Below are 57,671 nucleotides of genomic sequence, written 5' to 3' on the forward strand. Positions count from 1 at the left end.
TCCTTCTCTTTAAAAGCAAAAGGGAAATACGTTCCTGATGTGGCAACTCTTATAGTTTTTTGTTCTTCTTTATTTTTATTATTTCCTGATGAACATCCTGTAATTAAAAGTGATGATGCTAAAACAAGCATAATAATTAACTTAAGCTTTTTCATAGTTTGTTCTCTCCTTTTAAATCTAATTTTATTTCAATTTTGTATATAATACATTTCCAACAGTTTGAATCACTTGAACCATTATAATTATTATAATTACAGTTCCATACATTATAGTATCGTTAAATGTTTGATAACCATATATCAGAGCAACTGACCCCAAACCTCCTGCCCCTAATGCTCCTGCCATAGCAGAACTACCAAGTATTGATACGGTTGCAAGAGTTATACTTGAACATATAGATGGTATAGCTTCTCTAAACATAATACTAAACAATATTTGTAAATTTGAAGCACCAAAAGATTTAGCTGCTTCAATCATACCTTTATCAACTTCTCTAAGATTACTTTCAATTAATCTAGCTATAAATGGAGATGCAACTATTATAAGAGGTAACATAGCTGCTTGTTTTCCAATAGAAGTACCTACTACAAATCTTGTAATTGGAGTTATAGACACCGCCAATATGATAAATGGAAATGACCTAATTATATTTATCATCAAATCTAAAATCTTATATATGTATTTATTAGGTCTAAGTCCTTCATTTGAAGTTTCTACTAATATAATAGCTAATATAAAACCGATTATAGAAGATATAACAGTAGCCCATGTAACCATATAAATAGTATCAAATACTGCAGGAATTATTATTTTATTTATTACAAGACTTGGATTATCCATTATCTAAAGCCTCCCAAATTATGCATCTACTATTTAAATACTCACTAATTATTTTTTTATCTTTAGCATCCATGTTTATAACAGTGGTACCTATAATATCATCTCTGAATTTTTCTAGCTTAGAAGACACAATTGAAAAATTAACTGGAATTTGTTTTGCCATTTCTGGAATCAATGTATTTTTAGCTTTATCCTGTTTAAATAATATTCTTATATTTACACCTTCTTCTGGCATAATCTCCGATTGCTCTCCTAAAAGTCTCTTTAAGCAGTCTGGTTGATTCAAGAATAGCTTTTGGACATCTCCCAATGCAGCTATCTTTCCATATTCTAATATAGCTACTCTGTTACATATTTCTCGAATAACATCCATTTGATGAGTGACTAATACTATAGTTATGTTTAGTCTTTCATTTATTTCTCTCAAAAGTGATAGTATAGATTTTGTAGTTTCTGGGTCAAGTGCAGATGTAGCTTCGTCACTAAGTAAAATTTTAGGCTCCAGTGATAAAGCTCTAGCTATAGCAACTCTCTGACGTTGTCCTCCACTCAATTCTTTAGGCTTTTGATATATCTTATCTTCTATACCTACTATTTTTACAAGTTCCATTACTTTTTTTTCTATTTCATCTTTTTTATATCCCCAACACTTCATTGGAATAGATATATTATTATATACATTTTGTCTTTCTAATAGAGAAAAATGTTGAAATATCATTCCTATATTCTTTCTGTATTCTCTGATTTTACGATGTGAATTGTTTTTTATTTCACACCCATCTACTAAAATCTCACCCTTTTCATAATCTTCTAATAGATTTATACACCTTAAAAGTGTGGATTTCCCAGCACCACTTTTCCCTATCAAACCAAATATTTCGCCTTGCTCTATAGAAAGAGATATATCTTTTAACACATCTAAACTTCCAAAAGACTTATACAATTTAGATATATTTATCAAATAATCACCTCAAGTTTTTCACATAGAATTAAGCTGTTTTTTATACACACATAAAACAGCTTAATTCTTTTAAATAGTTAAATCTAAAAATTATGTTATTTATCTTCTATAAGAACTGATGTAGTACCATAATTTTTTTCTATTATAGCTTTTACTTTTTCTCCTTTTAACTCTTTAGTTAAAGCTTTAGCCCATTCTTGGTCTTTATTTTCACTTTTAGTAGCTAAAACTATACCATATTCTGACCCATGCTCATCAAAAGCTAAAGCACTTTCTGGGTCTTTGTCAGATTTCATTATTTGTATTGCTCTAACCACTCCTAAATCTACATCTGGAAGTGCACTTGGAATTTTTACAGTATCCATTTCTATAAATTCTAGATTGTGTTTATTTTCAACTACCTCTAAAGGACTATAAGTTTTGACACCATCTTTTAATTTAATTAAACCTTCATCTGCTAATAAAACTAATGCTCTTGATTTATTAGTTGCATCTGATGGTATAGCAACTTTCATATTATCTTTAACATCATTTAAGCTTTTTAATTTATCTGAGTATACACCCATTTTTGAATAATAAATAGGCTCTCCTACTGCTGACAAGTCTGTACCTTTATCTTTATTAAATTGCTCTAAAAACGCACTATGTTGATAGAAATTGGCATCTAAAGTTCCTTCAGCAACTCCACTATTTGGACTTATTATATCTCCATCAAAAAGAGTAACTTCCATTTTATAACCATCATTTAAATAATCTTTTTGTACTGCATCTAACATTTCTTTTATAATAGGGTCAGATGTACCTACTTTAACAGTTTTTACTTCTTTTTTAGCAGACTCACTTTCTTTTTTTTCATTATCATTTCCAGAACATGCTACTAATGATAATGATAGTATAGCTATTAGTGATAAACTAATTAATTTTTTAATTTTCATGACTTCCTCCAATGATATTTTTATTAATATTTAAAATGTACATAATTTGCCTTTTACAGCATTTTTACTGTAAATTCTAGCAGCATTCATAAATGCATGTATGTTCTCAATAGGAGTTCCTACTGGAATTTGGCAACCAGGAGATAACGTAAATCCACATGGATTGTCACTTGCCTTTAAGATACATTCCTTTACTGATTCCATTACATCATTAATACTTCCATTTCTCATAATTTCTACTGGTGGTACATTTCCAGAGATACCCATACTTTTTCCAATTGCTTTTTTAACCTCTTCTAAATCCTCGCAATTATCAACACTAAACGCAGAAAGACCTACATCAACTAAATCTTGCCATCTGTCTTTAGTCTTTCCACATATATGTATAGATGGTGCTGAACCTGTAATTTCTTTAACTCCTAGTACGAATTCTTCTAAATACGGTTTTACAAATTCCTTAAACTGCACTAAGCTTATCAGATTAGACGAAGCTACTGGTTCAGCTAGACTGACACTTGACCCACATTCTTTATAAATTACTTCTGTGTATTTTAGCATGCATTTTACTGTATATTTTAAAAGTTTATGTAAATTTTCTTTATTTTTAACAGTATCTTTTAGTATATTCTCAGCTCCTCTTATAGCTACAACATTACTTATTGGACCTGCTAAACTTGAACCTATAAATCTTTCATTTGAAAATTCATCTGTTAAGACTTTTAATGCTTCTATAATAGCTGGCATTCTCCCATCTTTATAAGGGTCTATTATATCTAAAGAATCAAGCATTGAATAATCTTTGAGTATAGGCTCAACTATAAAAGAGACTGAATCCTTAGGATATTTTAACTTAGAACCAAGGGCTTCTCCTATGCCTCTAAGACCTAAACCTACGCCCATAGAATCTACATTAAAATCTCTTGCCAAGTTTCGTTCCATTTCAATCATCATTTCTGAGGAATAATAATAATCACTTATATTTAATCCATACATAACAGGTGCTGTTTCAGATAAAGAAAATGAACATGGTAATCTATCAACTTCTTTTCCTGACTTATATAAAATCGCCCTTTCTTTAGGTGTTAATTCATCTTTTAATATTTTCATCTCAACACGCCCCAATAATTAAAATTTATATTACTTCAAAGTTAAAATGCTTATAATATGCTGACTGTATATATCTTTTCATTGAATACACTTTTATTAGTATTTTTAATACAATTTTGCCCAAATATTCTTCCTTTACATAAATCTTCTTTCAATAGAACATCTGCATAAGTCATATTATTATTAAAGTTAAGTTCTTCAATTTCCATAAGACCTAAATTCAAAAGTGAAGTTGTTGTTCTTCCACATATATGTATACTTGCTTTACCATTTATTTTCTGTTGTAGTTCTTTAAATATCTCTATAGTTATATCACTACTTAAGTTACAAAAAGTTCTCTTACCTAAAATATCCATATTTCCAGTTGGGTCAGCATAAGATATAATTTTAGCTCCAGATTCTACTCCTTTAACAGCATACTCTACAATAAAATCTTTTACATATTCTAGAATTTTGTATAAATCATTTTTTCTATTTTTTAAAGCTTTTACTATAGTTGTTAAGTCTATTAAGCTACTCAAAATAGTAATTGGACCTTCAATACTTAAAATAACATCTTCGTTTTCAGATGATAATTTTTTTATTGCCTTTAATACTTCATTAGCTTCTACTTCATCTAAATGAACTTTTTTAAGATTTAATAATTCTTCAATATCATTGTATTTATAGCTTTTTACTCTTGGTGTACTCAATTCATCAATTAAAATATTTGCCCCTAAACTTTGTGCACACATAGTGTCACATAATGGAAGATAACAAACTCTATTTTTTGTACTTTCTTTTAAAAGTTTTGTAGCCTTTACCATTTCATCACATTTTAGATAAACGTCTGGTATTTTTAGATTATTTTCCTTTAGAAATTTTAACTCTTCCATTCCTGTAGTATCATATGTACATTTAAAATTGTATTTTTCTTTAATTTTAACTCACCTCCACTTACTTATTTACTCAACTTACTTATATCAAAGCTTAAACAACTTGCAAATAAACGTTCATAATCTTCTAGTAATGACAATTCTAAGTAATCACATGTTTTCAAAACATCATTTACTTCAGCTCTTTTTGATATATCTAAAAGGCATAAAATTGCACCACTTTTAGAAGAATTTCCAATATAACTAATTTTATCTTTAAATTCTATAGGAACCATTCCTACACCAACAATACTTTCAACCTTTAAATGTGCTCCAAATTGACCTGCTATTATTACTTTGTCAATATCTCTAGGATTTAATTTTAAATTATGTAACATAGATAAAATACCAGATAAAATAGCTCCTTTTGCTAGCTGAACTTGTCTAATATCATTTTGAGTAATATATATGTTATGTTTTTTAGATAATACTATACTTCTCTTTTTGCCATCCTCTACCAAAAGATTTTTAAGAAATTTATCCTCATTAAAATCATCTTTTTTCTTTACTCTTCCGCTCTTATTAATCAGACCCGCTTTGTATATTTCAGATATAGAATCTAAAATACCACTTCCACAAATACCATTTGGATTTCCCTGTCCTATAATATCTATTTGTATTCCCTCATCTTTAATACTTATCCCCTCAATAGCTCCCTCACCTGCTCGTACTCCACAAGTTATATTCATTCCTTCTAATGCTGGTCCGGCAGCACATGAACATGCGATTAACTTTCCACAATCAGATAAAATCATTTCTCCATTAGTTCCTATGTCTATGAAAAGTATCTTCTGATTTACTTTTTTTAAATTTGTGACAATAGCACCTGCAGTAATATCAGCACCTATAAATGCAGACACACTTGGTAAGCAGTAAAGCCTTGTATAATTTGATACTTCTAGACCTATATCTGAAGCTAAAAAAGTCTTACTATCTTTAAACATCGGTCTATATGGATTTACTCCTAAACTTTTAGGATTTATTCCTAAGAGTAAATGTAACATTGTAGTATTTGCAGCAATTGATATATCATAAATGTTTTCCTTTGCTATTTTATTATCCTCACACAAATAATTAAATAGATTATTTAAACATTCAACAACCACTTTACTTAGAATTTCTGCTCCATTTTTCTCTTTTGATGCAAAATTAATTCTTGATAATACATCCAACCCATAGCTTTTTTGAGGATTTATAGAAGAAGCACTTTTAATTTCTTTGCCAGTATTTAAATCTATTAATGATACCACCATAGTAGTTGTACCAATATCAACTGCAAATCCATATATCAAACTTCTTGTATCTCCATTTTCTATGGATATAATCTTTCCATCATATCTAGTTATTGTATAGGTTTCTCCTTCTTTTAAGTTAGAAAACCTTTTTATTACATTTAAGGGTAAACTTTCTTTATCTTCTAATAATAATTTTTCTACTGCGTCACTTTGTAAAAGAGACTTTTCTGAAAATATCTTACATTCTTTTCTTACAGCAGGATTTAAATCAAACTTAGGCATATAACCTTCCTCTAATACTTCTACCTTTTTTTCATCATGCAACAATTCTATATCAATATCTCCATCTACTTGATATAAACATGCTAACCTAATATTATCTAAAACTTCTTCCTCACTTAAAAACCTTCTTTGTTCCTCTAAATTCTTATCTTTAATATTACTTAAGATTTTAACTTTACATTTTCCACAATACCCTTTACCTGCACAGGGGTTTTCAATCATTATTCCATTTTCTTTTAAAATTTCCAACAAATTTTTTCCAGAATCAAACTTTAATATTTTTTGTTCTCCATATCCATCATTTACAGTTAATATGTACATTTTGACACCTACCATATGCTTAACATTCACTTTCTCGTGCACTCAGAACCATTGATTGTATATTTTTAATTGGAGTCCTAGCTCCTATTCCACATGCTGGAGATAAAATATTTATACCATTCTTTATACATCTTCTTCCTATTTCTCCAACTTTATCCTCAGTCCCATATTCAAGGGCATATGTACTTACATTACCAATAATTGCTTTGTTAGGAACATTTAATACAACCTGTTTTTCATCAGTTATTGAATCAAAACTTATACCTAAACTATGAATACTATTCAATTGAGGATATATAGTTTTTAATCTTCCACAAATATGTACTATGCTTGGAATATTATTGTCTTCTTCATTTAATGAATCTAAAATTCTATTTATATATGGAACCACAAATTCTTCAAATTTTTTAGGTCCAAGTATTTCTCCAGTAGCACTTGGGTCAGCAATAGCTATTAAATCTGCACCAGCTTCAATTTGTGCCTTTGCAAATTTAATTATATTTTCTGTAACAAACTCTAAAAACTTATGAACATTTTCTCTATCTTTTCTTAATTCTCTATAAAATATAGTAGGTTCAATTAAAGATGTTGCAACGCTTATTGGACCAACTACATTAGCAATGATAGGTACATCACTATCTTTAGTTTTTAAATACTTAATTGCATCTATAACAACTTTTGCTCGTCCAATATTTACATCAAGTTCTTTTAATTTTACGTAATCAGATATTGTGTCCATAGGATAAAAGTTTACTCTAGGCTCTGTAATTTTAGTTCCAAAATCAACTTTAGCTCCCATTGCTTCAGCTTCTATAGTCATACAAAATGGTACGCCACAATTTTCAAAACCATCATTTTCATAGATACCATAAGTGAGCTCTGCCATTTTAATAGCATCAAAATGTGCATCAGGCCAACTTATTCCTTTCATATCCATCACATCTTCTACAACCATGTTCATCATACCACCAGGGCAAATACAAGGAGGTCTATCAACAGACTCTCTATTTAAAACCTTCAATAATCTCTCTTTGCAAGTATACAAATTAATTTACCATCCTTTTTATATAATATAAATAACGCTTAGGATACTAATTTTTTTGCTAATTCAACAGCTTTTGCTGCTGATGGTGAATATCCATCTGCACCTATCTTTTTAGCATAGCTTTCAGATATAGGACCACCACCTATCATTATTTTGAAACTATCTCTTATCCCCTGACCTTTTAAATCTTCTATTAAAACTTCCATATTATCCATAGTTGTGGTCATAAGAGTAGACATTGCTATGATATCAGCATTTACTTCCTTAGCTTTTTCAACAAATTCACTCATAGGTATATCTCTTCCTAAATCGTAAACTTCAAATCCAGCTGTTTCTAACATTATTTTTACTATATTTTTTCCAATATCATGAGTATCACCTTGCACAACACCCATTACTATTTTTCCAGTTTTTTTTGAATCTTCTTTTTTAATATGAGGTTTTAAAACATCAATACCTGCATTCATTGCATCTGAACATAAAAGTAATTCTGGAACATAATATTCTTCTTCTTCATACAACTCACCAGCTCTTTGCATTCCAACAGAAAGCCCCTTATCTATTCCTTCAAATGCGTCAAAATCTTGTTTTAAATACTCTTTTGCTATCTCTACTACTTGTTCTTCTTCCATCTCAACTACGTTATAAGCTAATTTTTTTAATAATTCCTCTTTTTCTTTACTCATATACATTTCCCCCTTAACCAATTTAATTTTCATTTTTCCAATGTTTAAAACTGAACAATAATAGTAACTATAAAGTCATTTTTAAAATACTTTTATGTCAAAATAATTTATCTTATCTTAAATTTAATATTTTTATTATTTTTTGTCTAATATGAAAAATCTATTTACTAACTAACATATATTCAAAGAGTCTATTCCATAATATCAATATAAATATCTTAATCATATCTTCCAAAATCTTCTACGGCTCTCACCATAGCTTGTACATTACATGCTGGAGCAAGAGGAGTTAATGCACAATCTGGCATCAATATAAATCCTCCTGGAGAATATTTCATTTGTTCAATTGCTTTTCTACTCTCTTCATATACATCTTCAGGTTTGCCTGAATGTATAATAGAATTCCTTACATTTCCACCAATAATGTATTCATCACCCAAAATTTCTGCTGTCTCCCTCATATCCATCTCATAACCTAATGTAAATACAGTTCTGCTTGGTAATTTTAATTCGTTTGTCCAGTATTTTAAATTTTCCTTATGGTCTCCACAAAGATGTACTATCCATTTCTTAATACCCCATGCTTGATATATATCTTGAATCTCTTTTATATATGGAATAGAGAATCTTTCAAAATCTTTTGAAGAAATAATTCCATGAGATTCCATAGGATATGCTGAAAATGTTGATATTTTTTCTACACCAAATGTATCTATGCTTTTCTTTGTTATTGCCAGCATGTAATCAGTCACCATTCTAAGAAGATGATGTATTACTTCAGGGTCTTTTCTTAAGGATTTTAATAATAGTTCTGTTCCTAAAATACTTTGTACTCCACCAAATGGAGAACCTGATGGAACGGAAAATCCAAATCCATTTTCCACACATATTTTAGCAAATTTCAAAGACCTAATTGCTGATGGTGCAGTGTCTACATCAGGCATTTTTAGATTTTTAACATCTTTTATATCCTCTATAGGTCTTCTTATTACTTTTGGCAATCTTATTCTTGGAGTTTCTGAAAACATTAATTCACCACCAAAATCCCAAGTTTGCCATTCTGGAATTGCATAACCTGGAGTAGCATCGTACTTATGTAAATTTATTGAACACATTTGAGCTTTAAAAGCTTTTTCAGGTTCCATATAATATTCTTTTGAAGAATAATTTGAAATGTTAGCAGCATATAAAGTAACGTTTGGATTAACTGGTATACGGTCTAACTTTTCTTTATTCATTAATGCCTTCATTCTTTCAGCAGAAGTCAATTCCATCATCATCATCTCCTAATTTAATATATTGTTTGATAAGTTATTATAGTAACATAGAAAAAATCACCTTAAAAATTTCAACTTTTAAGGCAATTTCTTTCTCTGTATCTATTTATCTAACTTAACATTTTTTTGAGCATCTTTTAAGAAAGTATCATCTATAGCCTTTTCACGAGGTATTTCTTGTTTAATAACACCTGAAGCCATAGACATTCTATTTATAGCTGCATACCCATCATCAGTGAAACTTCCATCTTTAGAATATATATTATTATCTTTTATTTCTTTTACAGAATCTTCAAGCATTTCATTTCCTGGGAATAATGGTTTCAATGTTTCTATTATTTTTTCTGCAGAATTTTCATTTGTCCATAATATAGCTTTATATATAGCATTTACATATTTTTGTACTGTTTCTGGATTTTCTTTTATGTATTTGTCTGTAGTAAATGTTATATACATTTCATAATTTTCAGAACCAATTAATTTTTTATGAACTTCTGGATTATATATATCTTCAACTAACTTATTACCTGCATCAAGTACAATTTTACGAGCAGACGGAGATACATAACTACCTGCAACATCTTCTTTTTCCAAAGCTGCAACTAATGCTGAGTTTGGAAGATTTACATATGTAGCATCAGTATCTGGATTAAGACCATTTTCTTTTAACACAGAACGTACAAATGCTCTAGGAGATGAACCACTATCAGCCCCATTTATAGTTTTACCTTTCATATCTTTTACGCTACTATATTTTGGTGCTACCACAAATGAATATGGATATTTTTGTGTAGTTGAAAGTAATAACTTAGTACCTTGATTTTTTTCATTAAAACCTAAAATCATTTCTGGCCCATATAGACCAAATTGAGCATCACCAGATAATACTGGTGCTGTTGGCATATCACTTTGAACTGTAACAAATTCCACATCTAAACCTTCTTCTTCAAAAAATCCTAGTGCTTTTGCTAAGTATGCTGGTCCCCAAAGCTCACCTCTAACTGGTTCAGATACTTTAACCTTTTCTAATTGTTTTGTTTCTTTTTTAGCATTGTTTGAACTCTTGTCTTCTTCTTTTCCAGAGCTACAAGCAACCATGCCTAATAACATAACACCACATAATAAAATTGAAATAAACTTTTTCATATTTTCTCTCCTCACATTATTTTTTAGTCAATACTCTCTCTCCATCTTAAAATTCTTTTTTCCACATGTTTTAATATATAATCAAGCATTGACATTATAAACATCATTAAAAATATACAAGATAGTACTCTTGTAATATTGTAAACTCCTCCAGCTGCTTGCACCATCCATCCTAAACCCTGATTAGAACCTAAATATTCTCCAACTATTGCACCTAAAACCGAAGCTCCTGCTCCTGAACGTAAACTAGCCATAATCCAAGGAACACAGGAAGGTAATATTACTTTTTGTATAATTTGCAACTTGGATGCACCCATAATTTTTAATGTATTTATTAAATTTATATCTACATTTTTAAAACCTGCATACGCATTAAAAAACACCAAAAAGAACACCATTATTGCAGCCATAAAAATTTTGGCTTGTAACCCTATTCCAAACCAAATTATAAATAAAGGCCCAAGTGATAGTTTTGGTAATCCATATAATCCTACTAATATTGGGTCGAATATATCTGCTAAAAGTGGTATATTTCCAAATAAAAATGCTATTATTACGCCAAATACTACACCATAAAACAAACCAAATAATGAAGCTTTTAATGTTATATAAATATGAGGCCATATTTCACCTGTATTAAACATAGCTATTAAATCTTTTATGATGTTTAATGGTGAACTAAAGAAAAAAGTATTAATGAGATTATTGTCAGATAGATATTCCCAGACCATTAAAAATATCACTATAAAAATTAAACAATAACATTTTTTTAGTATTTTTTTAATCTCCATACTCACCCATCTCCTCTTTTCTTCCTTTTATTACTTCAGACTTTATATCATCCCAAATTTGCTTTTCTAATTCTATAAATTGAGGGCTTGATTTACTTTCTATATTATTACGTGGTCTAGGTAAATCTACAATATATTCTGATTTAATAGATGAAGGTCTATAACTCATAAGTATAATTCTATCTGCCAATGTTATTGCTTCTGATATATCATGAGTAATATACACAATAGTATTTTTTCTTTTTTGCCAAATATTTAGAATTTCATCCTGTAGCAATTCTCTTGTAAATACATCTAATGGACCAAATGGTTCATCCATAAAAATAACATCTGGGTCTTGTGCTAAAGCACGCATTATAATCGCTCTTTTTCTCATCCCTCCAGAAAGCTCATATGGATATTTTTCCTCAAAACCAGCTAAACCACTAGTTTGCATAAGCTCTTTTGCCAATTTTATTCTATGTTTTTTGTCTTCTCCCCTTATCTCAAGACCAAGAGCAATATTATCAACTATCTTTCTCCAAGGAAGTAAAGTATCCATCTGTGATATGTATCCTATTTTATGTCTCCCAAAATGCAATGGTTTTCCATCAATTAAGACTTCTCCTTTTGTAGGTTTTAACATACCACACATTATGTTTAAAAGTGTACTTTTTCCACATCCACTAGAACCAACAATAGCTAAAAACTCTCCTTTTTTTACAGAAAGGTCTATATCATTAATAGCATGTATACGTTCTCCATTTTTAGATTGATAATAATGAGTAATATTTTTTAAAATTAATGTATTTGTGTTTTCCATTTCAATACCCCTTATTTATATACTACAAATATAATACAATTTTCTATTTATTATATTATACTTCGACTTTGAACAACATAAGTTTAATATGTTTTCCATTCTTTGTCCAATAGCAAAAAACTATCTCCAATAACCATATTATAGTATCCAACTATATCCATAAAAAAAACTACATTAAGTTTGTTATAATACAAACTCAATGTAGCCTTTCATAAAAAACATCTTACATCTAAGTGCAAGTCGCTATTTATATTTGATTTATTTATTAAATTTTAATGCTCCTGTAGGACATACCATTACACAAGGTAAATCCATACCACATTCATGTCTTTCAACACACCCATTACACTTATTTGCCTTGCCATCCTTGCCATAATTCAAAGCTCCATATTCACAAGCTTTTTCACAAAGTTTACATCCTATACAGTTTTGATTATCCAATAAAATAAACCCATCTTCTTTTTTAAAACAGTCTTTAGGACATATATCCAAACATTTTGGCTCATCACAATGAATACATGCTAACGAAAAATATTCTATATTTTCACCATCTTCCATTGTAAATACACGTCTAAAAAGTTCGCCATTATCTATATCATTATCATTTTGGTCTACACAAGCAAGTAAACATGCTCCACATGCTGTACATAATTCTTTATTAAATTTAAATAAACTTTTCATTATATCCCTCCATCTATCTATTTATCTTTTCAATCTTACACTTACAACTTCTATATGCAGGGAATCCACTATAAGGGTCAAAATTATCACAAATAATGCTATTTACATCAGCTTCTCTGTATCCATGATACATATGTATATTTCTGTATAAGACTCTGTCTGTAACATTAACTTTTACATTTAAACTTCCTATTTTAGTAGTTATTTTTATATAATCTCCACTGATAACATCCAATTCTTTTGCATCTAAACTAGAAATATCGCAACTAGCTTCATTTTTTAATAGTCTTGAAAGTTTGACATCATGAAGTCTTGAATGTAGTGCATTTGGAATTCTTGCTCCAGATGTCAATAGATGAGTATAATCATTATCTATATCATCATTAAATCCTGTATATGTTGGTAGTGCATCTAGTCCAAAATCTTTGTATTTTTCAATAATTACAGATTTCAATTCAAACTTAGATGTACTCGTATCATATCCATCTCTTGTATATGAACCCACTATGTATGGTTTAAAATCTTTACATTTTAATGGTAAATCACTTTCTTTAAGTTTGTCCACATCCACACAGGTATCTTTGAACATATGTCTTATACTTACTTCATAACCTGCCTTTAATAAATCATCATCTATCTCCATAACATTTGCTAAATCTGAAAGTATTTCTACGTCTGATTTTGAATCATATAATGTATCAATGACTTTTTTAGTATATGTAATATATCCACCTGGATAACTCTTACATTCTTCTCTTTCAAAAGATGTACATGCAGGTAAAAGTATATCTGCATATTTTGATGCGTCTGTCATAAATAAATCTATATTTACAAAAAAATCTACAGTATCTAATGCTTTAAAAAGTCTACCCGAATTAGGAAACATTCTAGCATTTATGCCATGACAAAATAAAGCTTTTATTTCATATGGTGTTTTTTCTTCTATTTGTCTTGTTAAATCCATCGCTTGAAACTGAGTCACCATCTCATTCCATAGAGGAAACCTTTCTCCACCAATTCTTTCATTTATATTTTTAGGTAGAACTTCTTTCACAAACTCTTTTTCTAGTGCCTGAAATCCACCTAACTTACCAGCAAAATAATCTTGTTTTGGTATATTACCACCTACTCTATCATAATTACCTGTTATAGCAGATAAAGACATCATTGCTCTATAGTTTTGAAATCCATTTTGATGATGCACTATTGGAGCTGCGCTTTCATTTATGCAAAACGGACCTTGCGACAACATATCTACTGCCTTTGCTATGTCATCCTTAGAAACTCCTGTAATCTTACTTACAGTATCTAAATCAAATGACTTTACATATTCTTTATATTCATTAAATCCATGTACATGTTTTTCTATGTATTCTTTATCTATTAAATCTCTTTGTATAAATAGATTTGCCATCCCAAGAGCTAAAGCTCCATCAGTCCCAGGTTTAACTCTCAAATGAAGGTCTGCTACTTTTTGAGTTGTTGGTGTTATTCTAGGGTCTACAATTATAAATTTTACACCTTTTTCTTTTAATTTTGTTAGATTTACACTATTTAAAAATTTAGAGTAGTATGGATTAAATCCCCACCCTAAGTAAGTCTTTGTATTTTCCATATCTTGCATTGTAAAGTTTCTCCCAGTAGCAACATTTCCAGCCATCTGTGCAGATGTTGAGCATGAGCTAGATTCTGTACCGTAGTTAGGAGAACCAAATGAAGATGCAAACCTTTGTAAAAACGGTCTATACCATTTTCCATAACCTGTAAAAAATGCCACATGTTTTGCTCCATAATCACTCTTTATTTTATTTAACCTCTCTCCTATTTCACTATAAGCCTCTTCCCATGATATTGGCTTAAACTTACCTTCACCTCTTTTACCAATTCTCTTTAGTGGTGTCTTTATTCTATCTTCTCTATAGATATACTCCCTATTACAAAGACCTTTCGTACATAACAATCCCTTATTCATTGGATGTTCTTTTGTACCTTCTATTTTTATTATTTTACCATCTTTAACATATGCATCAATTCCACAATGTACTCCTGGAGAACAAATATCACACAAAGTTCTCTTTATTTCTATACCAGTTTCTTCACATGGTATTTTAGCTTTAAGCAAGTTACAATTATTCATATCGACACTCTCCTTTCCCAATAATAAATATAATTATTAAACTTATTATACATTCTTTTTATTCAAATATCATACTTTAAATCCTATATATTATAATATCAAGAATATTTTAATAATAAAGCTTTATATTTTTAATATTTATTTAGATAATTATTTTTAATTCATAGTTTATAAGATAATATGATAAAAATCTAATAGTAAATTATTATTTACATGTATCTTATGATAGATAAAAGCTATTTATATATACTTTAATTTAAGCTACAGATTTAGAGTGTAAATTAAATGCATTTAGATTATAATATATACAGTGAGGTAAGGTGAATAAAATGAAAATAGATATGATATATAAATTAATAAAAAGAAATACAGAACCATCAAGGTGGTCAAGAGGTGTAAAATACTACACTAATCAGTTGGTTGATTATATAGACATAGATATTGATGACCTACAAAATAATCTGTTGACATTTCGTGGTGGAGTAAATTCTGAAGATAATTATAGCTTTTACTTTAGTTCAATAACTATAGATATAAGACACTTTAAGATAATTGAAAATGACTGTAGCTGTGCTGATTGTCAATCAAAAGGTACAAATCAAAGACTTTTTATATGTAAACATATAGTTGCTATTGTTATAAAAAGCTTAAAACAAATAAAAAATAAAAAAGATGTTCCTCCTATTTTAATAGACATATTAGGTGATAATAAGGATAAAATTTCTAATACTAATTCTAAAACTAACTTAGACTTAAGTAAGCAATTGCTTTCTTTTTTAGATAATACTAAAAAAGAAAGAGTTAATTTAGATGTATTAATAAATGTTGATTCAAATAAAGCAATTGCTGAATTTAAAATTGGAATTGATAAGATGTATATTCTAAAAAATATTACTGAATTTGCATATTCAAAACTTAATGGATATGAATTAGATTTTGGGAAAAAATTTATTTACAATCCTAACATTCATTATTTTGCTGATGAAGACGAGAAATTAGTAGATATTATAGAAGAATATGGTACAAATCTTTCATACAATTTTTCTTCATCATATTCAAAAAAGTTTATGGAGATAAATGCAAGTTCTTTAAAACAGTTTTTAAATGCTATTGAATACAAAGATTTTACCCTTATTTTTTCTAAAAAAGAATACCATCCAAGAATATTAAAGGATGCTTTGCCAGTAAAGTTTAATTTTAAAAATATAGAAGATAAAATAGTCTTATCTTCTCAAGATTCACTACCTGTTCCACTTACTAAAAAAAATGATGTACTTTTATATGATGGTAATCTATACTTGTTATCACATAAAAAAGCTCATGATTATTCAAAAATCTATCAAGTATTATCAAAATCTAAAGAATTAAAGTTTGATAAAGAAGATTCTAAAGATGTTTTAGGATTGTTAGTACCTAAATTAAGAGCTATATCTCAAGAAGTCTATTTAGATGATAATATAACAAATAATATAACAAAAGATTTTAAAGCTGAATTTTACTTTGATATGATTGATGGAAACATCTGTTGTGATATAAAGTATATATATGACAATGAAGAGAAAAAGTTTATACTTCCCAACACACAAAAAGAAGCTAAAATTGAAAATAAAATAACTTCTTCGCAATTTGTAAAAGAAAATAACAGTTATGTATTTAAAGGAAGTGATTATGACCTATTTACATTTTTAGATTCACAATTAGAATCTTTAAAAGAATTTGGAGATATATATTATTCTGAGAAGTTTAAATTGAAAAAGATATATAATTCTTCATCAATTCAAGCTTCAATTAATCAAACTAATCAAAATTATTTAGAATTTAATTTTAATATATCTGATATAAATCCAAAAGAGTACAAGTCTATTCTGAAAGCTTTTCAAGAGAAACGTACTTTTTATAAGCTTAAAGATGGAAATTTTATAGACTTATCAGAGAGAGAAACAAAAGATTTTTTTGAATTAGTTGAAAATCTAGATATAATAGATAAATCAAAAAACAACAAAATTCATAATAATAAAGCTCTATATATAAATGACATGATAAAAGGTAAAAATTTAAAATTTATAGAGGGCAAAAAAGAATTAGACAGCATTTGTGAAAAATTTAGAAATTTTGATAGTATAAATTTAGATATTCCAAACAATTTAAAAGCAGACCTTCGTGACTACCAAATAAATGGTTTTAATTGGTTTAAAGTTTTAGATTATTATAAATTCGGTGGTATACTAGCTGATGAAATGGGCCTTGGTAAGACAATACAGACTATTGCATTTTTATTATCATTATCCAACAAAAAAAGTCTTATTGTTACACCCACATCACTTATTTATAATTGGAAAAATGAATTTGAAAAGTTTGCTCCAGATATAAAAGTTTTATTGATACATGGAAGTAAGAGAGATAGAGAGAAATGTTTTATGGAGTTACAAAATTTCGACGTAATACTTACAACATATGGAACTCTTAGAAATGATTTAGAAAAATATAGTGAAATAAAGTTTGATTATTGTATAATAGATGAGGCTCAAAATATCAAAAATCCAGTAGCTTTAGTAACTGAATCTGTAAAAAGTATAAATGCAGAAAATAAATTTGCACTTACTGGCACACCTATGGAAAATAATTTGCTAGAATTGTGGTCTATATTTGATTTTATAATGCCTGGTTATTTATATAGTAAAACAAAATTTCAAGAGCTATTCATAAATAAAGAAGATAATGTTAAAAATTTAAAAAAACTGATAAAACCTTTTATTCTTAGAAGAAGCAAAAAACAAGTTATGAAAGAGCTTCCAGATAAAATTGAGAAAAACTTTTTTGTAGAGCTAAATAAAGAACAGAAAAAGGTATATAGTGTATATGCAAAAGATATACAAGATAAAATAAAAGATAAAAATCTAAAAAAAGATAAAATAGTTATATTTTCCTATTTAACAAAACTAAGACAGCTTTGTTTAGACCCAAGTATAGTAGTAAAAGATTACAGTAAAAAAAGTTCAAAAATTGAAACATGTTTAGAAATACTTAGAGATAGTATAAATGAAAACCACAAGATATTACTGTTTTCACAATTTACATCTGTACTTAAAAACATAAGTAAAGAACTTGATAAGTACAAAATTGAATACCATTATATAGATGGCAAGACTAATGCTAAAGAAAGACTTGAACTCGTAGATACATTTAATACAAGTACGGATAAAAAAGTTTTTTTAATATCTTTAAAAGCAGGTGGAACTGGTTTAAACCTTACATCTGCTGATATGGTAATTCACTTTGACCCATGGTGGAATCCATCGGTGGAAAATCAAGCTAGTGATAGAGCTCATAGATTTGGGCAAAAAAATTCAGTACAAGTTATAAAATTAATTGCTAAAGGAACTATAGAAGAAAAAATAATAAAATTACAGGAAAGTAAAAAAGAACTTATAAACCAATTTATAAATGGAGAATTATCCAATGAAGGTGTCTTGAAAAGTTTGTCTGATGATGAGATAATAGATTTATTTAATTAAAGTATTTAATCTTAAAGCTTAACTATATAAATTTATTCTAAAATTTATATAGTTAAGCTACATTTTATGTAAATCCTAAAACTTTAAATAATCGTATTATTAAATTATTCTTTTAAAAATTTCTTTGCTACATTTGCAAAACTTAATCCATTTGATAAGATAGCTGGATGACCACCTTTATCAAACAAGTGCATTTTACCATTTTTAATTTTTTTAAGAATTGCTGAAAAAGTATTTTCAAAAAAATCATGAGATACTAAAGATACAAATTCATCTTCTTTACTTCCTGTTAAAAGTACATCTGGTTGCATAGTTTCTAGAGGTTTATGAAAAAACTTTCCTATAGTTTTATAATGTTCAAAAATAGCTTCTGTATCATTATCTATAACTTTTTCCCAGTTGTCTCCTTGATTATAAATATAAAAAGCTTTTGCACCATCATCTTTTTTTGATTCTTCACGCTCTGTTTTCACGTTTTTTACAAATGATTCTAAAGGAACTTCTCCCTCAAAACTGTCTGCTATTACTTTATTAACTAAGTCAGGTCTTTCAAGAGCAACATTTAATGCTACAAGAGCCCCTCCACTACTGCCAATTATATTCACCTTTTTATAGTTCATTTTTTCTAAAAAGCATATAACTTGCATGGCCTCATCGAACCATAAATCTACAGAGAATTTATCTACCATTTCAGATTGACCATGACCTACAAAATCTATTAATATTACCTTATATTCATCTTTGTAAAAATCAACTACTTCATTAAACATTTTAGAAGAAGCAGTATTACCATGTAAAAAAAGTAATGGTGTACCCTCTCCTATCTCGTTATAGTAGCATTTTTTGTCATTATAGGTAAAATATCCCATATATTCCCCTCCTCCAATATCTTTATAAATACATGTTTATAACTTATATTCATAGTGACTATTGTTATAAACATTTAGGACCATTATAGCTTACTTTTTAAAGTTTTGTAACTTAATAATTTTTTAAAAATATAAAATTATTTTATTTTATTAAACTTAATTCACATTCTTAACTTCAACTATCTCATATCTCTCTTTACTTTAACCATCTTTTTCTTTATAGGTATTTCTTTATATTTTTTTGATATTAAATCTCCTTTATAATTCAATATATCTACATATGAACACAAATCTTGAACTTCTATTACACCTATATCATCATTAGTAACTCCTTTTAGGTTGCTAAACGCCCCAACTATATCTAAAACTCTTATTTTCTTTTTTTTCCCAGCATTTAAATATAATCTTACCACTTCATCTTCTGAATTTAGTTTTGTATCTTTTCCTTTTTGATAACTTTTACTGACTTTCTTTCTTTTTAATGCTTCTTTTAAAAGGTCTTTTGAATATTCATCAAACAATCTTTTACCTAACATAATTCTATTTTTTTCTATTGTAGGTATTTCATCTATTTTATATCCTATATATTCTTGTATTCCATCCAGATATTTTTCATCTTGTATATCTACTATAGTAATGGCTTTTCCACTACTTCCTTTTCTTCCAGTTCTACCTATTCTATGTATGTAGTTTTCCTTATCATAAGGTACATCATAGTTTACAACTAAGGAAATATCATCAATATGTATTCCTCTAGATGCTACATCACTACTAACTAGTACATTGAACTTTAAATCCTTAAAATCCTTAATCACAAAGATTCTTTTTTCTTGTGATAAATCGGCATGTAACTGCCTTACCAAAAAACCATCTTTACTCATTTTATTATATAATCTAGATACTTTTTCTCTAGTATTACAAAAAATTATTACACTCTTTGGATTCTCACTGTATATTAACTCTTTTAAAATTACATACTTATCTCTTTCATTAGATTTTACTATTCTATCATCTATTTGTTTTATTTTCTCATTGTTTTTATCTTCATTTTCATCTATATTTATAATATTATAGTTTAGCATATATTTTTCACATATATATCTTATCTCTTCATTCATTGTAGCTGAAAAAAGCCCTATCGTTTTTTCTTTAGGCAAATTAGATAATATTTTTTCCATTTGTTCAACAAAACCTTTATTAAACATCTTATCAGCTTCATCTATTACTAAATACTTTATGTTTTCCAACTTAATAGTACCTTTATTTATATGGTCAATTATTCTACCTGGAGTAGCTACAACAATATGAACCCTTTGCTTTAATTCTGCTATTTGTTCTTTTATAGGTTGTTTACCAAATATAGCACTACATCTCACCTTCTTTAATCTTCCTATCCCTGATATCTCATCTTTTACTTGTAATGCTAGTTCTCTTGTTGGGACAACTATAAGTGCTTGAATATTATTGTGTTCTACATCTATATTTTCACATACAGGTATCGCAAAGCTTGCTGTTTTTCCACTTCCTGTTTTTGATTTCACTGCTATGTTTTGACCATCTAATAATTTTGGAATAACCTCTATTTGTACTCTAGAAGGTATATTATATCCTAAATTTTTTAAGGACTTAAGTATCTTTTCATCTAACTTAAAACTTTCAAATGTATATTTCATATATTACCACCTTGTCATATTTATCTTATCTCTTATATTTTTCTACATTATATTATTATAATACAAGGTTATAACATTTTTATATTATTTATTATATTTAACATAAAATAGATATTATATAAAGCTATAGTTTAGCTCTAAACAAGCTAGATTTCTGTATTTAAATACCCCTTGAATATATTGATAAATCAATACTTTCAAGGGGTATTTCTTGTTAATAACCAAAATAACATGTCTTTCGCAAGTTTAAATTATACTAATATATTGTGTTTTAGTTTGTATCTAAAATTGAAAGGTATTAATCAACACCTAAATCGCCATAATCTCACATACTTATATCTTTATTCAATATACCTTCTGTAATTAATCTTGCTATACAATCATAACCTGCTTCATTTGCTTTATTACAATCATTCACATTATCACAGAAAAAACTTTCAATTTGTATTGCAACTGGATTTGTATTTCTCAATATATATAAATTTTCTCTTTTTTTAGCTCCTCTATTTTCAAATAATTCTCCAAGTTTATTAGATACTCTTTTGGCATATTCTAACCCTTCATTACCATAATAAAGCACTTCTGTCCCAAGTTTTGTTCCATCACCTTTATTTAAATGTAGCTCTACTAATAAATCGTATTTACCACTATTTACTTTTGGAACTCTATAAAAAAATTCTTCTCTTTCTGACATAAAATGTCTTTCTGGACAAACTATTACATCTACTGTATTACCTTGACTTATAAGCATCTCAGCTAACATAGGAGCTAATTTTTTGTTATAGTTATATTCATCAACTATGCTACTTACACCTGTACTTTTGCCACCCTTTAGTATACTATGACCTACTGTTATGCATATTTTCATTTACTTTTTTCACCTTCTTTTAAGCCAATTTTTATATAATAGTAATATAATTTTAAAGTTATTACTAATAATAATATATTAATTGAAGAAGGCAAAAGTTCTCTGTGATTATCATTTTTTTAACATATTTGTCTTATTTTATCATAAATCTACACTTTTAAAATATTATATTATACTTATTATTTAGAATTACTTAAAATTAAGAATTTCTATTAATTATTTGTATATACAATATATATCAATATCTATGTTTTTTTATTTAATAAAATACTAGTTTAATAAATTTTAGCTTTGAAGAGTTAATAATACAATAAAAGTGATGTATTTATAAATAATTCATCTGTATTTAACTCATTTATTGATGTATGTTCAATTTTTACATTTATATTTTTCATATCCTCATAAACTATTCCAACTGGTGAACAAATAAAACAAGAAAATCCAAAAGTTTTTGTTATATTTTTTACTTTATTCTCATTAAAACTTGTTTGTTTCTTACAGTCACTTACATTTTCATTATTATTTTGTAAATCATTATCATAACCCTTTTCTTTCTGAATATTATCAGACTTGTTCACTACTTTGAACTTACTCCTATTTCTACAACTATAGTCCATTTCAAATTCTATACTACCAAAAACTATTAAATTACACAGTTTTAAATCTTTTCCTTTGTTTGTAGGATTTTTTATAGGTTTAACATCAAGTATCTTACTATTTATGTTTACTTTTAATATATCTTTTAGGTTTTTAGGCATCTTTAAAGAATTACTTATATTCAACTGCTTAAATACAGTTTTGTTTATATTGGTATAAACACTATTGCTTTCTACTGATATTCTTGTTGGAAATTTATCTAGGGTACACTTATAATAATAGTATATATTAGCGTTGTTTTTTATAACTCTATATGCTGAATTTGGCAAAACTACACTCTTAAAAGATATTATTTTTTTACAATTAGCATCTATTTTTCCTATGTAGAAACCTTGTTGTGGGTCTAATCCACATTTTATAATACCATTAACTTTTACAGTATTATTTATAAATTCTATATATTTAGAAATATAATCTTTAAAAAATATATTTCCTGTTTTATATCTACTCGTATTTGTAACAATAATAGTATAAGTCAAAATTTCGAATACAGATGCACATTTTTTATCAACATATTTTTCTACTTTTAAAATACTTCCACTTATATCATTTGAAAAGACATCATTAAAAGTAGTTTTAGTTATTCTCATTGCATCCACCTTTCTATAATTTAAAGATTACTCCATTTTAGAACTATTTTCATAACTTATAATTGCAGTCACACTAATAAATAAATTATTATCATCTAAAATAGACGATGTCATATCTTGTATAAGATACTTTAAATTAATTTTCTCTTTATTTTCTATTCTTCTAGGCATTTGTATAAATGTACTAAAAGGTATTTTTAACTTAAGTATATTTCTCTTATTAGAACTTCTATTTCTCTTATTTCCCACATAATCTAGTATCACATTAGTATCTATATCACCAACTAAAATTAACTTCTTCCCCGTCATTTGCTCATCTTCTAATGATACACACTCCATCGTATCAACAAGACTTATATTATGAATATTCATATTACAAACAGATGTCTCCAATGAATTTACTATGGATTTTTTAGAAGTTAACTTAAAATTTTTATATGTATTAAATTGAGATAAATAAAAAGTATTTTCTAGTCTTTCACATCTTTCAAAATTATAGATTACCTTATTATTTTCATACATAATCACATCAATCTCCCTATATCTATATATTAATACTATTCATAAAAACTCTTCTAAATTACCCATTTTTTATTATTCACCATATAGCTCTTATCCTTTTTAAGACATAATAATCTTTCATATATATTGATTTCTATATTAACAGTAAAAACTTATTTTAAAATTTTTCATTGTATATATACTATTGACTTTTTGGATATAGTTTATTATAATCTTATTAGACTGACGGTCAGTCATAAAAAAGAGGGGTGTTCTATAAATGCAAAATTTAGATAAAATAAATAATTCTTTTAACAAAAACTTTAACCTTATGGTACTTGGTCAAATTATATCTATACTGGGTTCATCATTATTAAGATTTGCTCTTTCTACTTATATTTTAGATATAACAGGTCGTGCAGATATATTTGCAACTTTATATGCAATATCAAATATTCCACTTCTATTGTCCCCAATTGGTGGTGCAATAGCTGATAGATTCAATCGTAGAAATCTAATGGTTATATTTGATTTTATGAGTTCTATAATTATTCTCATTTTTATCTGTCTTTTTTCTACTCTAAATGATTCTATTGTATTGATTGGAATTGTTATGATACTCCTATCTATTATTAGTTGTATGTATCAACCTACTGTACAGGCAAGTATACCTTTAATAGTAAATGAAAAAGATTTAGAACAAGCAAATGGAATTGTAAATGGAATAGGTGCACTTTCAAGTATGTTTGCTCCTGTACTTGGAGGTTTTTTATATGGTCTTATTGGAATTAAGATGCTTCTTATTATAAGCTGCATTTCATTTTTTCTATCAGCAGTAATGGAGATATTTATTTATATACCTTTTAACAAAAGAGAACTTAATGGAGATATAGTAATGACCATAGTTAGTGACATGAAAAAAGGATTCTCTTATATCATAAAACAACCTTATATTAGTAAAGCTATGATTCTGGCAGCTTCTTTAAATTTATTTTTAACTCCATTTTTACTTGTAGGAATACAATATATTTTACGTGTAACGATGAACAGTAGTAATAATATGTATGGTATAGGAATAGGAATTATCGAATTTAGCAGTGTTTTAGGCGCACTTTCAATAGGCTTATTTGCAAAAAAAATGAAGATGAATACACTATATCGCTGGTTAATGCTAATTAGTATTCTGATGATACCAATGGCTATTTCAATTTCACCTTCAATGCTCAGACTAGGATATTATCCATCTTTTATATTACTATTTATTTGTATTATACCTGTAGCTATGTCTATGACAATTATTGCTGTATTTGTTCTAACTATTGTTCAAAAACAAACGCCTAATGAATTATTGGGAAAGGTAATGGCCACTATTACAGCTGTATCACAATGTGTTGCCCCAGTTGGTCAAATTATGCATGGTAAATTATTTGAAGTTTTTAGTCTTAAAGTTTATATACCTATAATATGTATGTTTATAATTATGCTATTAATCTCAATTCTTGCTAAGCATCTATATAAGAACGAAATATCATAATAAAATCATATTATAACTAAAAACATCCAATTTGACATTTTTTCAAAAATATTTTTTAAAGTCAAATGACTAGATTGATTCTTATTTCAGAATGGCCATTTGACATAATGTTTATTTATTTTCGATATATATGAACTTTATCTATAATTTCTAAAATAAAATCAGCTACTGAAGATAAATTAGAAGTACAAAATCGAATTTTTGAATATTTTACTTTAGAGTCATATACTAAAAAAGATATAAATAATAGTGACTATATCAATTATTAAGATTAATATAGCCACTATTTTAATATAAACTAAATAAATATTATATTATTTTTCACTTAAAATCTAAACAATCTTTATTTTCATTAAATCTATTGTTCTGGTTTATATACAACTTTATTATCTTCATCATATATTACCAGAGAATTTGCTTTTATAACTTCATCCTTATACTTGACATCCTTTTGAGAGAAATTAGCTACTACCTTTAAATCTTCTCCATATTCAGTCATTTGAACTAATCTATCCTCAGAAATAAATTTAAAGTCTGTCATTTCTTTTTTAATAGCCTTTTTATTAAACTCTGACCATATTTTATTATGAGAAACTATTTCATCTTTGTGTTTTTCCCATTCAGTTCTATCTATATAATACATAGGTGGTGTATTATACAATACTTCTCTCATCATTCTACTTCCAACTTCGTCCTTAATTTTGAAAGTTCCCCATAACCACTGATGAGAAGATATAACAGAATCATTATAAACTAATCTGAATAAAGGCAGAGAGTAAACTGGGTCTATAAATATTTTTTTATATTTCTCTTTTACAGGTGTCTGTTTTGAAAATACTTCTGGTACTCCTCCTGTTGGAGAATAGTATTTACCAACATAATATTCACTTTCTTTATTCTTACTCATATCTTTATCTACCCAAGCAAATGCTGGTGTCTCAAGTCCATGTGCAAATGCTATAGTGCTACTTGAAAAATCATTTCCACCTTCTGAACCTATAACCATATTTGCATTATCTCTTATATATGACATCCTTTCAAGTCTAGCCTTTAAATCTTGTGCTTGAGTTGTTATGTGATTTTGAGAATAATCATCATAGATTTCACCTGTAGCATCACAATCTATAAACCAAGAATTAAATTTATATCCTTCTTCCAATATACTTTGTACTCTCTCTTTCACACTTGGTAAAGACAATGTAGGGTTTAGCTTTCTTCCTTCTCCTTGAAATCCAGTTTCTTTTTCACCTTTTTTATTTTCTATAGTAGCATTTTCATATAGAGATTTATCCTTAAATGACGCCGTACTCCATTTTTCTTCCCCTGGCTTGTGTATAGAATGATATGAATCATATGGTCCTACTAGATACCCTAAATCATTAGCTCTTTTAACCATCTCTGGGGATATATAACCCTCTTCCATATCATCAAAGCCTATCCAAGCATTTTTAATACCAGATTTATTGATATCATTAATTACATCAATTGTATTATACTTTGCCCATGTATCAACATTATTCACACTGTCTCCCAACTTTGATTTTAATAACTTCTTGTTAAATTCTATAAGTTCTACTCTATTTAATTTAGATATACCTTTATCTAGTACTTTTTTTATCTCTTTATCCTTGCTGTTAAAAACTTTGTCATTATAAAAAGTATTCATCTGCATAACTTCATTAAATACTTGAACTATTTGATTCTTTTGATATTTATCTATATAATCTTGAGTTTTTATTTGATTAATCACTTCTATAAATTCACTATCATCAGGCTTCATACTTAAAAGTTCTTTCATCCAATTAACCAAATCATCTGATAAGTTTTCTTTTAATTTATTCCATTTAATATCATTTATTGTTATTATAGATTTATCTCCAAAATAAATTTGTGGTGCTCCATAAAGCTTTTCAATATTCTTATTTTCCTTAGATTTTTCTTTTAATGTTTTAAACTCTCCTTTATCAACTATATAGTTTTTATAAGTTTTTGCTACATCTGTAATATTTTTATTAGTCAAATATACTTTAAATCCATATTCTTTATTTTTATTGATACTTGGATATTCATGTTTAAATGTAAAATTAATCTTATCTTTAGAACTAAATTCAATTTCATTATTGAATTCATTTTCAATAATATAGAGCACAGAATATTTTGCCTTGTTTACTGCAAAGAATTGCATTGAAAAAGATTCTATAACATTATAAGTTGATTCATTTAAATGCTCTTTCCAGTACTTATCATTACTTGGAATAAACTTACCTTCATAAAGTGGTAGTACATAGCTTTCACCTTCAACTTTAGGCCAATTAAAGCTCGTTTCTTTTTCTGAGTTAGATTTAATATTTACATCTAAATAATTGTCCTCTTTTTTTATATTTATGTCTATGTTTTCATCAGGATATGTCCACGATGCTTGTGTACTCGTCTTTTTAAAATTTGATACCTTCCTTTCTTTTGATGGTTCAGATATCTTTTCTTTTGAACCACCGGATTCAACTGATACCTCAAAGGTTTCAGGTTTCACTTCAAAGCTAAAATCCAAATTTTTAACACTATACATGGATGATGTGCTATTAGCCACCTCACCACTACTACATCCAGTAAGAGTAGTTACAACAACCATACAACTTATAAATATCGAGACTATTTTTTTCATAAAAGCCACCTCCTCGATAAATATATCATCCTTATGTTACGTCAAAGTTACATTTCACTTTGAATTTCACTATCTATTAATTGAAGATTATATTGTTGAATTAGTTCTATTAAACGTTCTGCATATATGCTATTTCCATTTTCATCCTTTGCAGTACTATAACCAGCTTTTTCTAATGCTTTAGCTTGATATATATACGTTTTTGCGTCAAACACACCATTGGTTTTATATCTTTTATTTGTAGCCAAAAATTTTGCATGGTCTTTTATAGATTCATTTTTATCATCATATATTCTAAATTTATCATCTATAATTGTATCTAAATGTTCTTTTGTTTCTAAAGTCACTGATTTTCCTTTCCAAGAAGCATCCGCCTTTATACCAAATAGATTATTATGTTGTTTTGCTAAAGTTGACTTGCCCCAGCTAGATTCGATTATAGCTTGCGCAATAGTTATAGATGGAAGTATTTTATAATCTTCGTAATTTTGTATAGCTTCTGCTTTAATTTCGTTTATAAACTTCATATACTGTGTATCAGACTTCAATCTTTCTGGCTTTATGCCATACTCCTTAAGCTCATCAATATAATTATCAACCACTCTTTTTTGTTTATTACTAAATTCTAACTCATCCAGAACATTACTTAATTTATTTATTTTATTATTTTTAGAAAAATTTTTAACAAATAAATCTGATACTTCTTTTATTTGTGAATCTTTAATATCTTTCAAGTTATTTTTATTCAATACAGCAACAATAGAAGCTACATACTTCCAGTTAACTTGTACATTATTTTTACTTGCCAAATCAGCATATTTTATATATTTACTGACCTCTATATCTTCCTTATTTATCTCTCTAGTGAAATATTCTTTTACTCCTACACCTATTAAAACTGATATTATCAGTATTATAACAATGAATTTTTTATTCTTCATAATTATTGTCCTCCCTTATTTATCTGCTGAATACAATATATCTTATTTTTGTTACATCTTCTTTACGAAATTATGAAGATTTTATGAAGATTTATGAAATATATTTAACTAAAAGCACGATTATTGTTATAATATATAGTTTTCTATTAAACAAAAATAGTTAAAATAAATTCATAATTAGATAAACTTATTTTAACTATTTACATAATAAAAATATTATTTAAATTTATTTCTATCAATTTTTATATATTTTTCTAATATATATTTTTTACCATATACAATAATTTTTATTGGCTTACCTTTTAAATTTTCTATTTTAATTAAATCACTACATACATCTACATTAATAATATTATCTTTATAGCTTATGTTGAAAGAATAACCTCTCCATTCTTTAGGTAACTTAGGGTCAAAAGATAATGTTTCATCCCATGTCCTCATACCTGCAAACCCATGCACAATAGAAAGCCATGAACCAGACATAGAAGTTATATGAAGTCCATCATTGGTATCATTATTATAATTGTCTAAATCAAGTCTAGCAGTTCTTGAGTATAATTCATAAGCTTTGTCCAAATCATCTATTTCAGAAGCAATAATGGAATAAATACTAGAAGATAAAGAAGATTCATGTACAGTATATTTTTCATAGAAATCAAAATTTCTCTTTTTTTCTTCTTTAGTAAATCTATTTCCAAAATAGTAAATTCCCTGTAATACATCTGCTTGTTTTATAAAACAAGACCTAAGAATCCTATCCCAGGACCAGTTTTGATTAAGAGGAAGATTTTCTTTTGGCAAATCTTTTACTTCTATAAATTCTTTATCTAAAAAATTATCATTTTGAACTATTATTTTTAACTCATCATCATATGGCAGATAGATTTTTTTTGATATCATTTGCCATAGCTCAACTTCTTCTTTAGTTACACTGTTTCTGTCAATACATTCACTATATTCTATTTCTAATTTTAATACATTTTCTACAGCATATTCTAAGCACCATTTAGCTATATAATTAGTATACCAATTATTGTTGATATTGTTTTCATACTCATTTGGACCAGTTACACCATGTATCATATACAAATCTTTTTTTATAGATAAATGAACTCTACTAGCCCAAAATCTAGCTATTTCTATTATTACATCTATTCCTTTTTCTTTTATGTATTCAAAGTCACCTGTATAATTTGTATAATTATATATTGCATATACGATACTTCCATTTCGGTGTATTTCTTCAAATGTTATCTCCCACTCATTATGGCATTCTACTCCATCAAATGTAACCATTGGATATAATGCACCTTTAAGTCCTAGTTTTTTTGCATTATCTTTTGCTTGCTCCAATTGATTATATCTATATTCCAGAAGGTTTCTAGTTACCTTCTTATCTGCTACCCCTAGATATACTGGAACACAAAATGCTTCTGTATCCCAATAAGTAGCCCCTCCATACTTTTCTCCAGTAAAACCTTTTGGACCTATATTCAATCTTGAATCTTCTCCATAATATGTTGAAAATAGTTGAAATAAATTGTATCGTATGCCTTGTTGACTACTTTTATCTCCATTTATTTTTACATCTGCACTTTTCCATCTTTCATTCCATAATTTGATATGTTCATTTAATATATCATTATAACCTTTAGGTATTTCTCTATTTAAAATATCTTTACATTTTCTTAATAACTCACTTTCCTTATAATCTCTAGTTGAAGTTATAGATACATATTTTTCTATACTAGCAACCTCATTTTTTAGAATATCCATTGTTATTGAATTCTCACAGTAATTATAGTCATTTGTATGAGATATGTCTTTTATCTTACCACTTGCCTTAATATGCATCATTGCACCCACAGTAAATACTGGTGTATTAAATGCATTTTCCTTTGTTCTAGAAAGTATGCTTCCTTGATATTCTAAAGAACTTGAAGAAACTCCATTCCAAAACTCTTCCTCATAATTTGAATCTTCATTTTTTATGTTTGAATCTAAATATGGTATGAACTTTATTTTAGCATCAGAATTTAATGCTTTTATACTGTATTTAATTACTGCTAACTCCTTAACTGATATGCTTAAAAATCTAGTAATGTTAACTTCAAATTTTTTATTATTTATGTGTACAATAAATCTACGATTTAAAATACCATTTTTCATATCTAGTTCTCTATAAAAATCTTCAATTTTACATTTTGCTAAATCTAATTCTACATCATCTATGAAAATTCTTATCCCTATATAGTTGACTGAATTAGGAATTTTACCAAAGTACTCTGGATATCCATTTTTCCACCATCCAACACGAGTTTTATCTGGAAACCATACTCCAGCTATATAAGAACCCTTATGAGTATCTCCACTATAGTTTTCCTCATAGTTTCCTCTCATACCCATGTAACCATTACCTATACTCATTATAGATTCTGCTAATCTATTTTCTTTGATTTCAATTTTGTCTTGTGTAATCTTCCATTCATCTATATTATTAAATAAACATTTCATATAATTCTCCTAACCATATACTCATTATACTTTTCTTGTATATATTCAAAATTTAATTGACTTGTTGATTCTACAACTAAATTTGCTTTTTTTAAATTCTCATAGTTTCCAACTCCAACAGAAAACATATTAGCAGAGTTTATAGCATCTATCCCTGCATTTGCATCTTCTATTCCTATACAATTTTGGGGATTTACATCAAGTCCTTTTGCTGACATAAGAAATATATCTGGATGTGGTTTGCTATTTTTACATTTTCCTGCATCGGCTATAAAATCAAATTTATCACTTATACCCAAATGATTTAATACATTTGTTGCATTCTTACTTGCAGAAGATAAGCCTATTTTTATATTATTAGATTTTATATCGCTTAACAAACTTTCTATTCCAGGTAAAATATCATTTGAATTTATCTCATCTATTAATGATACATAATTATTATTTTTTTCTTCAGCCATTTTCAATTTTTCTTCTTCTGAAAATAAGTATTTTTTATTTCCAAATTCTAATATTCTATCCAACGACTCCATTCTGCTTATTCCTTTTAAAGATTCATTAAATTTTGTATCTATATCTATACCAACATTATGTGCTAGTTTTTTCCAAGCCATATAGTGATAGTATGCAGTATCTGTAATTACACCATCTAAATCAAATATAAATGCTTCAATCATTCTTATTTCCTCTTTCTACAAGAATTTTTTAACCTAATAATCAATTTATTTTATATCCTATCTCTTGTATTTAAGATATTTTTTATGGAATTATCTATTCTAATTTAGTCTTTAATTCAAAATCCATTTCCATTTTACTTTCTTGTACACCTTGTTTTTTTATCGTTCTACAAAAATTCGACCACATTACTCCAGAAAAAGCATTTAAATAGTTTATGTTACAAATAAATTTTCCTTTTTCAATTTCTTTTTTATACAATTTTGGTCCAACCATATACACTGGAAATATAGCCCATGCTTCTTTTCCCCTGTATTTTTTTGCAAATTTTGTATAGTTTTCATTCTTCATAACACACACTAAAAATACACATATGAACGGATTTTGTTGAACATCTATACCAAAAGAAAAAGATATATCTGTTTCCAACTCTTTTTCTATTTTATATAGATTTTCCTGAATCTGATTTTCAAGTTTTCGTGAAGCTTCATTACAAAACTCTTTAATTTCATTATATGAAATTGGAACCCATAATGGAGTATCTGATATATAGTCTATGGCTTTATTATCAAAAGGTAACTCTCTTCGCTTCATTTCAGCTATAGCAGACATATAATTTTTATCAGATATAAAAAAAGTTACAATTTTATTTTTATCCACATATATCTTGACTGGACACCCTTGCTTCTTGTTATTTATTGAAATTTTAGTAATATCATGATATGAATACTCTTTTTCACTTCCCATACATTTACGAACTTTAATACTATGTAAGTCAAAAATAATATACTTTCTCATACAATTGATAATTGAAGCTAATCCATACATTGTAAATACAAAAGTAATTAGCACTATATAATATAATTTAATATATACAAGAAATACATTTATAATAATTCCAATTAATAAAAGTGTAACTCCCAAAATTAGATTTACAACCCCAGATTTTACTATAACTATATGCTCTTTATAGTCATTCATATCTTTACTTCCTCCTACCTATTCAGTAATTACTTGTTTTTACTAAATTACAGAATGATTAGAAGTGTTAACATTTATTTTTATTCAAATAAAAAATTTACTTCATTTATTTTACTACAAATAGTTTCTTTATAAAATTGTACTGCATTTGTTTATCATGATTAATAATGTTTTTTTAATAGTATAAAACTTTATCATGAAATTATCATGAACTCTAAAATAAATACGTTTTTATATTATTTTAAAATGAGGAACTTGTATTTTTTTAATATTATTTCTTCTTTTAAATCTACTATTTTTTCTTCATATAAATCTTTTGATTTTCTATTTGCCAAATAATCTGGCAATTTTAAAGTTATATCTCTAGATGAATTATTTATTATTACGGAAATGGATTCTTTTCTTAATAAAATTGTTCCATTTTCCTTATCTACTAATACCCATTCATTAGACATAGACCTAAGTTCTTTATTTTCTTTACGAAGTCTAATAATCTTCTTCATAAAATCAAATATATCCTTATTCCATTTTTCTTCATTCCATTCCATACATTTTCTTTGTCCTTCAGATATTGAACTTAGTTCTCCTTCCATTCCAATTTCGTCACCATAGTATATACAAGGACTCCCTGATTGTATAAACATAAACAAATATGCAAGTTTAACTCTATCAATATTTCCACTAGCATAATTCAGTATCCTTGTAGTATCATGGCTTCCAAGTAAATTAAAAGTAACTTCACTAACTTGCATTGGATAACTTACCATTATATCATTTATCATGTATTTAAATTCTTCAGCATTTATCTCATCTGTACAAAAGAATTTTTTCATAGCTTCTGACATCAAATAGTTCATAACTGAATCAAATTGGTCACCCATTAACCATGGTAAACTACCATGCCAAATTTCTCCCAGTATATATACCTCTGGTTTTATTTTTTTAATTTCTTCTCTAAACTTTCTCCAAAAAACATGGTCTACTTCATTTGAGACATCCAATCTCCATGCATCTATATCAAATTCTTGTATCCAGTACTTACCTACACTCAATAAGTATTCTATTACTTCTGAATTTTCTGTATTAAGTTTAGGCATATATTTTTCACATCCAAAGGTCTCATAGGGTATGTTTTTTTCATCTATTTGTTCTATTGGAGTATCAATTTTACTCATATCTTTTATATAAAACCACTCTTTGTATCTAGAGTTTTCCTTATTTTTAACTACATCTTGCCACTGTTTAGAATAATATCCTATATGATTAAAAACAGCATCCAACATTATTTTTATATTTCTCTTATGAGCTTCTTTTATTAGTTTTTTTAAAGTCTCTTTATTCCCTAATAAAGGGTCTATCTCCATATAATCTATCGTATCGTATCTATGATTTGTATTTCCAACTGTAATAGGGCAAAAATAAATTCCATTTATCCCTAAATCACTCAAATAATCTAAGTGTTCTATCACACCTTGTAAATCTCCACCTGTAAAATTATCTCTTGTTGGAATAGCCCCCCATTCGTCCAATCCTTCTGGATTTATAGATGGGTCACCATTTGCAAATCTATCTGGGAATATCTGGTACCAAACAGTTTCTTTCACCCAATTTGGTACCTTGGGTATATCTATATAATTTAAATATGGATATCCAAAAAAATTACTTATTTCGCACAATTCTTTCTCATCACTTTCATTTCCCAACTCTATTATTCTTTTTTCTGTGAATAGAATCTTTTCTTCTTGACCTTCTACTATAAACCCATATCTTGAGCGTTTATTTAAGGGTTTGCACTTAGCTATCCAGTAATCAAATAATTCGGTTTCCAATTCTTTATCCATTATTATATTTGAGCCACCAGACCAGCCAATTCCAGATGCATTTAAATTTCCTCCTCCTGCACCACCTTTATCCCATACATATTGGTCTCCTATTCTTAAAATTACTTTTTTTGCTTCATTTTTTTTAGTTCTAAGTCTTATATGTAATGTTTCTTTATCATAACCATAGGCATAGTTGCTCATAGGTATATGTAATATAGCTTCTTTTGTTAATTTTTTTTGAGTAGTTTTTTTGATTGGATTGCTTAAATTTACACTCTCTTTATTTTTATTAGACAATTTAATTTTCTCCCTCCTTTATAATAATTTACATAATTTAAAGATAGGTTAATATATTTTACTATTATATCACAATAAAAATATATAATAGTAAAATATATTAACGATATTCTAGCCAATTTAAAATAAATTATCTTATTGAATTTAATTCTATATAGTTATTTTTGCAAAATAAAAACCTCTAGTATTTTTCTAGAGGATACAATATTATACTATTAACTTTTTTACTATCTGTTAATTAATTTCAAAACATACTCTAAGCTATATTGTTAGATTTAACTTTTTCTATATTTACAAAATAAGTTTCTCTTTCTTTAAATAAAGATACATATTTAAAATCAAGATACTTAAGCATATCATAGGCCACATCAAAATCTTTACATATATCTTCTACTCTGTGAGAATCGGAACCTACAGTAACTATAAACCCTCCAAGCTCTTTATATCTTTTTAATATATCTTCATTTGGATGTATAGCATTTAATCCATATCTATAGCCAGAAGTATTTAGCTCTATACCACTTCCATTATTGATTATTGACTTCAAAACTTCATCAATAACATCTTTAAAATCATTGTATATAACTCTATTATCTGAATAGATTCCATATCTAGATATATAATCTAAATGCCCATATATATTATAGTCTCTAAATTCACGATTAGTTTCAAGTATACTATTAAAATATTTATAATATGCATCTTTTTTGCTAAGGCCTTTAAAATACTCTTTTGATGGAACAGGTACATTATCAATTGTATGAGTTGAACACAATACGAAATCAAAAGGATTAGAATTTATTATTTCCTCTATTTCATTTTTTAGATGTTTTCTATAACCAACTTCAACTCCTAATAATAACTCTATGTCCTTTTTATACTTTTCTTTGAATTTATTGAACACTGGAACATAGTCATTATAATTAATGCAAAAACCTCTATCTTCATCATGCTCTAAATGGTCTGTAAAAGTTAAATATCTAACACCAATACTTATAGCTTTTTTTATTGTATCTTCCATTGAATCCTTTCCATCACTTGAAAAATTAGTATGAATATGATTATCTATTAAATTCATATTATCCCTCCCTTTATTTTATCTATCTCAATTATACTACGAGTTCATTGTATACAAGTGTTAAAAGAATATTATAAGAGTTAAATTTTATTTACATACTTTTACATAAAAAAGAAGCATCTATTTTTGATTTTAGAAAATCATTAAAGACACTTCTCTTTCATACGCTTTTTTATTTAACTTCTAAAAGTCTTAATTTTGTAATAGAGTTTACCAGTTATATGCCCAATCATATAGAAACCTGCATAAAGTAAAACATATACATATGCTGAATCATTTAAAAATATATACATTAATATTATATAAGTTACTAAAGACACTACAAGTGATAAAATCCAATTAGTTTTATTTAATACACAAACTATCCCCTGTATTAAAAAGGCAACTGGAAAAATTAATACCATCCCTATTACGAAAATCCCTTTAGCTTGAACATTTGGTATATTAAATATATCTGTAGCAAAGGTTAAAAACATTAATATCATTATAATTGTGGGAAATATGATACTAAAAATATTATTCTTTTTCACAATAATCATTCCTTATTTGTCTGATATTTGATAAGCTTTAATAAGCATATCTTAAATTAATGCTTTAATTACTTTGTAGCTTCAATTTCCCCCATCATTCTAACTAAATCTTGTCCATATTGACCTCCAGCCCAATTATTAGAAAGACCTTCAACTGTTTTAGCTTTCCCAAGTAAAGATTTTTCATGTCTAGGGTCTACTGGATTTGAAAGTGGATAACCATCTTGTCCTGCATATAAACATAAATGTTGAATTTGAGCTAATATTCCTTCTTCCCACGTATCAAATCTTGAGTGGGCATTCTTATCAGTATCAGAACCTCCTGAAGAAGTCTTAAGTCCACAAGGATTCTTGAATGATGCATCTAATACCCCACCAAAATTACAGAAACCAGTTTCTTTTGCAGATTGAGCTACTGCTAATACAGGATTTACACCTTCTTGAACAGCAGTATCATACAGTATTGGTATTAATTCTATAAATAAATCATTAGCTCTTTTAGATTTAGCCCATTTTAAACAAGCCTCTAAACTAGCTGTTGGTTCACCTAATATGCTTGTCTCATTTTTCATAGGAGAATCACCTTTTGTAGATGAGTCACCATTATTCTGTGCAGCAGAAACACATTTATTATATATGCTATCACTTATTGTACCTAATCTAGTAATTTTGTCTGCTCCTGCTAATATAGATTTATCACTACTTTCTGACACCAACACAATTGGATTTTCTTTAGCAATTGTAGAACCTGTAAGTGCATTTACTAAATCATATCCATCGCTTAAATAAAATTCTGATGCATCTGGATAAAATTCTTTTATAACTTTCTTATTTGTGTCATATCTATCTGAACCACCAAGTCTTTTAGAGTTGGTCTTATTAACTAAACTAGTACTCATAGAGATACTTCCACCTACTGCATATGATTTTACATCACTTGTTGAAAAAGGAACACTTTTTCCATCTGTAAGTACTATAGGAGCTACGTCTCTTACTGACACAGGTGCTGCACTTATAGTATCAGCTTCTCCTTTATATGCATTAGTTAATATCACTTCATCAACTTCTTTAATACTACTTACCTCTTTAGCAACGCTATAACTAGTCTTTATTCTGTCATCTCCACCTAATCTAGTTACTTGTGCTCCTGTTTTTTTAAGTTCAGTTTCTACTGACTTACTTATCGATAATTCTTTACCTATTATGTATATTTTTTTGACATTTTTTAATCGTTGTTTCGTTTCATTTGGGATGTTGTTTTTTTGTGCAAGCAAAATTGGAGCATCAACAGCACCAGCAAGACCACTTGCCGAAAGACCATCTGCTATTGAACTATCCATATTTACCATAATCGCTGTATCATAATTCTTCTTGTCTGCTATTAATCCAGCTGTCTCATATATATTGTTACCTTTAATAGTATCTGATGTTAATGCATTTACATTAGGTACATTTATTAGAAATATAGCTAATGTTAGACCTAATGCTAAAACTCTTTTAATTGTTCTCATATTCTTCCCCCTTGATATATCAAGTTTAATTCAAAAATGACTATAGCATAGTACTAAATCTACGCTATAGTCATTTATTATAATTTAATAATTATATATTTGTTATTATATCATAAATTACAAAAAGTTTCCATAATATTAGATAGATTAGAGGAAAAATTTACATTTTAGTTACAATTTCCAAGATTTTAGTTCAGGTGTACATATATTTGGTAACAATTTGTAATAAAAATCGACATTTATATCTTATATTTATTGTACTTCTTTACAAAATGAAAATTTATTGTATACAACAATATAGACTGCATATTTACATAATCTATACATTATTAAGTAAATACTTTATTAATGTCATTAAAAATACACCTTCTATCAAATTTATTATGTGTCAGGTTTTGTGATTAAGTATTTATTATTTATCCATATATCATATGTCAATTCACTTTTTCACTTTTAATTTAATTCTAACATATTTTTATATGTCTTATGATATATAATGTGATATATTCTAAGTAATGGTATTTTCAAGTAAAAAAACGTTATTCTAGTATAAAGTAATAGTATGCTTGAAAATAAATAAAACACTTAACTTTATTTAAGGAGATTTACGATGAGCAACAAGCAAGGTTCTAACATAAAAGATGTAAAAATTAAAAATAAGTTAATAATATTGAAATTACTTTCTACAAATACACCTATGTCTAGGGTTGATTTAGCAAAGTCTACAGGACTTACCAAAATGACTTTATCAAATCTAGTCACGGAACTTATTAATGAAAATATGATTAAAGAAATAGAATCATCAACTTTAAATGCACATTCATCAGGCCGTAAACCTATTTTATTGGATATTTCTAATATCTCACCTTGTATTTGTGGAATTCTGATAAGAAGAAATATATGTAAGGTAATTATTGCAGATTTGAAAGGTAATATTGTAAAACAACTTTCTGAAACTTACCCTAAATATCTATCAAACGATGTTTTAAAAGATATAATCAAAAGGATGTTTACTAAAATAATGAAGAATAATAAGAGAGATATAATTGGAATTGGTATTTCTTCAATAGGTCCAGTAGATAATATAAATGGTATTATATTAAATCCTCCAGACTTTGGAAATGTATCAAATTTAAATATAGTAAATTTTATAGAGGAAATGTCCGATTTGCCAATATTTTTGATAAATGATGCTAATTCAGGTGCCTTAGCTGAAAAAATGTATGGTTTGGGTAAAGATATATCAAATTATATATACTTACATATAATGAATGGTATCGGAGCTGGTCTGGTACTAGAAAATAGACTTCATACTGGTAATCTAGGTCAAAGCGGAGAAATAGGACATACATCTATTAATTTTAGTGGCCCATTATGTAGCTGTGGTAATAATGGATGCTTAGATTATTACACAAGTGTTAGTAATCTAATTAAAAGAATTGAGTCATTGAGCCATATTTATCCCAACTCTCCATTAATTAACTGTAAAAACTTTTCTTTAGTAAAGTTAATAGATGAAGCAAATAATAAAGATACTCTTGCCATGTTTTTGCTTGATGAATTTTGTACATATGTATCATATGCATTGGTAAATACACTTACATTGATTGATTGTAGCTCTATAATAATAGGTTACGACTTTAATATACCAGGTACATTCATAGAAAATACATTATTAAAAAAATTAACTGCTTCGGCAAGTTTTTCTAAATATAAAAAAATAAATGTAAAACATTCAAATTTTGGAGCAAATGCACCATTAATCGGCTCTATAGCTATTGTTAGCTACAAATTTTTTAATGGTAGTATAAATTTTTATTAAATATATAAAATATTTAAATACTCTTATTGAATATTTTTCCATTTAATATTATTATATTTTATAAGAGCGTTTAAAATTTGGAGGTATGAAAATGATTTCAGCTAAAATGGAAAAATTACTTAATGAGCAGATTAACCATGAATTATATTCTGCATATCTTTATCTTTCTATGTCTTCTTACCTTGAAGCAGAAGGACTTAAAGGATTTTCTAATTGGTTTTATGTTCAATATAAAGAAGAGACAGACCATGCTATGTTTTTCTACAAATATTTACATAATGTAGGAGGAAAAGTTCAACTTGATGCTATCCCAATGCCAGATTCAGACTTTACTTCTGCAATGGATATTCTTGAGCGTACATTAGCTCATGAAAAAAAGGTTACATCTTTAATAAACAATTTAGCAGCTGTAGCAAACTCTGAGGCAGACTTTAGAACTTCTCAGTTCTTACTTTGGTTTATATCTGAACAAGCAGAGGAAGAAACAAATTGTGAAGACAATATAAAGCGTGTTAAACTTGCTGGAGAAGGTGGGCTATTCTTTGTTGACCAAGAATTTGCTAATCGTACATATGCAGCCCCAACAAATCCACCTGTAACAATATAATATTTAAGACTTTTCGATATAATAAAGAAGGTGTTTTAATGAAAATCAAGATTGATTCTTCTAATTAAAACACCTTTTATTATTCGTTTTATATGTAGTATTTTATTGTTTATACAGTTCTATTTTATAATTTTTAAAAATCTATTTTTACTTTAAGATACTTAAATTTTAAATTTGGGGTGACTGAAAATCACACTACTTAATTTATAAATGTGATTTTCAGCCAGTACTTTGATTATGGTTGAATACCAAAACTTATGAACTATTTATATTTAACTATTAAAGCATCTACTGCACATACACCTTTTCCCTTAGGATATACAAACACTGGATTTAAATCTATTTCCTTAACCTCATCTTTATTTTCATAAGCATATTTTCCTAACTTAACCATCATATCTGCAAGAGCTTCAACATCACAAGGCTCGCTTCCTCTATATCCATTTAAAAGCTTAAATGACTTCAATTTTCTAAGCATCATCATAGCTTCATCATGATTTATAGGTAATGGATATAAAGTAGTATCTTTAAATACTTCTACAAATACTCCTCCTAAACCAACTAGCAACATTGGACCAAATTGGTCATCATTAGTTATACCAATAATAATTTCTATACCACTTTCTACCATTTCTTGAACTAATATACCATCAATTTTAGCATCTGGTTTTTCTTTTTTTACATTAGCTAAAATCTCATTATATGCATTTATTGCCTCATCTCTATTTTTAATTCCTATTTTAACTCCTCCAACATCAGATTTATGCAATATTTCGGAAGAATTTATTTTTAAAACAACAGGATAGTTAATGTATTTTAAGATTTCATCTAATTCATCAATGCTTTTTGCATTACCTTGCCCTGGTACTGGTACTCCATACTTCTTCATCTCAATCTTACTATCTAACTCTGATAGAGCTACTACATTATTTGATTCTCTTTTCTTAACAGCCTCAAATTCTAGTGTTCTCTTTGAATAATCATAATCTACAAATTTAGCCATTTTATTAAAACAAGTAAATGTAGTTCCAACTGATGACATTATAGGCACTTGATTGTTTTCTAATCTAGTTCTATAATTTAGATATCTATTTCCTTCAAGTGTAGGAACTGCAAACACAGGCTTCTTTAATCCTTGCTCTCTTGCTTCACTTACAGCTTGACAAAGTGTCTCATGCATTTCATTTTCTTCATCTCTTATATTTGCTCCTACCATAGTAAATCCGACTCTATCATCTTTTTCAAATGTATGTAATAGACCTACTATCATATCCTTTTCATGGAATAATGCAGTTGTGGCATCTAGTGGATTTTTAGGTGTTGCAAATCCTGGAAGATATTTTTTCATTTCTTCTTTAGTTTCAGAAGATATTTCTGCAAGTTCTACACCATTTTCTTCTGCTAAATCTGCACAAATAGTATTTTCTCCTCCTGAGAAGTTTATTGCTGCAAAATTAGAATTTGTAGGTAAATTACCATCTAGAACACTAAAAGCTTGTGCTAAACACATAAATTGTTCCAGATTCTCCACAGAAATTACTCCATATTTTTCGAAAATACTTTCAAATGCTTTACTTGAACCAGCTAAGTTTCCTGTGTGAGAAGCAGCCGAAATAGCTCCCTTTTCTGACCTTCCTGATTTCAATATTATTACTGGCTTTCTTTTTTGTGCAGCTCTTTTTAGAGCATCTATAAATTTTCGAGGATTTTTTAAACCTTCAAGATAGATGGCTATTACTGATGCATAATTATCATCTACAAGGAAGTCAACAGCATCTTCTAGCGTAACTATATTTCCATTTCCTGTTGAGAAACCATAAGATATATTAAAATAATCACTTGAAACAATCTCTGCCGTTATAAATCCACTTTGACCTACAATTCCTATGCCAGGTTTTTTGGTATCTAAATCCCATTTAGAACCTCCTGCCCAAAGGTTAACTTTATCTATACAATTTAATAATCCCATACAATTTGGACCTAATATTTTCATATCATATGTATTTGATATTTCTATAAGTTGATTTTCTAAATCTATGCCTTCTTCTGTTCCTTCTTCTGCAAATCCGCTAGCATATACTACAGCTGCTTTTGTTCCCAATTCTCCAGAATCTTTTAATACAGATGGAACTATATTTCTAGGTGTGCATACTACTACACAATCTACTACTTCTGGTACTTCTTGTATCGTTTTATAGCATTTTCTTCCAAATAATTCATCTCTTTTGGGATTTACATAATATACTCTATCTGTATCTTTACTTTTTACTATACTAAGTGCTGCACTTCTACCAAAACCAAGCTTATCAGTAACTCCTACTATAGCAATGCTCTTTGGTCTAATAAGTTTTTCCAAGCTCATAAATTCACTCTCCTATATTTTCATAGTTGTGATTTTAAATGAATTTTATCTCAAGATGAAACTTCTCTTGGCACTAAGGATTATTAAATCTTGAGATAAATCATTTAAGATAAGGGTAATTTATTAAATGGCGTTATTATAGCCTTCCATGAATGCTGCTTCATTTTGAATATTGAATTTACCTTTTCCTTTTTCTTCAAAGAAATCACACATAGTTTTTAAAGCTAATTCTTTTTCAAATAATCCAGTTTTCGCAATTAATGCTCCAAGCACTACTATATTTGCTGCTTTGGGATTGTTTACTTTTTGAGCTAATTCTTGACAATTTATTTTAACTGCATTTATATCTTCTCTTAATGCTATATCATCATCTATTACAGATGTATTAATAACTACTGTTCCACCTTCTTTAACTAAATTTATATAATCTAAAGATGGCTTATTCATTGCTACTAAAACGTCTATTTCTTCCATATCAGGTCCACCTATACTCTCATCAGAAAACTTTACTACACTATATGCTTTTCCACCTCTCATAGTTGGACCATATGCAGGCATCCAAGTTACTTGTTTTCCTAATTCAAGTGCTGACTCAGCTACAATTAGACCAAGAGTTAAAACTCCTTGACCACCAAATCCTGCAAATACTAACTCTTTTTCCATAATTATTCACCATCCCTTTGCTTAAATTCGCCAAGAGTGTAATATGGCACTATTTCTTCTTCCATCCACTTGATAGATTTCTCTAATGATACACCCCAGTTAGTTGGACAAGGTGCTAATATTTCAACTAATGAATACCCCTCTCCATTCAATTGAGCTTCTATTGCATTTTTTATATATTTTTTTAGATTAATTATTTCTTTTGGACTATGAACTGAACCTCTTGCTACATACGCTACATCAAAGAAGTCTGCCATCATTTCAGGAACTTTTAATGGGCTACCAGTAGTGTTTATATCTCTTCCATCTACACTTGTTGTTGTAACTTGACCTGGCATAGTAGTCCATGACATCTGTCCGCCAGTCATAGCAAAGTTATTGTTATTTATTACAAATACAGTCACATTATGATTTCTATATGCAGTATTTAAAGTTTCAGAAAGACCTATAACATAAGCATCTCCATCACCTTGATAAGTCATTACTAATGTTTCTGGAAGTGCTACTTTAATTCCTATAGCTGTGGATGAAGCTCTACCATGTGCAGTTTGCATCTTATCTCCATTCCAGCTAAAATTCATATTACAAACACAACCAACTCCTAAAGTTAATACATGATTTTTTTCATATCCATGTTCTTCTATTACTTCTGCTATTATACGGTTTACTATTCCATGACCACAACCTGGGCAAAATTTGTTTGGTATTGAAACAACGCTAGGTGTTAATTTTTCTGTAGCCATATTAGAACACCTCCTTGATTTCGCCAGATTTTATTTTGCTGTAAGTGTCCATTACTTGCAGTGTTTTTGGTATATGATTTCCACTGAATAATCCATAAACAGGCACATTTTCTTTACATACTTTCTTTGAAGCTAAAGCAACATCTTCTACTAGCTGACCTGTATCTGTTGACTCTACTGAAATAAATCCTTTTACATTCTTATTTACCTTTTCAAATGCCTTATATGGGAAAGGCCACACTGTTATTGGTCTTATTATTCCAACTTTTTCACCTTGTTCTCTAAGTCTTCTAACAGCATTCATAGTTGTTCTTGATGGTATACCGAACGCTACAAACACATATTCCGCATCTTCGACTTGATAATCTTCCCATTGTTGTTCATTTTCAGTTATTCTCATACGCTTTTCCATACAAAAAGCTGGTTTTTGGTTATCTGCAACTTTTGCATGGTCTCTATTACTTCCATCATAAGTCCAACCTAAATCTTCTTCTCTCTTCTTGAACTCTGGAAATTCTACTGGTTCCATCATTTGACCTAAAGCCGCTTCTGTCAAAATTTCAACAGGCACTCTGTATTTCTCCGCTACATCAAATGAATTATACATTAAATCTACAGTTTCTTGGATACTGTTTGGTGCATAAACTATTAAATGATAATCTCCATTTCCTCCCCCTCTAGTATCCCTTAAATAATCTGTCTGTGCTGAATCTAGTGAACCAAGTCCAGGCCCCCATCTTTGTACATTTACGATTACACAAGGATAGTGATTTGCACATAAATATGAAATTCCTTCTTGTTTTAAAGATATTCCTGGTCCTGAAGAGCTTGTCATAGACCTCATTCCACTTGCATATGCTCCATATACCATATATATAGCAGCCATTTCATTTTCAGATTGTATAAAAGTTCTTCCAAGTTCAGACATTCTATGTGATAAAAATTCCATTACCTCTGTTTGAGGTGTAATTGGATATCCTGCATAAAACTCACAACCACCTCTTAGAGCTGCTTCTGCAATGGCGTGGTTCCCCTTCCACATCTTTTTCATATTATCCCAACTCCTTCTAAGCCTCTTGACATGCTTCTTCTTTAATTATTTCAAAAACATTATCTGGACATACTTGATAGCAAATTCCACAAAGTATGCATTTACTTTCATCAACTTCTACATGAGCATATCCTTCTTTATTTATGTTATCTGATATTTTTAATGCTCCTTTTTTACAAGATATAACGCAGTATTCACAACTTTTACATCTCTCTGCGTTTATTTTTAAGCTCATATCTACACCCCATTTCGTAATATTTCTATCTATTATCCAATGCTTGGTTCTTCTTTAAGATTTAATATTTCCTTTAAAACTGCTACAAATTTTTGGTTTTCTTCCATAGTTCCAATACTTACACGTGCATGTGTAGCATTTGGTCTTATTACAAAACCTCTTTTTTTCAAATCTTCAAATAGCTTTGGTATATCTGTTTTCATGTCTACATAAAGGAAGTTTGATTGTGAATCTACAACATCAAATCCCATTTTTGCGAACTCTTCCTTAAAATAAGCCATTCCAGCTCTATTCAAGTCATATGTTTCTTTTATAAATTCATCATCATCAAGTGCTGCTGTTGCTCCACTTATAGCAACACGATTTGCAGAGAAAGGCTCTTTTACTGTAAATAAAGTTCTTATTATCTCATCTTTAGCAATACCATATCCTACTCTAAGACCTGCAAGACCATATATTTTAGAGAAAGTTCTTGTTACTATAACATTGTAATTTTCTCTTACATACTTAAGTCCATCTACATAATTAGGTACTGTTAAAAATTCTATATACGCTTCATCCAATATAGTTATAATATTTTCAGGTACTTTCTTTAAAAATGCTTCTAACTCTTTATCATCTACAATTGTTCCTGTTGGATTATTAGGATTACATACACATATTAATTTTGTCTTATCTGTAATCTTGTCTAATATGCCTTGTAAATCATATTTATAGTCTTTTGTTAAAGGTACTTCTACTGGTATTCCTTCATTTTTTACAGTTGCAGTTCTATATGATGGGAATGTTGGGTCACAGTATATAACCTCATCCCCTCTATTGATAAAAGCTTCACCTATTAGTGTGATAACGTTATCCGCACCATTAGCAACAATAAAGTTTTCTGGTTTTAAAGCTAACTTGTCAGCTAATTTTCTTCTAAGTTCATTTGCTTCTGGTTCTGGATAAAGTTGACCTTGTTTTAGCATTTCAATCATAGCTTCCATTGCTTTTGGTGATGGTCCTAGAGGATTTTCATTTGAAGCTAGTTTTATTATTTCTTTTACACCATATTTCTCTTTAACTTTTTCTATTGGTTCACCTGGAACGTATTGATGTAACTCTTTTACTGTATTTCTCAATAATTTTTCTATCATTTTTAAAAGCCCCCTCTATATATGTATTTTCATTTATATAAACGCCATTGCGTCTACTTACTTTAATATCTTAAAATTAATCATCTATTTAAATCTCTTTTAATTAGGTAATTAGGCATTTCTTTGATTTAATTCTTCTCTTATTTGATTTAGTTTCTTGTCACTCACTGGGTATAATATGGCTATAACAACAGCTATTATTAAAGGTATTGCCATAGAATAAGAAATCATATTTATGAAACCACTTTTAACTGCTTCTGTAACTACCATATCAGCTTGATATCCCATTGAATTCATCAAAATTGTTCTTATAGTAGTTGCAAGTAATACACCTACTTGTATTGCAACTGGATATAGTGACATACTTAGACCAGGTAAGTCTTTTCCTGATTTCCAGTGTCCATAATCACAAGAACCAGCAAAGAAGTTAAGATTTATTATTGATACTACATTTGAAAAACCACCACCAATTGCCAGTAACATAGTTACACCTAAAGTAGTTTTTCCCCAAGGAGTCCATGCAACCAACAAGTGACATATTGCACATATAGAAAAAGAAATTATTGATGCTAATTTTTGCTCTCTACAGATTTTTATAAATATTGGTGCGAAAAACATGAACGCTACACTTACTAAAGGCATTATTGCTAAAAATACAGCTAATCCACGTTCATCTTCTATTACATATTTAAAATAATATGGAGCTAAAGGTCCTAATCCTATAGATCTTATACATATAAGAAATTCTAGACAAAATGCCATCATAAGTGGAACGTTAGTAAATAGAGCTTTTGCCATTTCACTTGCTTTAATCTTTGGTTTTTCTTCTTTTTGAAGAACCTCATCTTCTGCACCAGATCTTATTATCTCTGTTGAAGAAAACCAAAATACTAAAAGACATCCTGCTGCAAAGAATAGATAAGTACCTAAATAACCCATTCCTTCTCCACCTAATACATCTGCAAATAAAACTAATAATAACGGATATGAAAAACCTACTAAGAATTTACCAACTTCTTTAAATATATTCGTAGTAGTTGAGCCTATAACTCTGTCTCTAGGCGTTTTAGCAACCACAGGGTAAATAGCATAAATTATAGTAAAAACTACCTGTTGAGCACAAGATGCTATTAATAATAAAGCGGTCATTAAAGGTAAAAGTAATGCTGGACTTATTTTCATCAATGGGACTATGAAAAATATACCATATGTCAATGCTAATGCTGCGGGTGTATATCTAAGCCATGGATAATATTTTCCTTTTTTGAATGGTTGTTTGTCAAATACTGTACCTGTTATAGGAGCTACAGCAATTTTTATGAAAGATTGTACAATTTGCATACCACCTGCCATAATTACACCAAGTTTTGCTACATCAGTTAAAAAGATATTTGTTACTGTTGATACAAAGTAACCTATAAAATTGTATGCTAGGTTTATAGAACTTGAATATGTGTATATTGCTCTCTTCTTAGGGTCTCTCATATCATCTCTAAAATTCGATATAAGATTTCCTTTTGGTTTGCTTTCTTGACTACTCACATCTACCCCTCCCTTATAAAATTTAATCACTTTTCATTATTCACGTATAATATTTTACCTTCCAAACATCAATTATTTTTTTCTTGATTCGGTTTTAAATTTTATATGTGTATAATTTTAATTTAATTATATTCTCAAAATTCATAATTGTCAAACACTTTTTTGATTTTATTTTTTGCTCTTAGATTTAAGTAAAAAGCCCTTTTAAGTTAATTTACATTTGTTTTTTATTGTTTTACTGCTTTAAAATGTCATCAAAACATATATTTCAAATTATTTTATCAAATTCTTAGTAATTTTAAATTATTATAATATTATTCAAGAATAATTTTATTAAGATATTTTCATACTACATCTAGATTTTAAAAATAATTTTTACCTCTTTAAATTTATTTAATTTTTATACATGTACTATTGATTTAAAAATAAAAGCATGTTACAATTACAAAAAGAATCTATCAGACGAACATCATTACAAACATTAATTTCAGAATTTTCAATTTTTTCTTTTTATGTAATTCTACATAGTATTATAAGTTATTATAGCTATACTAATCCAAAACTAATAAAAACAAATATTGTACTACTTTTATATAAAATATATTTTAAATATATTTTATAAATTTTATTAAAAATATTTTATAAAGGAGAAGAAACTATGTTACTTTTAATTGCTACGTGTGCAGTATACATATGGATTGGTTTTTATTTTTCTAAAAAAGTTAAAACGGCATCCGATTTCTTAATTGCAGGTAGAAATCTTCCTTTACCCATCCTCGCCGCAACTATCGCTGCTACATCTTTTGGTGGAGGGTGCTTAGTAGGTGGAGTTCAATGGGGAGCTGAAAGAGGATTGTGGGTTGGTATGTACTCTACTATAGGAGCTTCTTTAGCTTGTTTTGTAAACGCATTTTTTGCAGGAAAGTTAAGAAGTTTATCTTGTGATATAACTCCTGCAGATTATATTGAAACTAGATATGGTCATAGTATATTTTTAAGAGCTTATCAAAGTCTTGTAACACCAATATCAATATTAGCCATTATGGGCAGTCAATTAATCTCTTTTGGTTCTGTATCTACTGCATTTGGTATTCCTTACGATGTAGCAGTAATTATAGGAGTAATAGTAATCATTATATATACTTATACATCGGGAATGTGGGGAGTTGCAGTATCAGCATTTATTCAACTTGCTATTTGTGTTGTGTTTTTGCCAATAGTAGCTTATATAAGCTTAAAATTAGTTGGCGACAACCCTTTACTTATGTTACAATCAATGGTAAAAGAACCATTCTTTCCAGGAAATAAATCGATTAGTGATTTTATGTATACAGTTTTACCATTAGTTTTAGGCTCAATATTTTCTTATGAAAGTTTTTTAAGATATCAATGTGCTGATAATGCTAAAAATGCAGTTAAAAGCAGTATAATTGCAGGATTTATACTTTTGTTTCTTGCTTTTCCTATAGGAATAATTGGAGCTATTGGTGGTAGTTTATTTCCAAACATATCATCTGTCCAGGTTTTACCTCAAATGATATCAACAACTTTACCACCTTTAATTTCTGTATTATTCTTAGCTGCTATATTAGCTGCCATAATGTCTACTGCAGATTCATTAATGACTTCGATGAGTGCTATCATATCAAGAGATATTTATAACAAATTATTACATCCTGATATAGAATTTAATGACTTGAAAAATACTCTAAAATATTCTCAAATTGCTTCAGCTTTAACAGCTGTAGCAGGTGCAATTATAGCACTTAAGTTTGATAGTTTATTAGAACTATTATTTTGGCCAGCACCATTATGTACAGGCGTGATATTTGCACCATTTGTAATTGGCCTTTCCTGGAAAGGTGCTACAAAAAAAGGTGCTATCTATGCTGTTATAGTAAGTGTGATATTGGCATTATTAAATATGGTTGGCATTCTTACTGTCTTTGACAGAATTTTAATTCCTATAATAGGTGGTTCTATTACAATATTTATAGTTAGCAAATTTTCAAAAAAAGATTGAAAAGAGAGGTATATACAGTAAATATGTCAAAATCAGAAAAGGGAAAAGAAACAAAAGCTAGTATTGTAAGTGCTGCTAGAGAATTATTTTTTGAACAAGGTTATCATAAAACGACAACTAGGCAAATTGCAGAAAGAGCTAATATAAATTTAGGTCTAATAAGTTATTACTTCTCAAGTAAAAGCGAAATAGGGGCTATAATATATGAAGATATAAGAGATGAAATGCAGTCTTTAATCTATAACTATCATGAAGAGGGCACTATGATGATGTTCTTTCTTGCTATGAATGCTGACCTTTGTTTTCTGCTAAAAAATGAAGCGTACAGGAATTTTTATTTAGATATAGCTTATGAAGAAGCTATTTTAAGCTATCAACGAAGTGTAACTGAGATGGTAATGAAGAGATATGTTAATGATAAAGAATCTATAGAACATGATGAATTAATACTTTCTTGTATTGGTATACTTGCTATGAAGCCTGAGATAATTAGGGTTTATATTTCACACAAGTATGATATCTCTTCTCAAGCAGTAATAAAGTATTTTACAAAACAATTCCTCATTAACCTTGGTCATAGCACCGATTTATGTGAAGATATTTTAGAGGAACTGAGTAAATACTATATAGATATAGTTGATAACTTCACTCCAATAATAACTCGCATAAGAACCTAATAAAATTTTATCGGATTCTTAGGGACTGAAATTTTAAAATCGTAATTAGGTGTTAAAATTTCAGTCTTTATTATATTTAAAAATATCTTATAGTATTTTTTCTTAATACTATAAATATCCTACACAATCATATCTATAAATTTCTTTATCCATAAATTCCAAAGACGCCATTCATGGCCTCCAACACACTCTTCATATACAACATCTATATTTAAAGACTCTGCATATTTCTTAAATGTCTGATTGTTTTCATATAAAAAATCTCTATCACCACAGAATTGATAAATTTTAGGAATATCTTCATTTCTTTCTTTAAGATTCTTAAGTATGTAAAGTAAATCATTATCGCTATTTCTAGCATCTTCTGGTCTTCCAAAATCATGAAATAGAATATCTGCATTAGTTTCTATTTGTTGATTTTCTAACTCATGAATCATATCAGGTGAACCAGAAAAACTTGCAACTGCTGAAAATTCTTTTGGTTTTGAAAGTGCTAACTTTAAAGCACCATATCCTCCCATGGACATTCCAGCTACAAAGTTATCTTCTCTCTTATCTGACAAAGGAAATATAGCTCTAACAAATTTAGGTAATTCCTCACTTACAAAAGTAAAATATTTGTGCCCATACACCATATCTGTGTAAAAACTAGTTTCTACTCTTGGTATTACGAGAGCTATATTTTTATTTTTAGCATAATGTTCTACATTAGTATATCTAATCCATGAGCTTTGGTCATCTTCTAATCCATGAAATAAGTACAATGTTTTAAACTTACCTTCAAAATCATATATCTCTTTACCACTAAAAAGTTCTTTTCCATTTGCTACAGGTAGAACTACAATTACATCGGTTTCTCCTCCTGTATATTTAGATTTAAATTTACATTGTATAAATGCCACAAAAAACACCTCTTCTATAATGATTTTATATCTAAAAAGCACCAAGAGTTTAACTTTCTCAGTGCTTTAAATATTTCTTAATTTATATATTTTTAATTACACATAATATCTTTTTTTAGCTACATATAATCGGAAGTATCTGTTGGTAATCCTTTTTTATCCAATTTACCTTCAACAACATCTTTAATTATAGAATAAATTACAGCAAACATTGGAACTCCTATAACCATTCCAACAAAACCTAATAGTTTTCCTGCAACTAACAATGAGAATAAAATCCAAAATGCAGATATACCAATTGAATCTCCAAGTATTTTAGGTCCTATAATATTGCCATCTATTTGTTGTATTATTAATATAATTAACAATAACCATAAAGCTTTTATAGGAGATACAAACATTACTATTAGTGTAGATGGTATTGCTCCAAATAAAGGTCCAAAGAAAGGTATGATATTTGTAATACCAATTATAACTGATATTAATAATGTATATGGCATTTTAACTATTGTAAGTATTACAAATGTTAGAATACCTATAATAAATGAATCTAATATCTTACCACCTAAAAATCTTCCAAATGTATAGTTACTTCTATGAGTCAATTCTAAAATTCTAGCAGCTTGTGTCTCTGTAAATACTGCATAAGTTATTTTTTTACTTAATCCATAGAATTTTTCTTTATCAATTAGTAAATATACTGAAACAATCAATCCTAGTACAATATTCCATATACTAGAAGCTACATTCTTTAGCATATTTCCTAATATTGGTATTAAATCTGTTACAAACTTTATAATATATGCAACAAATTCATTCCATTTATCTACTGCCAAATTGAAGTATTGTTCATCAAGATTTAAATCAGTCATTAATTTATCAATAAGCTTAGTTGCATTATTTACATACATAGGTATATCATTTGCTAGTCCAACAATACTCTCAATTACTTGAGGCAATACGAAATACATAAACAAGTAAAGTATCAATGCGGCTGTTGCATATGTTAATAAAAGACCCAATCCTCTTTTTGATTTTTGTTTTAGGCTTTTTAATTTCTCACTTTTTATAAAAACTCTATCTTCATAAAATTTTAAAATAAAATTAAGAAGATATGCAATAGCAAATCCTATTATAAAAGGCTGTAAAGTTGTAAATATAGCATCTAAATTATTAGAAAATACATCGATTTGTGATGATACTAGATAAAATATTATACTACAAGCAGCTATTATAAATGTGTAAATTGCTATTGTTGTGTACTTTGTATTCCAATTAATTTTCATTTTTTCCTCCTTATTTCTATATAGTTAAATTTTATCACAAAATCACTATTTTTATAACAAATATAGCAAATTTAAATTTTAAATTCTATAAAGTATAATTAGAATACAAGTTTTCAATTTTATTTATATTCATTTTTCTACAATATAATCTACATTATTTTCTTAAGAATCTTAATTAATTTATCATTATATGGTGCATATCTAATAGGAATATCTAAATTTAATTTTTTTAAGACACTCTTATAGTGAGTAAAGGTATCAAACCCAGCTTTTCCATGATATGAGCCCATACCGCTCTCTCCAACTCCACCAAATGGTAAGTAATTCGTAGCTATATGTGTAATTGTATCATTAATACAACATCCACCTGCTGGAATCATTTCTAAAATTTTATTTTCTAGCTTCTTATTTTTTGTAAAAATATAAAGCGCCAATGGATTTGGTCTCTGTATAATTTCTTGTATAACTTCATCCAAGTTTTTATAAGTTAAAATAGGAAATATAGGTCCAAATATTTCTTCCTTCATTATATTGTCATCCCAATTAACATTATCTACTATAGTTGGCTCTATTTTTAATGTCTTATTATTGCAAATTCCACCATATACTACTTTGTCTGTATCAATAAGAGATAATATACGATTAAAATGTCTTTCATTTATAATTTTAGGAAATTGTTCATTATTACATGGATTATCTCCAAAATATTTAATAATATAATATTTTATTTTTTCTATTAATTCATCTTTCCTATCTTCATGTACTAATACGTAATCTGGTGCTACACAAGTTTGCCCTGCATTTATTAGTTTTCCCCATGTAAGCCTTTTTGCAGTAAGCTCTATATCTGCATCTTTTAAAATAATACAAGGGCTTTTTCCTCCAAGCTCTAAAGTTGTAGGAGTCAAATATTCTGATGCTGATTTCATTACTATTTTACCAACATTAGTACTTCCTGTAAAAAATATATAGTCAAACCTTTCTAATAGTAATTTTTCACTTTCTTCTTGATTCCCTTGAACAACTGCAACATATTCTCTTGAAAAAGTATTTTCAATTATCTCTTTAACTATACTAGATGTTGACACAGAGTATTCAGAAGTCTTCAATATAACACAATTACCAGCTGCTACTGACCAGACTAATGGTATAAGTGCTAATTGGAAAGGATAATTCCATGGTGACATTATGAGTGTAATGCCATAAGGTTGTGGAATAATCTTGGATATAGATGGAAAGTTAACCATACTTGAGTTAACTCTTTTTGTCTTACTCCATTTTCTTATGTTTTTTATAGCAAAATCAAGTTCACTATAAAACATACCTATTTCTGTCATAAAGCCTTCAAAGTTTGACTTATTTAAATCTTTCTTTAATGCAAAAAGTATTTTTTCTTCATTTTCTAATACGACTGACTTCAATCTTTTTAACTTTTCTAGACGAAACGATATATCTCTAGTTTTACCTGTATTATAATATTGTCTTTGCATTATCACTAACTTCTTTATATCCATTATTTAAAATCCCTTCTTTAAGAATTCTTCTATTTTATGTTATTGTTGAAATTCGATACACTTTTATTTTACTAATTTATAACCTAAGAAATTCACATAAATATAACATAAATTTACCAATAAAAAAAGCCCCTTTCATTAAATAAATAGGCTAGTAATCGTATTTTTAAATTAAATGAATTATAAATTATAACAATATTAGAAATAATCAAACTATATGTCGTTATTCATAAAATTATTTTGTAAATATGCTCTAATGTATTTTCATAACTTATCATGTTTAAAGATAATTATAAATTTGTACTTTTAATGTTGTCTACATATTCAAGTATTGGCTTTAAGTATTCTTTATCACACCATTCAAAAACTTCTCCTGACAACAAAGGTGCTTCTACTGGTTTAAGTCCTTTACGCTCTTGTTTCGCTATAGCTTTTTTTAAAAAACTACAAAGTGTACTATCTATCCACGACATTTTTGTTTCATCCCATTCTCCACGACAGTAAAAACATGGAACTCCATCTAATTCTTCCTTAAAGTTAACTTCCCTTAATTTTTTTAGTACTTCATCACTATATGGAGATGCTCCTACACCAAAAACTATTAGGTTTTTTCCTTTTAATTCTTTATAATGCTTTTTTAGAAAAGAAATTCCTGCTATATTACAAGCATAAAGACCTCCTCCTAAGATAATAGTATCGTATTTCATAATTTTTTCTATGTTTATATCTTTAATCTCAAAACTGTCACAAATCAATAATTCTGAAAGCCATTTAGCATATTTTTTTGTTGATCCATATTTACTTTTATAAATCACTACTGTATTTTTCATAAATTATCTCCTTTTGATGTCATACAAAGTTGATTTCTCACTTATCTATTTTATAAATTATTATCTTCTACATAATCTCTTACATACTCAATTCCTCTGCTTAATTTCATAATTCCAAAAAATAATTGTTCTACTTCTTTTTCTGTAAAATCTTTAAATAAAAGCTCTAATACTTTAATTTGCATATCTCTTACTCTTTCTGAATACTCTTCTACTCTATCCTTTGTTAAAAGGCAAGTAGCTCTTGAATCTTTTTCATTTTTTTCAATTTGTACAAACCCTTTTTTTTCTAAAGCAACAGCTAATTTCTTTACATTTTGTCGTGAGCATCCCATAAGCTCTCCAAGCTTAGTCAGTGTCACAGTCTCATCTATAGATTCTGCAAGTGCTAAAAGTAACCATTGTTTCATTGTAAGTTCTGGGTCTAACTTGTCACATGCAGTTTGAAGTTTATTTTGCATTACAAATAGATTTGCAAATATAGCTTGTTTCCTACTCTCATCATCCACAACAATTTTTTTCATTAAAGTTTCTATATCCATTTTTTGTCCCTCTCTATATGCTAATTCTTAGACGTTCCATCACTGTTTATAAATAGTAATTAGTTACTTTTTATTATAGTAACTAATTACTATTATGTCAATAATTTTATTTTTGTTACAAATAATAAGACGCTATAGGGATTGAATGTTATTATGTTCACAGCACATAAAATGACCACCAGTGGAACCTTGTCCGTTTTGGTAATGGACGCTTGTGTCATGTAGATATTGATACTAACAAATCAGCAGGAAAGGATGTCATATACAAAAGTTATATATGAATAGTAACTAACACAACCATGCCAGTAGAATAAACGAGTATGCTTCATATAACTTACAAAGGTGAATTTTGATTTTTCACAGGACAATTATCATATAGATTAGGGTTTCTTAGGAATCCCTAATCTATATTTATATTTTATAGGTATAATTTAACTCAAATTTAAGCTATTTACATTAAATACATTTTAAGTTATATTATTTTTTAAAATCTACTCTAAAATATATTTTTTATACTTATTATACTCTATATCACTACATTCAACTTCTAAAACAGTTCCTTCTTCTGTATATTCTGTGCTTATTATACTTGCATTATCATTAAAATAGGAAGCTACATGCCCTTCATTATATGGAATTAAAACCTTACATCTTATATAATCCTTAAATATACTATCACAAATACATTTTATCATTTTGTCAATATTTATGTCTTTTTTTACTGAAACAAAGATTCCATCTATATCGTCTACAATATTATTTAAAGCTTCTTCATCCATTAAATCAACCTTATTATACACATGTATCATAGGTATACCATCTGCACCTATTTGTTTTAAAGTATCTTCAGTTACTTTAATATGATTTTTGTAGCTTGGATTTGAAATATCAATAACATGTAATAATACATCTGCTTCACATGCTTCTTCTAATGTTGACCTAAATGCCTTTACTAAATCATGTGGTAGGTTACTCACAAACCCAACAGTATCAGATAGTAAAAATTCTTTATTATTTGAAAGAACTATATTTCTAACAGAGGTCTCCAATGTAGCAAATAACATGTTTTTCTCAAAGACTTTCTTTTCTTCAGAATTTTTAAATGTATCTACTAATTTATTCATGATTGAAGATTTACCTGCATTTGTATAACCAACTAAAGCAACATTTGGTAAATTTGATTTTCTCCTCATACTTCTTTGGGTTTCTCTTTGAAACTTTAAATCATCCAGCTCCCTATTTAGAGAAGTTATCTTTTCTTCTATTCTTCTACGGTCAAGTTCTAACTTTTTCTCACCAGAACCTCTATTTTTAGTACCAACACCACCACTTTGACGTCCTAAATTTTCATTTGAAC

The 57,671-nt window shown here is 28.0% G+C and carries 48 protein-coding genes and 1 pseudogene (2 of these 49 running past the window's edge); 7 read left to right on the top strand and 42 right to left on the bottom strand.

Features of this window, described 5'->3' with window-relative positions; genetic code table 11:
* The 15 genes from ACTG44_RS11430 to ACTG44_RS11500 all read right to left on the bottom strand — a co-directional run.
* Positions 1–155, bottom strand: partial view of a transporter substrate-binding domain-containing protein gene (locus tag ACTG44_RS11430; protein ID WP_479920478.1) — the start only. The gene continues 649 nt to the left of window position 1, outside the view; only the first 155 of its 804 coding nucleotides appear in the window; its start codon is at positions 153–155; the stop codon falls past the left edge of the window.
* A gap of 28 nt (positions 156–183) precedes the next feature.
* Positions 184–840, bottom strand: a complete 657-nt coding sequence (locus ACTG44_RS11435) for a methionine ABC transporter permease (RefSeq protein ID WP_021385024.1) — start codon at positions 838–840, stop codon at positions 184–186.
* Entirely contained in the window at positions 833–1,801 is a 969-nt protein-coding gene (locus tag ACTG44_RS11440) for a methionine ABC transporter ATP-binding protein (RefSeq protein WP_021385017.1), read from the bottom strand. Before ACTG44_RS11440 ends, ACTG44_RS11435 begins: the two co-directional genes overlap by 8 nt.
* 95 nt (positions 1,802–1,896) lie before the next feature.
* Positions 1,897–2,736, bottom strand: coding sequence for a MetQ/NlpA family ABC transporter substrate-binding protein (locus ACTG44_RS11445; RefSeq protein ID WP_054270637.1), 840 nt, complete (start codon positions 2,734–2,736; stop codon positions 1,897–1,899).
* A 30-nt stretch (positions 2,737–2,766) separates the two neighbouring features.
* Complete coding sequence (locus ACTG44_RS11450) at positions 2,767–3,843, bottom strand: uroporphyrinogen decarboxylase family protein (protein WP_479920479.1); 1,077 nt, start codon at positions 3,841–3,843, stop codon at positions 2,767–2,769.
* 50 nt (positions 3,844–3,893) lie between these two features.
* Positions 3,894–4,718 (bottom strand): uroporphyrinogen decarboxylase family protein, encoded by an 825-nt coding sequence (locus ACTG44_RS11455; RefSeq protein ID WP_021385016.1) that lies wholly within the window; start codon positions 4,716–4,718, stop codon positions 3,894–3,896.
* 65 nt (positions 4,719–4,783) lie between these two features.
* Positions 4,784–6,595: an ASKHA domain-containing protein gene (locus tag ACTG44_RS11460; protein ID WP_479920480.1), complete on the bottom strand. Its 1,812-nt coding sequence runs from the start codon at positions 6,593–6,595 to the stop codon at positions 4,784–4,786.
* Between the two features lie 19 nt (positions 6,596–6,614).
* A complete protein-coding gene (locus tag ACTG44_RS11465; RefSeq protein ID WP_044213618.1) occupies positions 6,615–7,640 on the bottom strand; it encodes a methylcobamide:CoM methyltransferase MtbA in 1,026 nt (341 codons plus the stop codon).
* Positions 7,641–7,678: 38 nt separating this feature from the next.
* Positions 7,679–8,326 carry a corrinoid protein gene (locus ACTG44_RS11470; RefSeq protein WP_021385005.1) on the bottom strand — a complete coding sequence of 216 codons (648 nt, stop codon included), beginning with the start codon at positions 8,324–8,326 and terminating at the stop codon, positions 7,679–7,681.
* Between the two features lie 218 nt (positions 8,327–8,544).
* Positions 8,545–9,603, bottom strand: coding sequence for a uroporphyrinogen decarboxylase family protein (locus ACTG44_RS11475; protein ID WP_021385010.1), 1,059 nt, complete (start codon positions 9,601–9,603; stop codon positions 8,545–8,547).
* Positions 9,604–9,705: 102 nt separating this feature from the next.
* Positions 9,706–10,749 (bottom strand): ABC transporter substrate-binding protein, encoded by a 1,044-nt coding sequence (locus ACTG44_RS11480; RefSeq protein WP_021385032.1) that lies wholly within the window; start codon positions 10,747–10,749, stop codon positions 9,706–9,708.
* A 23-nt stretch (positions 10,750–10,772) separates the two neighbouring features.
* Positions 10,773–11,540, bottom strand: coding sequence for an ABC transporter permease (locus ACTG44_RS11485; RefSeq protein WP_479916932.1), 768 nt, complete (start codon positions 11,538–11,540; stop codon positions 10,773–10,775).
* Positions 11,530–12,342, bottom strand: a complete 813-nt coding sequence (locus tag ACTG44_RS11490; RefSeq protein ID WP_479916933.1) for an ABC transporter ATP-binding protein — start codon at positions 12,340–12,342, stop codon at positions 11,530–11,532. Before ACTG44_RS11490 ends, ACTG44_RS11485 begins: the two co-directional genes overlap by 11 nt.
* 258 nt (positions 12,343–12,600) lie before the next feature.
* Positions 12,601–13,023, bottom strand: a complete 423-nt coding sequence (locus tag ACTG44_RS11495) for a 4Fe-4S dicluster domain-containing protein (RefSeq protein ID WP_479916934.1) — start codon at positions 13,021–13,023, stop codon at positions 12,601–12,603.
* 13 nt (positions 13,024–13,036) lie between these two features.
* Complete coding sequence (locus tag ACTG44_RS11500) at positions 13,037–15,160, bottom strand: molybdopterin-containing oxidoreductase family protein (RefSeq protein ID WP_479919051.1); 2,124 nt, start codon at positions 15,158–15,160, stop codon at positions 13,037–13,039.
* A gap of 329 nt (positions 15,161–15,489) precedes the next feature.
* Here ACTG44_RS11500 and ACTG44_RS11505 point away from each other — a divergent pair, with 329 nt between their 5' ends.
* Entirely contained in the window at positions 15,490–18,675 is a 3,186-nt protein-coding gene (locus ACTG44_RS11505) for a DEAD/DEAH box helicase (protein ID WP_479919052.1), read from the top strand.
* A 104-nt stretch (positions 18,676–18,779) separates the two neighbouring features.
* Here ACTG44_RS11505 and ACTG44_RS11510 read toward each other — a convergent pair whose 3' ends face one another.
* From ACTG44_RS11510 to ACTG44_RS11530, 5 genes are all read right to left on the bottom strand, one after another.
* Entirely contained in the window at positions 18,780–19,544 is a 765-nt protein-coding gene (locus ACTG44_RS11510) for an alpha/beta fold hydrolase (protein ID WP_479920481.1), read from the bottom strand.
* Positions 19,545–19,723: 179 nt separating this feature from the next.
* The gene (locus ACTG44_RS11515) at positions 19,724–21,217 is read right to left on the bottom strand and encodes a DEAD/DEAH box helicase (protein ID WP_479920482.1); all 1,494 of its coding nucleotides are present in this window, start codon (positions 21,215–21,217) and stop codon (positions 19,724–19,726) included.
* A 325-nt stretch (positions 21,218–21,542) separates the two neighbouring features.
* Positions 21,543–22,085: an N-acetylmuramoyl-L-alanine amidase gene (locus tag ACTG44_RS11520; protein ID WP_021385077.1), complete on the bottom strand. Its 543-nt coding sequence runs from the start codon at positions 22,083–22,085 to the stop codon at positions 21,543–21,545.
* 299 nt (positions 22,086–22,384) lie between these two features.
* Positions 22,385–23,332, bottom strand: coding sequence for a hypothetical protein (locus ACTG44_RS11525; protein ID WP_021385066.1), 948 nt, complete (start codon positions 23,330–23,332; stop codon positions 22,385–22,387).
* Positions 23,333–23,359: 27 nt separating this feature from the next.
* The gene (locus ACTG44_RS11530) at positions 23,360–23,854 is read right to left on the bottom strand and encodes a hypothetical protein (RefSeq protein ID WP_021385075.1); all 495 of its coding nucleotides are present in this window, start codon (positions 23,852–23,854) and stop codon (positions 23,360–23,362) included.
* Positions 23,855–24,113: 259 nt separating this feature from the next.
* Between ACTG44_RS11530 and ACTG44_RS11535 the strand changes: the two genes are divergently transcribed.
* Complete coding sequence (locus ACTG44_RS11535; protein WP_021385055.1) at positions 24,114–25,367, top strand: MFS transporter; 1,254 nt, start codon at positions 24,114–24,116, stop codon at positions 25,365–25,367.
* A 358-nt stretch (positions 25,368–25,725) separates the two neighbouring features.
* Here the strand turns inward: ACTG44_RS11535 and ACTG44_RS11540 are convergent, their stop codons facing one another.
* The 9 genes from ACTG44_RS11540 to ACTG44_RS11580 form a co-directional block, all read right to left on the bottom strand.
* A complete protein-coding gene (locus ACTG44_RS11540; RefSeq protein ID WP_479920483.1) occupies positions 25,726–28,029 on the bottom strand; it encodes a glycoside hydrolase in 2,304 nt (767 codons plus the stop codon).
* Positions 28,030–28,076: 47 nt separating this feature from the next.
* Positions 28,077–28,970, bottom strand: a complete 894-nt coding sequence (locus tag ACTG44_RS11545; protein ID WP_479920484.1) for a glycoside hydrolase family 73 protein — start codon at positions 28,968–28,970, stop codon at positions 28,077–28,079.
* Positions 28,971–29,186: 216 nt separating this feature from the next.
* Positions 29,187–31,484, bottom strand: a complete 2,298-nt coding sequence (locus ACTG44_RS11550; protein ID WP_021385083.1) for a glycoside hydrolase family 65 protein — start codon at positions 31,482–31,484, stop codon at positions 29,187–29,189.
* Positions 31,481–32,161, bottom strand: a complete 681-nt coding sequence (pgmB, locus tag ACTG44_RS11555; protein WP_021385051.1) for a beta-phosphoglucomutase — start codon at positions 32,159–32,161, stop codon at positions 31,481–31,483. The genes ACTG44_RS11550 and pgmB overlap by 4 nt, the downstream gene beginning before the upstream one ends.
* 94 nt (positions 32,162–32,255) lie before the next feature.
* On the bottom strand, positions 32,256–33,140 hold the full coding sequence (locus tag ACTG44_RS11560; protein ID WP_021385060.1) for a hypothetical protein: 885 nt from the start codon (positions 33,138–33,140) through the stop codon (positions 32,256–32,258).
* 236 nt (positions 33,141–33,376) lie between these two features.
* Positions 33,377–35,260 (bottom strand): glycoside hydrolase family 13 protein, encoded by a 1,884-nt coding sequence (locus ACTG44_RS11565; protein WP_479920485.1) that lies wholly within the window; start codon positions 35,258–35,260, stop codon positions 33,377–33,379.
* A 256-nt stretch (positions 35,261–35,516) separates the two neighbouring features.
* The gene (locus ACTG44_RS11570; protein ID WP_021385072.1) at positions 35,517–36,338 is read right to left on the bottom strand and encodes a histidinol-phosphatase HisJ family protein; all 822 of its coding nucleotides are present in this window, start codon (positions 36,336–36,338) and stop codon (positions 35,517–35,519) included.
* Positions 36,339–36,514: 176 nt separating this feature from the next.
* Entirely contained in the window at positions 36,515–36,868 is a 354-nt protein-coding gene (locus ACTG44_RS11575; protein ID WP_479916947.1) for a hypothetical protein, read from the bottom strand.
* A gap of 68 nt (positions 36,869–36,936) precedes the next feature.
* On the bottom strand, positions 36,937–38,379 hold the full coding sequence (locus ACTG44_RS11580) for a cell wall-binding repeat-containing protein (protein WP_021385073.1): 1,443 nt from the start codon (positions 38,377–38,379) through the stop codon (positions 36,937–36,939).
* Positions 38,380–38,989: 610 nt separating this feature from the next.
* Between ACTG44_RS11580 and ACTG44_RS11585 the strand changes: the two genes are divergently transcribed.
* Entirely contained in the window at positions 38,990–40,201 is a 1,212-nt protein-coding gene (locus ACTG44_RS11585; protein ID WP_021385053.1) for an ROK family transcriptional regulator, read from the top strand.
* A 91-nt stretch (positions 40,202–40,292) separates the two neighbouring features.
* Positions 40,293–40,808, top strand: a complete 516-nt coding sequence (locus ACTG44_RS11590) for a ferritin (RefSeq protein WP_021385062.1) — start codon at positions 40,293–40,295, stop codon at positions 40,806–40,808.
* A 262-nt stretch (positions 40,809–41,070) separates the two neighbouring features.
* Here ACTG44_RS11590 and ACTG44_RS11595 read toward each other — a convergent pair whose 3' ends face one another.
* The 7 genes from ACTG44_RS11595 to ACTG44_RS11625 all read right to left on the bottom strand — a co-directional run bounded on the left by ACTG44_RS11595 (position 41,071) and on the right by ACTG44_RS11625 (position 48,540).
* Positions 41,071–43,170, bottom strand: a complete 2,100-nt coding sequence (locus tag ACTG44_RS11595; RefSeq protein WP_021385080.1) for an acetate--CoA ligase family protein — start codon at positions 43,168–43,170, stop codon at positions 41,071–41,073.
* 123 nt (positions 43,171–43,293) lie between these two features.
* Entirely contained in the window at positions 43,294–43,833 is a 540-nt protein-coding gene (locus tag ACTG44_RS11600) for a 2-oxoacid:acceptor oxidoreductase family protein (RefSeq protein ID WP_021385071.1), read from the bottom strand.
* Positions 43,834–43,835: 2 nt separating this feature from the next.
* A complete protein-coding gene (locus tag ACTG44_RS11605; protein ID WP_021385054.1) occupies positions 43,836–44,576 on the bottom strand; it encodes a thiamine pyrophosphate-dependent enzyme in 741 nt (246 codons plus the stop codon).
* 1 nt (position 44,577) lies between these two features.
* Complete coding sequence (vorB, locus tag ACTG44_RS11610) at positions 44,578–45,627, bottom strand: 3-methyl-2-oxobutanoate dehydrogenase subunit VorB (protein ID WP_021385064.1); 1,050 nt, start codon at positions 45,625–45,627, stop codon at positions 44,578–44,580.
* Between the two features lie 16 nt (positions 45,628–45,643).
* Complete coding sequence (locus tag ACTG44_RS11615; RefSeq protein WP_021385063.1) at positions 45,644–45,862, bottom strand: indolepyruvate ferredoxin oxidoreductase subunit alpha; 219 nt, start codon at positions 45,860–45,862, stop codon at positions 45,644–45,646.
* Positions 45,863–45,894: 32 nt separating this feature from the next.
* Positions 45,895–46,998 (bottom strand): histidinol-phosphate transaminase, encoded by a 1,104-nt coding sequence (gene hisC / locus ACTG44_RS11620; RefSeq protein WP_479920486.1) that lies wholly within the window; start codon positions 46,996–46,998, stop codon positions 45,895–45,897.
* A gap of 111 nt (positions 46,999–47,109) precedes the next feature.
* On the bottom strand, positions 47,110–48,540 hold the full coding sequence (locus ACTG44_RS11625; protein WP_479916951.1) for an MFS transporter: 1,431 nt from the start codon (positions 48,538–48,540) through the stop codon (positions 47,110–47,112).
* Between the two features lie 658 nt (positions 48,541–49,198).
* Between ACTG44_RS11625 and ACTG44_RS11630 the strand changes: the two genes are divergently transcribed.
* Positions 49,199–50,563, top strand: a complete 1,365-nt coding sequence (locus tag ACTG44_RS11630; protein ID WP_479916952.1) for a sodium:solute symporter family protein — start codon at positions 49,199–49,201, stop codon at positions 50,561–50,563.
* 23 nt (positions 50,564–50,586) lie between these two features.
* Positions 50,587–51,240, top strand: coding sequence for a TetR/AcrR family transcriptional regulator (locus tag ACTG44_RS11635; RefSeq protein ID WP_021385052.1), 654 nt, complete (start codon positions 50,587–50,589; stop codon positions 51,238–51,240).
* A gap of 119 nt (positions 51,241–51,359) precedes the next feature.
* On the opposite strand, the gene ACTG44_RS11640 is transcribed toward ACTG44_RS11635, so the two are convergent.
* From ACTG44_RS11640 to ACTG44_RS11660, 5 genes are all read right to left on the bottom strand, one after another.
* Positions 51,360–52,142, bottom strand: coding sequence for an alpha/beta hydrolase (locus tag ACTG44_RS11640; protein WP_021385078.1), 783 nt, complete (start codon positions 52,140–52,142; stop codon positions 51,360–51,362).
* Positions 52,143–52,261: 119 nt separating this feature from the next.
* A complete protein-coding gene (locus tag ACTG44_RS11645) occupies positions 52,262–53,428 on the bottom strand; it encodes an AI-2E family transporter (RefSeq protein WP_021385059.1) in 1,167 nt (388 codons plus the stop codon).
* Positions 53,429–53,577: 149 nt separating this feature from the next.
* The gene (locus tag ACTG44_RS11650; protein WP_479920487.1) at positions 53,578–54,942 is read right to left on the bottom strand and encodes an aldehyde dehydrogenase; all 1,365 of its coding nucleotides are present in this window, start codon (positions 54,940–54,942) and stop codon (positions 53,578–53,580) included.
* 290 nt (positions 54,943–55,232) lie between these two features.
* Positions 55,233–55,772: a flavodoxin domain-containing protein gene (locus ACTG44_RS11655; RefSeq protein WP_479916953.1), complete on the bottom strand. Its 540-nt coding sequence runs from the start codon at positions 55,770–55,772 to the stop codon at positions 55,233–55,235.
* A 50-nt stretch (positions 55,773–55,822) separates the two neighbouring features.
* The gene (locus ACTG44_RS11660) at positions 55,823–56,314 is read right to left on the bottom strand and encodes a MarR family winged helix-turn-helix transcriptional regulator (protein WP_021385082.1); all 492 of its coding nucleotides are present in this window, start codon (positions 56,312–56,314) and stop codon (positions 55,823–55,825) included.
* A gap of 128 nt (positions 56,315–56,442) precedes the next feature.
* Here ACTG44_RS11660 and ACTG44_RS11665 point away from each other — a divergent pair.
* Positions 56,443–56,586: pseudogene (locus tag ACTG44_RS11665) on the top strand (transglutaminase-like domain-containing protein); the annotation flags it as partial.
* A 219-nt stretch (positions 56,587–56,805) separates the two neighbouring features.
* On the opposite strand, the gene hflX reads toward ACTG44_RS11665, so the two are convergent.
* On the bottom strand, positions 56,806–57,671 hold the 3' portion of the coding sequence (gene hflX, locus ACTG44_RS11670) for a GTPase HflX (RefSeq protein WP_021385067.1). It continues 400 nt past the right edge of the window; only the last 866 of its 1,266 coding nucleotides appear in the window; its start codon lies off the right edge, out of view; its stop codon occupies positions 56,806–56,808.

The organism is Clostridioides sp. LIBA-2809 (assembly GCF_056688965.1).

Bases quoted from the DNA above. Each gene is read 5' to 3' on its own strand.
- ACTG44_RS11645 (WP_021385059.1), bottom strand. From the start codon at position 53,428: ATGAAAATTAATTGGAATACAAAGTACACAACAATAGCAATTTACACA.
- ACTG44_RS11660 (WP_021385082.1), bottom strand. From the start codon at position 56,314: ATGGATATAGAAACTTTAATGAAAAAAATTGTTGTGGATGATGAGAGT.
- ACTG44_RS11580 (WP_021385073.1), bottom strand. From the start codon at position 38,379: ATGAGAACAATTAAAAGAGTTTTAGCATTAGGTCTAACATTAGCTATA.
- ACTG44_RS11635 (WP_021385052.1), top strand. From the start codon at position 50,587: ATGTCAAAATCAGAAAAGGGAAAAGAAACAAAAGCTAGTATTGTAAGT.
- ACTG44_RS11470 (WP_021385005.1), bottom strand. From the start codon at position 8,326: ATGAGTAAAGAAAAAGAGGAATTATTAAAAAAATTAGCTTATAACGTA.
- ACTG44_RS11590 (WP_021385062.1), top strand. From the start codon at position 40,293: ATGATTTCAGCTAAAATGGAAAAATTACTTAATGAGCAGATTAACCAT.
- ACTG44_RS11515 (WP_479920482.1), bottom strand. From the start codon at position 21,217: ATGAAATATACATTTGAAAGTTTTAAGTTAGATGAAAAGATACTTAAG.
- ACTG44_RS11595 (WP_021385080.1), bottom strand. From the start codon at position 43,170: ATGAGCTTGGAAAAACTTATTAGACCAAAGAGCATTGCTATAGTAGGA.
- ACTG44_RS11520 (WP_021385077.1), bottom strand. From the start codon at position 22,085: ATGAAAATATGCATAACAGTAGGTCATAGTATACTAAAGGGTGGCAAA.
- ACTG44_RS11485 (WP_479916932.1), bottom strand. From the start codon at position 11,540: ATGGAGATTAAAAAAATACTAAAAAAATGTTATTGTTTAATTTTTATA.
- ACTG44_RS11525 (WP_021385066.1), bottom strand. From the start codon at position 23,332: ATGAGAATAACTAAAACTACTTTTAATGATGTCTTTTCAAATGATATA.
- ACTG44_RS11460 (WP_479920480.1), bottom strand. From the start codon at position 6,595: ATGTACATATTAACTGTAAATGATGGATATGGAGAACAAAAAATATTA.
- ACTG44_RS11530 (WP_021385075.1), bottom strand. From the start codon at position 23,854: ATGTATGAAAATAATAAGGTAATCTATAATTTTGAAAGATGTGAAAGA.
- ACTG44_RS11655 (WP_479916953.1), bottom strand. From the start codon at position 55,772: ATGAAAAATACAGTAGTGATTTATAAAAGTAAATATGGATCAACAAAA.
- ACTG44_RS11585 (WP_021385053.1), top strand. From the start codon at position 38,990: ATGAGCAACAAGCAAGGTTCTAACATAAAAGATGTAAAAATTAAAAAT.
- pgmB (WP_021385051.1), bottom strand. From the start codon at position 32,161: ATGATTGAAGCATTTATATTTGATTTAGATGGTGTAATTACAGATACT.
- ACTG44_RS11500 (WP_479919051.1), bottom strand. From the start codon at position 15,160: ATGAATAATTGTAACTTGCTTAAAGCTAAAATACCATGTGAAGAAACT.
- ACTG44_RS11455 (WP_021385016.1), bottom strand. From the start codon at position 4,718: ATGGAAGAGTTAAAATTTCTAAAGGAAAATAATCTAAAAATACCAGAC.
- ACTG44_RS11605 (WP_021385054.1), bottom strand. From the start codon at position 44,576: ATGGCTACAGAAAAATTAACACCTAGCGTTGTTTCAATACCAAACAAA.
- ACTG44_RS11435 (WP_021385024.1), bottom strand. From the start codon at position 840: ATGGATAATCCAAGTCTTGTAATAAATAAAATAATAATTCCTGCAGTA.
- ACTG44_RS11480 (WP_021385032.1), bottom strand. From the start codon at position 10,749: ATGAAAAAGTTTATTTCAATTTTATTATGTGGTGTTATGTTATTAGGC.
- vorB (WP_021385064.1), bottom strand. From the start codon at position 45,627: ATGAAAAAGATGTGGAAGGGGAACCACGCCATTGCAGAAGCAGCTCTA.
- ACTG44_RS11475 (WP_021385010.1), bottom strand. From the start codon at position 9,603: ATGATGGAATTGACTTCTGCTGAAAGAATGAAGGCATTAATGAATAAA.
- ACTG44_RS11510 (WP_479920481.1), bottom strand. From the start codon at position 19,544: ATGGGATATTTTACCTATAATGACAAAAAATGCTACTATAACGAGATA.
- ACTG44_RS11505 (WP_479919052.1), top strand. From the start codon at position 15,490: ATGAAAATAGATATGATATATAAATTAATAAAAAGAAATACAGAACCA.
- ACTG44_RS11650 (WP_479920487.1), bottom strand. From the start codon at position 54,942: ATGGATATAAAGAAGTTAGTGATAATGCAAAGACAATATTATAATACA.
- ACTG44_RS11495 (WP_479916934.1), bottom strand. From the start codon at position 13,023: ATGAAAAGTTTATTTAAATTTAATAAAGAATTATGTACAGCATGTGGA.
- ACTG44_RS11615 (WP_021385063.1), bottom strand. From the start codon at position 45,862: ATGAGCTTAAAAATAAACGCAGAGAGATGTAAAAGTTGTGAATACTGC.
- ACTG44_RS11540 (WP_479920483.1), bottom strand. From the start codon at position 28,029: ATGAAAAAAATAGTCTCGATATTTATAAGTTGTATGGTTGTTGTAACT.
- ACTG44_RS11545 (WP_479920484.1), bottom strand. From the start codon at position 28,970: ATGAAGAATAAAAAATTCATTGTTATAATACTGATAATATCAGTTTTA.
- ACTG44_RS11570 (WP_021385072.1), bottom strand. From the start codon at position 36,338: ATGAATTTAATAGATAATCATATTCATACTAATTTTTCAAGTGATGGA.
- ACTG44_RS11535 (WP_021385055.1), top strand. From the start codon at position 24,114: ATGCAAAATTTAGATAAAATAAATAATTCTTTTAACAAAAACTTTAAC.
- ACTG44_RS11490 (WP_479916933.1), bottom strand. From the start codon at position 12,342: ATGGAAAACACAAATACATTAATTTTAAAAAATATTACTCATTATTAT.
- hisC (WP_479920486.1), bottom strand. From the start codon at position 46,998: ATGATAGAAAAATTATTGAGAAATACAGTAAAAGAGTTACATCAATAC.
- ACTG44_RS11630 (WP_479916952.1), top strand. From the start codon at position 49,199: ATGTTACTTTTAATTGCTACGTGTGCAGTATACATATGGATTGGTTTT.
- ACTG44_RS11450 (WP_479920479.1), bottom strand. From the start codon at position 3,843: ATGAAAATATTAAAAGATGAATTAACACCTAAAGAAAGGGCGATTTTA.
- ACTG44_RS11560 (WP_021385060.1), bottom strand. From the start codon at position 33,140: ATGAATGACTATAAAGAGCATATAGTTATAGTAAAATCTGGGGTTGTA.
- ACTG44_RS11600 (WP_021385071.1), bottom strand. From the start codon at position 43,833: ATGGAAAAAGAGTTAGTATTTGCAGGATTTGGTGGTCAAGGAGTTTTA.
- ACTG44_RS11445 (WP_054270637.1), bottom strand. From the start codon at position 2,736: ATGAAAATTAAAAAATTAATTAGTTTATCACTAATAGCTATACTATCA.
- ACTG44_RS11550 (WP_021385083.1), bottom strand. From the start codon at position 31,484: ATGAAATGTTTATTTAATAATATAGATGAATGGAAGATTACACAAGAC.